This window comes from Pseudomonas graminis (genome assembly GCF_013201545.1).
In the GTDB taxonomy this organism is placed as follows: domain Bacteria; phylum Pseudomonadota; class Gammaproteobacteria; order Pseudomonadales; family Pseudomonadaceae; genus Aquipseudomonas.
The window spans coordinates 5,420,691-5,478,053 of sequence record NZ_CP053746.1 but is presented as its reverse complement, the minus strand read 5'-3'; the positions used below and the strand labels follow the sequence as shown (position 1 = coordinate 5,478,053).

The 57,363-nt window shown below is 61.8% G+C and carries 51 protein-coding genes (2 of these 51 running past the window's edge); 34 read left to right on the top strand and 17 right to left on the bottom strand.

Going from position 1 to position 57,363, the window contains the following annotated elements:
• The 11 genes from FX982_RS24300 to FX982_RS24250 all read left to right on the top strand — a co-directional run.
• Nucleotides 1–155 carry the final stretch of an NAD(P)/FAD-dependent oxidoreductase gene (locus FX982_RS24300; protein WP_172612912.1) on the top strand. The gene continues 1,120 nt to the left of window position 1, outside the view, so only the last 155 of its 1,275 coding nucleotides appear in the window; its start codon lies off the left edge, out of view; its stop codon occupies nt 153–155.
• A 108-nt stretch (nt 156–263) separates the two neighbouring features.
• Entirely contained in the window at nt 264–1,901 is a 1,638-nt protein-coding gene (locus FX982_RS24295; protein ID WP_172612911.1) for an ABC transporter substrate-binding protein, read from the top strand.
• 12 nt (nt 1,902–1,913) lie between these two features.
• Nucleotides 1,914–2,870, top strand: a complete 957-nt coding sequence (locus tag FX982_RS24290; RefSeq protein ID WP_172612910.1) for an ABC transporter permease — start codon at nt 1,914–1,916, stop codon at nt 2,868–2,870.
• Nucleotides 2,867–3,742, top strand: coding sequence for an ABC transporter permease (locus FX982_RS24285; RefSeq protein ID WP_108123039.1), 876 nt, complete (start codon nt 2,867–2,869; stop codon nt 3,740–3,742). The genes FX982_RS24290 and FX982_RS24285 overlap by 4 nt, the downstream gene beginning before the upstream one ends.
• 1 nt (nt 3,743) lies before the next feature.
• Nucleotides 3,744–5,585, top strand: a complete 1,842-nt coding sequence (locus FX982_RS24280) for an ABC transporter ATP-binding protein (RefSeq protein WP_172612909.1) — start codon at nt 3,744–3,746, stop codon at nt 5,583–5,585.
• On the top strand, nt 5,582–5,890 hold the full coding sequence (locus FX982_RS24275) for a (2Fe-2S)-binding protein (protein WP_172612908.1): 309 nt from the start codon (nt 5,582–5,584) through the stop codon (nt 5,888–5,890). Before FX982_RS24280 ends, FX982_RS24275 begins: the two co-directional genes overlap by 4 nt.
• A complete protein-coding gene (locus FX982_RS24270) occupies nt 5,872–7,263 on the top strand; it encodes an NAD(P)/FAD-dependent oxidoreductase (protein WP_172612907.1) in 1,392 nt (463 codons plus the stop codon). The genes FX982_RS24275 and FX982_RS24270 overlap by 19 nt, the downstream gene beginning before the upstream one ends.
• Nucleotides 7,260–8,414, top strand: coding sequence for an NAD(P)/FAD-dependent oxidoreductase (locus FX982_RS24265; protein WP_172612906.1), 1,155 nt, complete (start codon nt 7,260–7,262; stop codon nt 8,412–8,414). The genes FX982_RS24270 and FX982_RS24265 overlap by 4 nt, the downstream gene beginning before the upstream one ends.
• Entirely contained in the window at nt 8,411–9,580 is a 1,170-nt protein-coding gene (gene argE / locus FX982_RS24260; RefSeq protein ID WP_172612905.1) for an acetylornithine deacetylase, read from the top strand. Before FX982_RS24265 ends, argE begins: the two co-directional genes overlap by 4 nt.
• Nucleotides 9,581–9,697: 117 nt before the next feature.
• Nucleotides 9,698–11,158, top strand: coding sequence for an NAD-dependent succinate-semialdehyde dehydrogenase (locus FX982_RS24255; protein WP_172612904.1), 1,461 nt, complete (start codon nt 9,698–9,700; stop codon nt 11,156–11,158).
• A gap of 20 nt (nt 11,159–11,178) precedes the next feature.
• Nucleotides 11,179–12,261, top strand: a complete 1,083-nt coding sequence (locus FX982_RS24250; protein WP_172612903.1) for a tartrate dehydrogenase — start codon at nt 11,179–11,181, stop codon at nt 12,259–12,261.
• A 339-nt stretch (nt 12,262–12,600) separates the two neighbouring features.
• Here the strand turns inward: FX982_RS24250 and FX982_RS24245 are convergent, their stop codons facing one another.
• The 3 genes from FX982_RS24245 to FX982_RS24235 form a co-directional block, all read right to left on the bottom strand.
• Nucleotides 12,601–12,840, bottom strand: coding sequence for a pyocin S6 family toxin immunity protein (locus FX982_RS24245; RefSeq protein ID WP_065987231.1), 240 nt, complete (start codon nt 12,838–12,840; stop codon nt 12,601–12,603).
• A 7-nt stretch (nt 12,841–12,847) separates the two neighbouring features.
• Nucleotides 12,848–13,981, bottom strand: coding sequence for a colicin E3/pyocin S6 family cytotoxin (locus tag FX982_RS24240; protein ID WP_172612902.1), 1,134 nt, complete (start codon nt 13,979–13,981; stop codon nt 12,848–12,850).
• A 615-nt stretch (nt 13,982–14,596) separates the two neighbouring features.
• Entirely contained in the window at nt 14,597–15,523 is a 927-nt protein-coding gene (locus FX982_RS24235; protein WP_172612901.1) for a 2-hydroxyacid dehydrogenase, read from the bottom strand.
• Nucleotides 15,524–15,737: 214 nt separating this feature from the next.
• Here FX982_RS24235 and gabT point away from each other — a divergent pair, with 214 nt between their 5' ends.
• The 6 genes from gabT to FX982_RS24205 all read left to right on the top strand — a co-directional run bounded on the left by gabT (nt 15,738) and on the right by FX982_RS24205 (nt 23,259).
• The gene (gabT, locus tag FX982_RS24230; protein ID WP_172612900.1) at nt 15,738–17,036 is read left to right on the top strand and encodes a 4-aminobutyrate--2-oxoglutarate transaminase; all 1,299 of its coding nucleotides are present in this window, start codon (nt 15,738–15,740) and stop codon (nt 17,034–17,036) included.
• A gap of 51 nt (nt 17,037–17,087) precedes the next feature.
• The gene (locus FX982_RS24225; protein ID WP_172612899.1) at nt 17,088–17,762 is read left to right on the top strand and encodes a 2-haloalkanoic acid dehalogenase; all 675 of its coding nucleotides are present in this window, start codon (nt 17,088–17,090) and stop codon (nt 17,760–17,762) included.
• A 44-nt stretch (nt 17,763–17,806) separates the two neighbouring features.
• Nucleotides 17,807–18,295, top strand: a complete 489-nt coding sequence (locus FX982_RS24220; RefSeq protein ID WP_003174918.1) for an Lrp/AsnC family transcriptional regulator — start codon at nt 17,807–17,809, stop codon at nt 18,293–18,295.
• 174 nt (nt 18,296–18,469) lie between these two features.
• A complete protein-coding gene (locus FX982_RS24215; RefSeq protein WP_172612898.1) occupies nt 18,470–19,429 on the top strand; it encodes an omptin family outer membrane protease in 960 nt (319 codons plus the stop codon).
• A 309-nt stretch (nt 19,430–19,738) separates the two neighbouring features.
• Entirely contained in the window at nt 19,739–20,851 is a 1,113-nt protein-coding gene (locus tag FX982_RS24210) for a WD40/YVTN/BNR-like repeat-containing protein (protein ID WP_172612897.1), read from the top strand.
• Nucleotides 20,852–20,877: 26 nt separating this feature from the next.
• Nucleotides 20,878–23,259 (top strand): efflux RND transporter permease subunit, encoded by a 2,382-nt coding sequence (locus FX982_RS24205; RefSeq protein WP_172612896.1) that lies wholly within the window; start codon nt 20,878–20,880, stop codon nt 23,257–23,259.
• A gap of 549 nt (nt 23,260–23,808) precedes the next feature.
• Here the strand turns inward: FX982_RS24205 and FX982_RS24200 are convergent.
• Together FX982_RS24200 and FX982_RS24195 are read right to left on the bottom strand one after the other, a co-directional pair.
• A complete protein-coding gene (locus tag FX982_RS24200) occupies nt 23,809–24,660 on the bottom strand; it encodes a 3-hydroxybutyryl-CoA dehydrogenase (protein ID WP_172612895.1) in 852 nt (283 codons plus the stop codon).
• Nucleotides 24,661–24,672: 12 nt separating this feature from the next.
• The gene (locus tag FX982_RS24195) at nt 24,673–25,857 is read right to left on the bottom strand and encodes an acetyl-CoA C-acyltransferase family protein (RefSeq protein WP_172612894.1); all 1,185 of its coding nucleotides are present in this window, start codon (nt 25,855–25,857) and stop codon (nt 24,673–24,675) included.
• 189 nt (nt 25,858–26,046) lie between these two features.
• On the opposite strand from FX982_RS24195, the gene FX982_RS24190 reads away from it, so the two are divergent.
• The gene (locus tag FX982_RS24190; RefSeq protein WP_172612893.1) at nt 26,047–27,060 is read left to right on the top strand and encodes an AraC family transcriptional regulator; all 1,014 of its coding nucleotides are present in this window, start codon (nt 26,047–26,049) and stop codon (nt 27,058–27,060) included.
• Between the two features lie 51 nt (nt 27,061–27,111).
• On the opposite strand, the gene FX982_RS24185 is transcribed toward FX982_RS24190, so the two are convergent.
• Genes FX982_RS24185 through vioA form a run of 7 tightly spaced genes read right to left on the bottom strand, consistent with a single transcriptional unit; the run spans nt 27,112 to nt 35,614 of the window.
• The gene (locus FX982_RS24185) at nt 27,112–30,651 is read right to left on the bottom strand and encodes a glycosyltransferase (protein ID WP_172612892.1); all 3,540 of its coding nucleotides are present in this window, start codon (nt 30,649–30,651) and stop codon (nt 27,112–27,114) included.
• Between the two features lie 5 nt (nt 30,652–30,656).
• Complete coding sequence (locus tag FX982_RS24180) at nt 30,657–31,400, bottom strand: class I SAM-dependent methyltransferase (RefSeq protein ID WP_122534833.1); 744 nt, start codon at nt 31,398–31,400, stop codon at nt 30,657–30,659.
• Nucleotides 31,401–31,403: 3 nt separating this feature from the next.
• On the bottom strand, nt 31,404–32,186 hold the full coding sequence (locus tag FX982_RS24175) for a phytanoyl-CoA dioxygenase family protein (protein WP_122534834.1): 783 nt from the start codon (nt 32,184–32,186) through the stop codon (nt 31,404–31,406).
• Nucleotides 32,183–32,740: a GNAT family N-acetyltransferase gene (locus tag FX982_RS24170; RefSeq protein WP_172612891.1), complete on the bottom strand. Its 558-nt coding sequence runs from the start codon at nt 32,738–32,740 to the stop codon at nt 32,183–32,185. Before FX982_RS24170 ends, FX982_RS24175 begins: the two co-directional genes overlap by 4 nt.
• Nucleotides 32,737–33,717, bottom strand: coding sequence for a hypothetical protein (locus FX982_RS24165; protein ID WP_172612890.1), 981 nt, complete (start codon nt 33,715–33,717; stop codon nt 32,737–32,739). The genes FX982_RS24170 and FX982_RS24165 overlap by 4 nt, the downstream gene beginning before the upstream one ends.
• The gene (locus FX982_RS24160; RefSeq protein WP_172612889.1) at nt 33,710–34,483 is read right to left on the bottom strand and encodes a WbqC family protein; all 774 of its coding nucleotides are present in this window, start codon (nt 34,481–34,483) and stop codon (nt 33,710–33,712) included. The genes FX982_RS24165 and FX982_RS24160 overlap by 8 nt, the downstream gene beginning before the upstream one ends.
• A gap of 12 nt (nt 34,484–34,495) precedes the next feature.
• Nucleotides 34,496–35,614, bottom strand: coding sequence for a dTDP-4-amino-4,6-dideoxy-D-glucose aminotransferase VioA (gene vioA / locus FX982_RS24155; RefSeq protein ID WP_172612888.1), 1,119 nt, complete (start codon nt 35,612–35,614; stop codon nt 34,496–34,498).
• A 444-nt stretch (nt 35,615–36,058) separates the two neighbouring features.
• Between vioA and FX982_RS24150 the strand changes: the two genes are divergently transcribed.
• Nucleotides 36,059–37,300 (top strand): glutamine synthetase family protein, encoded by a 1,242-nt coding sequence (locus FX982_RS24150; protein ID WP_172613173.1) that lies wholly within the window; start codon nt 36,059–36,061, stop codon nt 37,298–37,300.
• 54 nt (nt 37,301–37,354) lie between these two features.
• The gene (locus FX982_RS24145) at nt 37,355–38,833 is read left to right on the top strand and encodes an MFS transporter (protein ID WP_172612887.1); all 1,479 of its coding nucleotides are present in this window, start codon (nt 37,355–37,357) and stop codon (nt 38,831–38,833) included.
• Between the two features lie 283 nt (nt 38,834–39,116).
• Here FX982_RS24145 and FX982_RS24140 read toward each other — a convergent pair whose 3' ends face one another.
• The 4 genes from FX982_RS24140 to flgA all read right to left on the bottom strand — a co-directional run bounded on the left by FX982_RS24140 (nt 39,117) and on the right by flgA (nt 41,699).
• Nucleotides 39,117–39,857, bottom strand: coding sequence for a flagellar brake protein (locus tag FX982_RS24140; RefSeq protein WP_122534840.1), 741 nt, complete (start codon nt 39,855–39,857; stop codon nt 39,117–39,119).
• 75 nt (nt 39,858–39,932) lie between these two features.
• Nucleotides 39,933–40,400: a flagella synthesis protein FlgN gene (locus FX982_RS24135; RefSeq protein ID WP_074893095.1), complete on the bottom strand. Its 468-nt coding sequence runs from the start codon at nt 40,398–40,400 to the stop codon at nt 39,933–39,935.
• A 49-nt stretch (nt 40,401–40,449) separates the two neighbouring features.
• On the bottom strand, nt 40,450–40,767 hold the full coding sequence (gene flgM, locus FX982_RS24130) for a flagellar biosynthesis anti-sigma factor FlgM (RefSeq protein ID WP_122534841.1): 318 nt from the start codon (nt 40,765–40,767) through the stop codon (nt 40,450–40,452).
• Nucleotides 40,768–40,937: 170 nt separating this feature from the next.
• Nucleotides 40,938–41,699 (bottom strand): flagellar basal body P-ring formation chaperone FlgA, encoded by a 762-nt coding sequence (flgA, locus tag FX982_RS24125; protein WP_122624334.1) that lies wholly within the window; start codon nt 41,697–41,699, stop codon nt 40,938–40,940.
• Nucleotides 41,700–41,772: 73 nt separating this feature from the next.
• Between flgA and FX982_RS24120 the strand changes: the two genes are divergently transcribed.
• The 7 genes from FX982_RS24120 to FX982_RS24090 all read left to right on the top strand — a co-directional run bounded on the left by FX982_RS24120 (nt 41,773) and on the right by FX982_RS24090 (nt 49,621).
• The gene (locus FX982_RS24120) at nt 41,773–42,705 is read left to right on the top strand and encodes a chemotaxis protein CheV (RefSeq protein WP_172612886.1); all 933 of its coding nucleotides are present in this window, start codon (nt 41,773–41,775) and stop codon (nt 42,703–42,705) included.
• Nucleotides 42,706–42,749: 44 nt separating this feature from the next.
• Nucleotides 42,750–43,577 (top strand): protein-glutamate O-methyltransferase CheR, encoded by an 828-nt coding sequence (gene cheR / locus FX982_RS24115; protein WP_172612885.1) that lies wholly within the window; start codon nt 42,750–42,752, stop codon nt 43,575–43,577.
• 1,098 nt (nt 43,578–44,675) lie between these two features.
• On the top strand, nt 44,676–45,083 hold the full coding sequence (gene flgB / locus FX982_RS24110; RefSeq protein WP_074893064.1) for a flagellar basal body rod protein FlgB: 408 nt from the start codon (nt 44,676–44,678) through the stop codon (nt 45,081–45,083).
• A 3-nt stretch (nt 45,084–45,086) separates the two neighbouring features.
• On the top strand, nt 45,087–45,530 hold the full coding sequence (flgC, locus tag FX982_RS24105; protein ID WP_122624313.1) for a flagellar basal body rod protein FlgC: 444 nt from the start codon (nt 45,087–45,089) through the stop codon (nt 45,528–45,530).
• Nucleotides 45,531–45,545: 15 nt separating this feature from the next.
• A complete protein-coding gene (locus FX982_RS24100; RefSeq protein WP_172612884.1) occupies nt 45,546–46,265 on the top strand; it encodes a flagellar hook assembly protein FlgD in 720 nt (239 codons plus the stop codon).
• Nucleotides 46,266–46,293: 28 nt separating this feature from the next.
• On the top strand, nt 46,294–47,628 hold the full coding sequence (gene flgE / locus FX982_RS24095) for a flagellar hook protein FlgE (RefSeq protein ID WP_172612883.1): 1,335 nt from the start codon (nt 46,294–46,296) through the stop codon (nt 47,626–47,628).
• A gap of 256 nt (nt 47,629–47,884) precedes the next feature.
• Nucleotides 47,885–49,621, top strand: coding sequence for a flagellar hook protein FlgE (locus FX982_RS24090; protein ID WP_172612882.1), 1,737 nt, complete (start codon nt 47,885–47,887; stop codon nt 49,619–49,621).
• Between the two features lie 335 nt (nt 49,622–49,956).
• On the opposite strand, the gene FX982_RS24085 is transcribed toward FX982_RS24090, so the two are convergent.
• A complete protein-coding gene (locus FX982_RS24085; RefSeq protein ID WP_172612881.1) occupies nt 49,957–50,136 on the bottom strand; it encodes a hypothetical protein in 180 nt (59 codons plus the stop codon).
• A gap of 271 nt (nt 50,137–50,407) precedes the next feature.
• On the opposite strand from FX982_RS24085, the gene FX982_RS24080 reads away from it, so the two are divergent.
• The 7 genes from FX982_RS24080 to FX982_RS24050 all read left to right on the top strand — a co-directional run.
• Nucleotides 50,408–51,148: a flagellar basal body rod protein FlgF gene (locus FX982_RS24080; protein WP_122534852.1), complete on the top strand. Its 741-nt coding sequence runs from the start codon at nt 50,408–50,410 to the stop codon at nt 51,146–51,148.
• 47 nt (nt 51,149–51,195) lie between these two features.
• Entirely contained in the window at nt 51,196–51,984 is a 789-nt protein-coding gene (gene flgG, locus FX982_RS24075) for a flagellar basal-body rod protein FlgG (RefSeq protein ID WP_122534853.1), read from the top strand.
• A 97-nt stretch (nt 51,985–52,081) separates the two neighbouring features.
• Complete coding sequence (gene flgH, locus FX982_RS24070) at nt 52,082–52,795, top strand: flagellar basal body L-ring protein FlgH (protein ID WP_122534854.1); 714 nt, start codon at nt 52,082–52,084, stop codon at nt 52,793–52,795.
• Between the two features lie 13 nt (nt 52,796–52,808).
• The gene (locus FX982_RS24065) at nt 52,809–53,918 is read left to right on the top strand and encodes a flagellar basal body P-ring protein FlgI (RefSeq protein WP_172612880.1); all 1,110 of its coding nucleotides are present in this window, start codon (nt 52,809–52,811) and stop codon (nt 53,916–53,918) included.
• A gap of 12 nt (nt 53,919–53,930) precedes the next feature.
• Nucleotides 53,931–55,217 carry a flagellar assembly peptidoglycan hydrolase FlgJ gene (gene flgJ, locus FX982_RS24060; RefSeq protein ID WP_172612879.1) on the top strand — a complete coding sequence of 429 codons (1,287 nt, stop codon included), beginning with the start codon at nt 53,931–53,933 and terminating at the stop codon, nt 55,215–55,217.
• 10 nt (nt 55,218–55,227) lie between these two features.
• The gene (gene flgK / locus FX982_RS24055) at nt 55,228–57,270 is read left to right on the top strand and encodes a flagellar hook-associated protein FlgK (RefSeq protein ID WP_172612878.1); all 2,043 of its coding nucleotides are present in this window, start codon (nt 55,228–55,230) and stop codon (nt 57,268–57,270) included.
• A 13-nt stretch (nt 57,271–57,283) separates the two neighbouring features.
• Nucleotides 57,284–57,363, top strand: the start of a protein-coding gene (locus tag FX982_RS24050; protein ID WP_172612877.1) for a flagellar hook-associated protein 3. 1,525 nt of this gene lie beyond the right edge of the window; the window shows 80 of its 1,605 coding nt (coding positions 1–80); it begins with the start codon at nt 57,284–57,286; its stop codon lies beyond the right edge, outside the window.

Sequence of the window (57,363 nt, the reverse complement as noted above, 5' to 3'; positions counted from 1 at the left end):
ACATGGGCCAGGTCATGGCCGAGGTCATGGCCGGCAACGCGGCGGCCAACCCCTGGCGTGAACTGGACTGGCCGGCGATCCCCGGGCACTTCGGCAAGCCGTGGTTTCTGCCGTTCGTGGGCGCGTATTACCGCTTGCAGGACTATCTGCACTGACGCCTGCACTGAGTCGCCCGCTGTAGCGTCACCGTCGTCTGCGTTTCCAGGACGCTCCGGACATCCGTGAGCACTCGAATATCCCGATCATCGACAGGTAGCCTTGATATGACTGACCACAAAGACACCCCCGAGCTTATCTCCGGCCCAGACAGCCTGCGGGTATTCGAAGGCCTCAATCGCGGCATGTCGCGGCGCAACGCCTTGCAGATGCTCGGCCTTGCCGGCGTCGCCGCAGCGGGGGCGGGCAGCCTGTTCGGCAGCGCCGGCAAACTGTTTGCCGAAGAAGCCACCGCCGGCGGCAAAGGCAAACCCGGCGGCAAGATTCGCGTCGCCGGCATGTCCAGCTCCACCGCCGACACCCTCGACCCGGCCAAGGGCGCGCTGTCCACCGACTATGCCCGCCACTACATGTTCTACAACGGCCTGACCCGTTTCGATAAGCACCTGGTGCCGCAGCTGGAACTGGCCGAGCGCATCGACAACGTCGACGCCACGCTGTGGACCATCACCCTGCGCAAGGACGTGACCTTCCACAACGGCAAGAGCCTCGGTGCCGCCGACGTGGTGTTCTCCCTCAGCCGGCACAAGGACCCGATCACCGGCTCCAAAGTCATGCCGCTGATGGAGCAGTTCGCCGAGATCAAGGCCACCGGCCCGAACGAAGTGCAGATCCGCCTCAGCGCGCCGAACGCCGAACTGCCGTCGATCCTCGCCGTGTCGCACCTGCTGATCGTTCCCGAGGGCACCGCCGATTTCAACAAAGGCATCGGCACCGGGCCGTTCACCGTCGGCGAGTTCAAGCCGGGTGTGCGTTCGGTGGCTGTGCGCAACAAGAACTACTGGAAACCGGGCCTGCCGTACCTCGACGAGATCGAATTCATCGCCATCGCCGACGAGCCGTCGCGGGTCAACGCGCTGCTGTCCGGCGACGTGCACATGATCAACGAGGTCAACCCGCGCTCCACCACGCGCATCGCCGCCAGCCCCAAACACCGCGTCGTCGATGCACCCTCGGGCAACTACACTGACTTGATCATTCGCCAGGACCAGCTCCCCGGCAAAAGCCCGGAATTCACCCAGGCCATGAAACTGCTGCTGGACCGCGAACAGGTCAAATCCGCCGTGTTCCGTGGCTTCGCCGTGGTCGGCAACGATCACCCGATTGCGCCGGGGTCGCGCTACTTCAACACCGACTTGCCGCAGACGGTCTACGATCCGGAAAAAGCCAAGTTCCTGCTGAAGAAAGCCGGCATGGAAAGCATCACCATGCCGGTCATGGCGTCGCCTGCCGCGACCGGTTCGGTGGACATCGCCGTGCTGCTGCAGCAATCGGCGAAACAGGCCGGGCTCAAGCTGGACGTCAACCGTCTGCCGAGCGACGGCTATTGGTCCAATCACTGGATGAAGCACCCGTTGAGCTTCGGCAACATCAACCCGCGACCGAACGCCGACGTGATGTTCTCGCAGTTCTTCCAGTCCAAGGCGCCGTGGAACGAATCCGGCTGGCAGAACGATCAGTTTGACCAGTTGCTGATGCTGGCCCGGGGCGAAACCGACGACGCCAAGCGCGCCAAGATGTACGGCGACATGCAGACCCTGGTGCACGATCACTGCGGCATCGGCGTGCCGGTGTTCATCAGCAACATCGACGGCGTCGACCAGCGCATCAAGGGCTACGACTCCAACCCGTTGGGCGGCTTCATGGGTTACATGTTCGCCGAGCAGGTGTGGCTGGACGCTTGAGGAGGCAGTGCGATGAATAGCCATACGCTGTGGTTGATCTGCCGGCGCTTAGGTGCCGGGGTCGTGACCCTGTTGATCGTGTCCATGGTCGTGTTCGCGATCACGGCCGTGCTGCCGGGCGACGCGGCGCAGCAATCCCTCGGCCAGTTCGCCACCCCTGAACAGGTGGCGGCACTGCGCCTGAAACTGGGACTCGATCAACCCGGCGTGTTGCGCTATCTGCACTGGTTGATGAGCCTGCTCACCGGCGACATGGGCCAGTCGGTGTCCAACGCCATGCCGGTGGGTGAATTGATGGCGGGCCGGGTGCCGAACACGCTCATGCTGGCGGCCGCCACGGCGCTGGTGTCGGTGCCGCTGGCGCTGATCCTCGGCATCGGTTCGGCCATGGGCCGGGGCGGACGCATCGACAGCTGCCTGAGTTTCATCACCCTGGCCATGGTTGCAGTGCCGGAGTTTCTGGTGGCGACCCTGGCGGTGCTGATTTTCGCGGTCAACCTCGGTTGGCTGTCGGCGCTGTCGTACGCCACCGACATCACCTCGCCGCTGCAGTTTCTGCGCACCTACGCGCTGCCGGTGATGACCCTGTGCTGCGTGATCGTGGCGCAGATGGCGCGGATGACCCGCGCCGCCGTCATCGACCAGCTCGACAGCCCGTACGTGGAAATGGCCCGCCTCAAAGGCGTCAGCCCGATCCGCATCGTCCTGCGCCACGCCTTGCCCAACGCCATCGGGCCGATTGCCAACGCCATCGCCCTGAGCCTGTCGTACCTGCTCGGCGGGGTGGTGATCGTCGAGACCATCTTCAACTACCCCGGCATCGCCAGCCTGATGGTGGATGCCGTGACCAACCGCGACATGGCCCTGGTGCAAGCCTGCACCATGCTGTTCTGCGCGGCCTATCTGGCGTTGGTGTTGCTTGCCGACCTCTGCGCCATCCTCTCCAACCCGAGGCTGAGAAACCAATGAACCCGCTCATTGCGAAATCCAGGCCTGCGTCTTCAGCCCTGGCACTGGCCAAGGTCTCCGGCAACCCGTCCTGGCTGGGATTGGTCGGTGCTGCCGTCTGCGTGATCTGGCTGCTGGTGGCGCTGTTCGGCCCGTGGCTGGCGCCGCACCCGGTCGGGGAAGTGATCTCCGACAACATCTTCGAAGGCTTCAGCCTGGCGCATCCCTTCGGCACCGATTACCTGGGCCGCGACATGCTCAGCCGGGTGTTGGTGGGCGCGCGCTTCACGGTCGGTCTGTCGCTGGTGGCGGCGCTGTTGGCCAGCTTCTTCGGGACCGGCTGCGCGCTGCTGTCAGTGGTTTCGCCGAAATGGCTGGACGAAATCATCAGCCGGATCATGGACGCCTTCATTTCGATCCCGAGCAAAATGCTCGCGCTGATCATGGTCTCGGCCTTCGGCTCGTCGGTCACGCTGCTGATCTGTACGGCGGTCATCAGCTACATCCCCGGTTCGTTCCGGGTGGCCCGCAGCATGGCGGTCAATATCGAAGCGCTGGAGTACGTGCAAGTGGCGCGCACCCGGGGCGAGGGCAAGTTGTACGTGGCGTGCCGGGAAATCCTGCCGAACATGCTCAACCCTGTGCTCACCGACCTGGGCCTGCGTTTCGGCTACATCGTGCTGTTGCTCAGCGGCATGAGTTTTCTGGGCCTCGGCGTGCAGCCGCCGGACGCCGACCTCGGCTCGCTGGTGCGGGAAAACATCGGCGGCCTCAATCAGGGCGCGATGGCGATCATTATTCCGGCGCTGGCCATCGGCACGCTGACTATCGGCGTCAATCTGCTGATCGACTACCTGTCATCGCGACGCGGTCGCCGCTCGGGAGGCCATTGATATGACCCAGTTGATTCGCGTCGAAGACTTGCGCGTGGTGGCCGGTGATCCGGGCAGCGAAGTGGAGATCGTCAAGGGCGTGAGTTTTGCCCTGGAGAAAGGTGAAGTGCTGGCGCTGATCGGCGAGTCCGGCTCCGGCAAAACCACGATTGCCCTGGCCTTGCTCGGTTATGCACGGCGCGGCTGCCGGTTGTCCGGTGGCGTGGTGCAGGTCGGCGAACACGACATGCTCGCCCTCAGCGAAAAAGAGTTGCAGGGCCTGCGCGGCAATCGTGTCTCGTACATCGCCCAGAGCGCGGCGGCGGCGTTCAACCCGGCGAAAAAACTCCTTGATCAAGTGGTGGAAGGGCCGTTGATCCACGGCCTCGGCACCCGCGCAGAGCTGGAAGCCAAGGCCATCGGCCTGTTCCGCGACCTGGCCCTGCCAAACCCGGAACGCATTGGCCGTCGCTACCCGCACCAGGTTTCCGGCGGGCAACTGCAACGGGTGATGGCCGCCATGGCCCTGATCAGCGACCCGCTGCTGGTGGTGCTCGACGAGCCGACCACCGCGCTGGACGTCACCACCCAGATCGATGTGCTGCGGGCGTTCAAGCGCGTGGTGCGAGAACGCGGCGCCACGGCGGTCTACGTGTCCCACGACCTGGCCGTGGTGGCGCAAATGGCCGACCAGATTGTCGTGCTCAACGGCGGGCAGATTCTCGAACAAAGCGCCACTGCGCCGCTGCTCAAGGCACCGGCCCACGACTACACCCGCAGCCTGCTGGCGGCCGCGCGCCCTGATACGCGCATTCGTCCGCCCTGTGGCATCGCGGAAGAAGGGCCACTGCTGACCATCACCGGCCTGACCGCCGGCTACGGCAACAAAAACCTGCACGGCATGCCGGCGATTCGCGTGCTGGAAGACATCGACCTCACCGTACGACGTGGCCAGGCCATCGGCGTGATCGGAGAATCCGGCTCGGGTAAATCCACCCTGGCGCGGGTCGTGGCGGGGCTCTTGACCCCGGCACTCGGCGGCCTGACCTTCGACGGTCAGCCGTTGGGCGGCAGCCTGTCCGAGCGCACGCCGGAGCAGTTTCGGCGCATCCAGATGGTCTTCCAGAACGCCGACACCGCGCTCAACCCGATGCACAGCGTGGCGACCATCCTCAGCCGTCCGTTGAAAATGTATTTCGGCCTCAAGGGCGCGGCGTTACAGGCGCGCATCGGCGAGCTGCTCGACCTGGTGCGCCTGCCGCGGGACATGGCCGACCGCCGTCCCAATGAACTGTCGGGCGGCCAGAAGCAGCGGGTCAATCTGGCCCGGGCATTGGCGGCCAAGCCCGACCTGATTCTCTGCGATGAAGTCACCTCGGCCCTCGACACCGTGGTGGGCGCGGCGATCCTCGAACTGCTGCGCGACCTGCGCCAGCAACTGGGCGTGTCCTACCTGTTCATTAGCCACGACATCTCCACCGTGCGCGCGCTGTGCGACGACATCGTGGTGATGTACAGCGGCCACAAAGTCCACGCCGGCCGCCGCGAATCCTTTGCCGAAGCGCCGTACCACCCGTACACCGACCTGTTGATTCACTCGGTGCCGGAACTTCGCCAGGGCTGGCTGGAAACCTGCGGCGCCACCAGTGGCGAGCTGCCGCCGATCGGCGAGCGGGCCAACCTGCCGGAGCTGTGCACCTTCCTCAATCGCTGCCCGATGCGCATCGACGGCCTGTGCAACCGCACCGCGCCGAACCGTCGCACGCTGGACAATGGCAGCGAAATTCTGTGCCACCGCGACGCCGCCGATCTGCTGGTGACCCAGCGCGGCGTCACCCCCACAAGCTTTGGAGCGTATGCATGAAAGGGCGTTTTGTGAGGCTGGCCGAACAGGGCCGGCCGACGGTCAAGCTGACCGTGGATGGCGCGCCAATCGAAGCGTTGCAGGGCGACACGCTGATGGTGGCGTTGCTGACCCAGGGCACCGCGCTGCGCCAGTCGGAATTCGACAGCGGCCGCCGCGCCGGTTTCTGCCTGATGGGCGCGTGCCAGGATTGCTGGGTCTGGACCCGTGGCGGCGAACGCCTGCGCGCCTGCTCCAACGAAGTCCGCGACGGGCTGGACATCGTCACCACACAACCGGAGGCGACATGGCCACTGCACAGCTGAGCACCCATCGCGTCGTCATCGTCGGCGCGGGCCCGGCCGGCGTGCGCTGCGCCGAAACCCTGCTGGCGGCCGGCATCAAACCGATTGTGGTGGACGAGAACCGCCGCGACGGCGGGCAGATCTACCGCCGCCAGCCGGACGGATTCACCCGCGATTACTCCACCTTGTATGGCAGCGAAGCCGACAAGGCCAAAGACCTGCACCAGACCTTCGACCGCATCCGTAGCGCCATCGATTACCGCCCGGATACCCTCGTGTGGAACCTCACGCCGGGGCAGTTGTGCTGCGCCAATCAGGGCCGCCACACCACGCTGGACTATGACGCGCTGATCCTCTGCACCGGCGCCACCGACCGCTTGATGCCCATCGAAGGCTGGCAGCTGGCCGGCACCTACAGCCTGGGCGGGGCGCAGATCGCGTTGAAGAATCAGGCCGTTTCCATCGGTCATCGTGTGGTGTTCATGGGCAGCGGGCCGCTGCTGTACCTGGTCGCCAGCCAGTACGTCAAAGCCGGCGCGACTGTGGCCGCGGTCCTCGATACCTCGCCCTTCAGCCTGCGGATCAAAGCCCTGCCCAAGCTGCTGGCGCGGCCGGGTTTGCTGTGGACCGGCATGAAACTGCTGGCGCAGTTGTACCAGGCCAAAGTACCGGTGCATCTCGGCGTCAAGCCGTTAGAGGTGCTGGGCGATGCCGCCAATGGCGTGGCAGGCGTGCGTTTTACGACGGGCAGCGGCAAGGCCGTGACCGTGCAGGCCGATGCCGTGGCGCTGGGGTATCACTTGCGTCCGGAAACCCAGCTGGGTGATCTGGCCGGTTGCGCCATGGCCTTCGATGAAGCCTCCAGCCAATGGTGGCTGGCGACGGACGAAGCCGGTCGGACCTCGGTGAACGGCGTCTATGCCGCGGGCGACGGGGCGAAAATTCGCGGCGCCGATGCTGCCGAGCACGCCGGGCGGCGAGTGGCGTTGGCGCTGCTGGAAGACCTCAAGCAGCCGTTCAATGCCGGGCTGCGCGATGAACAGCAACAGGCGCTGGCGGTGATGGACCAGTTTCGTCTGGGCCTGGCCGAAGCGTTTCCCTGGCCTGCTGAACAGGCCAAGGCCTTGCCCGACAGCGCCATCGTCTGCCGCTGCGAGATGATCACGGCCGGCGAATTGCGCCGCACGGTTAATGAGAAGGGCGCCTGTGAAGTCAACCGCGCCAAGGCATTCAGCCGGGTCGGCATGGGTCGCTGCCAGGGCCGTTATTGCTCCCAGGCGGGGGCTGAAGTGATCGCCGCAGAGGCCGGCGTGCAGGTGCAGGAAGTCGGTCGCCAGCGCGGGCAGGCGCCGGTCAAACCCTTGTCGATGCTCATTGAGGAGGTGTCGCCATGAGCGTGCAAAAAGCAGATGTGGTGATCGTCGGTGGCGGCGTGATGGGCTCAGCGACGGCGTTCTTTCTGCGTCAGCGCGGGCAGTCGGTGATCCTGCTGGAGCGCGACCAGATCGGTCAGTACGCCAGCGGCGTCAACTTCGGCAACGTGCGCCGGCAAGGGCGTTTTCTCGGGCAACTGGCGCTGGCCAACCGCTCGTACGCGCTGTGGAAACGCCTGCCGGAACTGATCGACGACGACCTCGAATTCATCCCCAGCGGGCACATGCGCGTGTGTTACCGCGAAGACGAAATCGCCGAGCTGGAAGCGTATGCCGCCGCCCCGGAGGCCGAGCAGCTGGACTTGAAAATCTACCGGGGCGCCGAGCTGCATCAGCGCTTTGGGTTTCTCGGCGCGGACGTCAAAGGCGGCTCGTACGCCCCCCACGACGGCCACGCCAACCCGCGCCTCGCCGCGCCAGCCTTTGCCCGTGCCGCTAGGCGTCTGGGGGCGCAGATTGAAGAGCGCACGGAAGTGGCCGAGGTCCAGAAGGTCGGCGGTGATTTTCACGTCACCACCACCGACGGTCGCCAGTTCCACGCCGCGCAGCTGTTGATCACCGCCGGCGCCTGGGGCCAGAAACTCTCGGCGCAGTTCGGCGAACCGGTGCCGCTCGACACCCACGGCCCGCAGATGGCGGTCACGGAACCGGTGCCCTACGCCTTGCCGACGGTGATCGGCGTGTACACCAAGATCGCCGAAGAGGTGATTTATTTCCGCCAGATTCCCCGGGGCAACATCGTCATCGGCGGCGGCTTTCGTAGCAAACCGGACATGCTCAACCGTCGCGCCGCTGTCGAACCGCGCAGCATCCTCAATCAGGCCGAGCAGATGCGCCGGCTGCTGCCGGGCGTCGGCAATCTGAACATCATCCGAGTGTGGAGCGGCATTGAAGGCTACCTGCCGGACTCGCTGCCGATCATGGGCCCCAGCGGCACCGTCGACGGCCTGTTCTACGCCTTCGGCTTTTGCGGCCACGGCTTCCAGCTCGGCCCCGGCGTCGGTGACGTGATGGCCGAACTGCTCGATACCGGTCGCACCACGACCCCGATCGAGGCATTCTCCATCACGCGTTTTGCCCATCCCGCCGTGCAACGGAGCCACGCCTCATGAAACCCCGCGTTCTCGAGATTCTGAAACGGCTGATGGCCTTCGAAACCGTGTCGTCGGAGTCCAACATGGCCCTGATCGATTACGTCCGCGACCTGCTGCTGACCAAGGGCATCGAGTCGCTGATCGTCAAGGACGAGAGTGGCAAGAAGGCCAACCTGTTTGCCAGTACCGGGCCGAAAAACCAGCCCGGCGTATTGCTCTCCGGGCATACCGACGTGGTGCCGGCGGCGGGGCAGGCGTGGACCTTTCCGGCCTTCGCCGCCACCGTGCAGGACGGGCGCATCTATGGCCGTGGCAGCTGCGACATGAAGGGCTTCATCGCCCTGGCCATCGACGCCATGCTCGACGCGGCAGAGCACTCACTCACACGCCCCCTCAACCGCCCGCTGCAACTGGCCTTGTCCCATGACGAGGAGATCGGTTGCGTCGGCGTGCGGCGCTTGCTCGACGTGCTGGACCTGGCGCCGGTGCGGCCGTTTCTCTGCGTGATCGGCGAGCCGACCAACATGCAGTTCGTGCTGGGCCATAAGGGCAAGGGCTCCTACCGGACCTATTGCCGGGGTCAGGAAGCGCATTCGTCCCTGGCGCCGCGCTCGGTCAACGCCATTCACGTGGCCTGCGACTTCATCGCCTCCCTGCGGGAGAGCCAGCAGCATCTGCAACAACACGGCGCTCAGGACACCGACTACGACGTGCCTTACAGCACCGTGCACGTCGGCCAGATCAGCGGCGGCAAGGCGCTGAACATCGTGCCGAACTTGTGCACCCTGGATTTCGAGGTGCGCAACCTGCCGGCGGACAATCTGGAGCAGTTCATCGAGCAGATGCGCGAGCGTGCCGAAGTGATCGTGCGCGAGGCGCAAAAGCTCTCCAGCGTCGCGGCCATCGAGATCGAAACCATCAACGTCTACCCCGGTCTCGACACCCATCCGACGGTCGAAGCGGTGAGCTTCCTCAAGCAGTTCGCCGCGCCGGACACCGGCATGACCAAAGTTTCGTTCGGCACCGAAGGCGGTCTGTTCAAGCAGCGCCTCGACGTGCCGGTGGTGGTGTGCGGCCCGGGTTCCATCGAGCAGGCGCACAAGCCGGACGAGTTTATCGAGGTCAGCCAGATGGACGCCGGCGAGCGCTTTTTGCAAGGGCTGCTGGGCTCGCTGAAGGCGTAGCAGAGCCTGCCGTCCTGACGTGAATTTCAGCACGGCGCACTGGTTTCAAGACGCTTTCGGCATCCTCGGTCGAGCCAGATCCCTAGACTGGAATCTGTCTCGGATCAGGACTCGACCATGCTCAAGAATCGCTTGCAAGACCCCGGCCTGCTGGCTGAATGCGCCTACGTCAACGGCCAGTGGATCGCTGCTGACAGTGGCGCCACCCTGGACGTCCGCGACCCCGCCAGCGGCGAACTGCTGGCGCAGGTCCCGGCCATGGACGCGGTCGACACCCGCCGCGCCATCGAAGCCGCCGAACGTGCCTGGCCGGCCTGGCGCGCGCGCCCGGCGGCAGAACGCGCGGGGCTGCTGGAGCGCTGGTTTCAGGCGATGATCGACCACCTCGATGACCTCGCGCTGATCATGACCTGCGAGCAGGGCAAGCCGCTGAACGAGGCCAAGGGCGAAATCCGCTACGGCGCCGGCTTCGTCAAATGGTTCGCCGAAGAAGCGCGCCGGGTCTACGGCGAAACCATGCCGGCGCCCACTGGCGACCGCCGCCTGCTGACCCTCAAGCAACCCGTGGGCGTCTGCGCGGCGATCACCCCGTGGAATTTCCCCAACGCGATGATCACCCGCAAATGCGCGCCGGCCCTGGCCGCCGGCTGCCCGATCATCGTCAAACCGTCGGACCTCACGCCGCTGTCGGCCCTCGCCCTGGCGGTGCTGGCCGAACGCGTCGGTATTCCGGCCGGCGTGTTCAACGTCATCACCGGGATGCCCGCGGGCATCGGCGAAGAACTCACCGGCAACCCGGCGGTGCGCAAGATTTCCTTCACCGGCTCCACCGCCGTCGGCCGCCTGCTGATGCGCCAGAGCGCCGAACACATCAAACGCCTGAGTCTGGAACTGGGCGGCAACGCGCCGTTTGTGGTGTTCGACGACGCCGACCTCGAGCAAGCCGTGGCCGGGGTGATGATCAGCAAGTTTCGCAACGCCGGGCAAACCTGCGTGTGCGCCAACCGCATTCTGGTGCAGGCGGGCATCTACGACCGTTTCGCCGCGCGGCTGGTGGAGGAGGTCGGCAAACTCAAGGTCGGTAACGGCCTGGAAGAGGGCATGACCATCGGCCCGCTGATCAACCCGGCGGCGGTCGCCAAGGTGGCGCGGCACATCGACGATGCCCTGAGCCAGGGCGCGAAACTGCTCTGCGGCGGGATTCCATCCGGCGACAGCCCGTTCGTGCAACCCACCGTGCTGGCTGACGCCCACGCCGGCATGCTGCTGGCCAACGAAGAAACCTTCGGCCCGGTGGCGCCGTTGATGCGCTTTACTGATGAAGCCGAGGCATTGGCGTTGGCCAACGCCACGCCGTTCGGTTTGGGCGCCTACTATTTCACCCAGGACCTGAAGCGCTCGTGGCGCTTCGGCGAGGCGCTGGAGTTCGGCATGGTCGGCCTCAACACCGGGATCATCTCGATGGAAGTTGCGCCCTTCGGCGGCATCAAACAATCGGGCCTCGGTCGCGAGGGCAGCAAGTACGGCCTGGACGAGTACCTTGAAGTCAAAGCCTTCCACATCGGCGGCTTGAACTGATTCATTGCAAGGGGCGCACCATGAGCAAGGCATTCAGAATCGCCGCGATTGCGGGCGACGGCATCGGCAAGGAAGTCCTGCCGGAAGGGCTGCGGGTACTGGAACAGGCGGCGAAAAAATGGCAACTGAACCTGAGCATTGATGTGCTCGACTGGGCCCACTGCGACTACTACCTCCAGCACGGGCAGATGATGCCCGACGACTGGTTCGAACAGCTCAAGGGCTATGACGCGATCTACTTCGGCGCCGTGGGCTGGCCCGACAAGGTGCCGGACCACATTTCCCTGTGGGGTTCCTTGCTCAAGTTTCGCCGGGACTTCGACCAATACGTGAACATCCGCCCGGTGCGGCTGTTCCCCGGCGTGCCCTGTCCGCTGGCCGGACGCAAGCCGGGTGACATCGATTTCGTGGTGATACGGGAAAACACCGAGGGCGAATATTCGTCGGTGGGCGGCAAGATGTTCGAAGGCACCGAACACGAATTCGTGCTGCAGGAATCGGTGTTCACCCGTCGCGGCGTCGACCGCATCCTCAAGTTCGCCTTCGAACTCGCCCAGACCCGCCCGCGCAAACGCCTGACGGCCGCGACCAAATCCAACGGCATCTCCATCAGCATGCCGTACTGGGACGAACGCACGGCGTTGATGGCGGCGAATTACCCTGAGGTCAGCTGGGACAAACAGCACATCGACATTCTGTGCGCCCGCTTCGTGCTGCAGCCGGACCGCTTTGACGTGGTCGTGGCGTCGAACCTGTTCGGCGACATCCTGTCGGACCTCGGCCCGGCGTGCGCCGGCACCATCGGCATCGCCCCCTCGGCCAACCTCGACCCGGAACGGCGGTTTCCGTCGTTGTTCGAACCGGTGCATGGCTCCGCGCCGGACATCTACGGACAGAACATCGCCAACCCCATCGCGATGATCTGGTCCGGCGCGCTGATGCTCGACTTCCTCGGCAACGGCGACGAACGCTACCGCGCGGCCCACGACGGGATCTTGCAGGCGATTGAACAGGTGATTGCCGAAGGCCCGATCACCCCGGACCTGGGCGGCAAGGGCTCGACGCAAGACGTGGGGGCGGCGATTGCCGGGAGGTTGGTTTAGGGGGTGGCGGTGTTTCAGCGGGACTGGCTTTTGACGTATGTGGGACCGGCTTTAGCCGGGAAGGCGTAAGGGTGCGCGTTCCAATAGTAGGACCGGCTTCAGCCGAGAAGAGGCCGGTGTGTGCAATATCATTTTTCCGGTATGGCCGCTGACGCCTTCCCGGCTAAAGCCAGTCCCACAGGGACGCAGAGCGTCCTGGGCGGCATTACCACGCAGAGCGTGGGAACGATCAAAATTTCATGCCCGGACACCGTACCTGTGGGAGCGAGCTTGCTCGCGAATGCTTTGGTTGGAACGCCTCATTAAGTTATCCAGAGGGTGGTTGGCCCCGTGCTGTGCTCACGCTACGACGCCTATCAGGAGCTTCAGATCGGTCGGAAGTTGGCGTCCCGTGATTGAAGACAGCATTGTGACCTGCTCGTTTGTCAGCGGCCAGTCACCTTCCGCCATCGCGTTTAGGCTTGCATGGCCGAGCCGCGCTACGATTTCGTCATTCAACGACGGATCTATCTTCATTTCAAATTTCAGCGAGTCGTCTTCGGTGCTGTCGAGCAAAAATCCAAATATATAGAGGAACATAGAACTCTCACTTTTCAATTTTACGGCCGGGCTTGGCCGGCTTGGTTCGCTCGCCGCTCTGAGGATCAAACTCCCCCAAGTGCTTGCCTTGTTTGTCATACATTTCGACAGTCCCGTGCTGACTATCCCACTCAAATATTCGGCCTTTGGGATCTTTCCAGCGTCGTCGCTTCGCTCCACCACCCTGGACCATTGTTTTACTGTCTGCTTTCTTGGCGTCTGGAAAGCCTGGGAGGTCCAGCGGAGGCGGATGATACCCATGATCCCCATTAAACGGCCTTGCATACACCACGTACATCGACCTCAGCCCCGACTCGGCCGGGAAGACCAGGATGCAGTCTTCAGCGGTGATGTCGTCGCCGGGGAGGCCGTCGAGCTGGCTGTCGGTGTCGTCCGGGATCGGGTGGACGAGGATGGTGCCTAAGCGTGCGTCGCTGTTTTCAGGGTAGACCAGCGGTTCCAGTCTCCCGTGTCGGCCCAAGCGGGGCGTCATGAGGATGGTGATGCCGTTGAGATGGGCTTCCATCGCACTTTTGTCGGCGTTCCAGCGGGCTTGCACGGTGCGGACCGAGTCGTCGCCGGATGCTTTGGAGTGAATGCCGTAGATCTGCAACTCGCCCTCTGCATCACGGCGCAGCTGAAAGCGCACCCGCGTGGTTGCCTGAGTCAGGTTGCGCAATTCGTTGTCGGTGTAGAGCGTGCCGTCGCCCATCTTCGCCGGGAGCATGCCGACGATGAACAGACTCGCCGGGCCGCCGGCTCCGCGAAGCAGCCAGGTATGGCTGCGTTGCATGATGCCGCCACCGGCCATGCGGCCCAGTCCCATGTCTGCGCCGAGTGCGGCGGCAATGGCGTTGGAGGCGGAGGGCAGCATCATGGCGCCCGCCATCATGATCGCGCCGAAGTTGGAGGCGGGCTCTACCTCAGTGCCGGCGTCAGTGCTGCACCATTCCCCGGTGCAGGATTTGGCGAAGACCTTGTCCGTGCGCTCCTTCGGGGCCGGCCAGCGCTCTGGCATCGGAGTGGGCACCCGCACGGGTTCGGGAGGCGGATTCCACGCTGCCCACGACGCGCCTCCGTTGGGAAGACCTTTGAAAATCGAGTCGTCCCCAAAGGGATCTTTTTTGTCGTCCTTGAACATGACATTGTTGATGCCTGCCAATTTGAGGCGGCGGAGGATGCGGGCGGGTCGACGGGTGGTCAACGGCGTGGGGGTTACGGGATGTTGCCGGACGGAAAGGCTTTAGATTTCAGTGGGACTGGCTTCAGCAGACAAGACGTAAGGTTTCACGTCACATAACTGTGGGCGACTGGACTGGCCTCTTCCCGGCTAAAGCCGGTCCCACTAAAAAAGCATGCGCTGTGTCAGTGGGACCGGCGCCGATCCCCGTAAGACCGGCTTCAGCCGGGAAGCCCTTGATCTGCTTTTGATCTGCTTTTGATCTTCATACGCAAATAGCCCAGACGACACCAATCGCGACTTTGGTGCAGGCTGAACGTAGACGACGCGGAGTGGGTCGAGCCGCATGGATGCGGCGAGAGCGCCGTCAGGACATGGATGTCCGTTCGGCGCGGGCCCACGGAGCGTCGTCGAAGTGAGGGTACTCCGACGAAGGAGGAGCCCAACCAGGAGCAAGCACCCTTGGTTACTTGGGGTGCTTTTCCAAGTAACTCGCCGAAGGCGAAACAGTCTGCCCCCAGGCAGACGCCCTTGATCTGGCTTTACCACGCGGAGCGTGGGAACGATCTGCGAAGCTCAATACCCCCGGTTTCGATCTATCTGACCGACCATCCGCTCCCCCCGCTCAAACCGCCGAATATTCTCCAGCAACACCCCAAACGCACTCGCCGGCTGCGTCATCGCCGCCACATGCGGCGTCAACACCACCTGCGGGTGCCCCCAAAACGGATGATCAGCCGCCGCCGGCTCCACCTGCAACACATCCAGAATAGCGCCGCCCAACTGACCACTTTCCAGCGCCTCCAGCAAATCCCCCTCCACCAGATGCCCGCCGCGGCCCATATTGATCAGCCCCGCACCCCGCGGCAGCAACGCAAACAGATTCCGGTCCAGAATCCCCTCCGTCTGCTCCGTCAACGGCAACACACACAGCAAAATATCGCACTGCCCCAAAAACGCCGACAACTGCGCCTGACCCGCAAAACAGTCCACCCCCTCAATCTCATGAACACTGCGCGCCCAGCCCGACAAGGCAAAGCCGAACGGCGCCAGCGTCGCCAGAATCTGCTGCGCCTGGGTGCCCAACCCCATCACCCCCACGCGCCGATGCTCTGCCGGCTGCAACAGATGCGCCTGCCAACAGCGCGCCGCCTGCTGCTCGCGGTACCGCAGCATGTCCCGGTGCAGACTCAACACCGCCCACGTCGCGTACTCGCACATGCCCCGCGTAATGCCCGGATCCAGCAGCCGCACTACGGGCAGGTCCGCCGGCAACCGCGACAGATCCAGCTGATCGACCCCGGCCGACAGCGCAAACAGCACCTTCAGATTGGGCAGCAACTGCGTCAGATCATCCGGCGCCTGCCAGGCGGCCAGGTACTCGACCTCTTCGGGATTGCCGATGTCCGGCCAGGCGCGCCATTCGATGTCCGGTGCGTGTTCGGCGAACAGCGTCTGCCAGTGTGGCGCGCGCGCGAGGTCGGCTTTGTAGAGCAAGGCCATGGGCGTTTCCTGCTGAAAGGACATTGAAGGGAAGTGTAGGGAGCCAGCCCACATCATCCCCCAAGCCCGGCGCAGGATCTGTTGAAAGGCGGGGCCAAAACAGTTGATCCGAATTTCTCACGGGCCAAGTTCGGCTAAGTGCGTTGCCCGCACGCCGTAACCTGAACAGCATCGCAACCGCCTCCAGGTTGCCGGACTCACGATGGGAAATGCCATGAACAGCAAAGTCGACGAAACCCCTCTTTTGCTCCGTCAGCGCGAGCAATTTGTGCCCCGTGGGCTGGTGACCGCGCACCCGCTGGTGATCGACCGCGCCCAGGGCACCGAAATGTGGGACGTGGATGGCAAGCGCTACCTGGATTTCGTCGGCGGCATCGGCGTGCTCAACATCGGCCACAACCACCCGAAAGTGGTCGCCGCCGTGCAGGCTCAACTGCAAAAAGTCTCCCACGCCTGCTTCCAGGTGGCGGCCTATACGCCTTACCTCGACCTGGCCCAGCGCCTGTGCGAAATGATCGGCGGGCAGGAAGCCTACAAGGCCGCGTTCTTCACCTCCGGCGCCGAAGCGGTGGAAAACGCGGTGAAGATCGCCCGTGCCCATACCAACCGTTCAGCGGTCATCGCCTTTCGTGGCGGCTTCCATGGACGCACCTTGCTCGGCACCACGCTCACCGGCATGAGCCAACCCTACAAGCAGAACTTCGGGCCGTTTGCGCCGGAAGTGTTCCATACGCCGTACCCGAACGCGTATCGCGGCGTTAGCAGCGTTGACGCAATCACCGCGCTGAACGAATTGCTCGCCACCCAAGTGGCACCGGACCGCGTGGCTGCAATTCTGATCGAACCCGTGCAGGGCGATGGCGGTTTCCTCGCCGCGCCGCCAGAGTTTCTCCAGGCACTGCGCGCCTTGGCCGACAAGCACGGCATCGTGCTGATCCTCGACGAAATCCAGACCGGTTTCGGTCGCACCGGCACCTGGTTTGGTTACCAGCACGCCGGCATCCAGCCTGATCTGGTCACCGTCGCCAAAAGCCTCGCCGGTGGCCTGCCGTTGTCGGGTGTGGTCGGCAAGGCGCACATCATGGATGCGCCGCTGCCCGGCGGACTCGGCGGCACCTACGGCGGCAACGCTCTGGCGTGCGCAGCGGCACTGGCGGTGATCGATGCATTTGAGGAAGAACAACTGCTCGCGCGCAGCCAGCTTTTGGGCGAGCGCCTGCGTCGGGGCCTGATCGGTTTGCAGGCGCGTTACCCGCGGATCGGCGACGTGCGCGGCACCGGTTTCATGCTGGCGATCGAGCTGATCAAGGATGACGCCGCGCGCACCCCGGACGCCGATCTCAATTCACGGGTGATCGACGAAGCCCGTGCCGGTGGTTTGCTGGTCATCAAATGCGGCGTTTACCGCAACGTGCTGCGCTTCCTCGCGCCGCTGGTGACGACAGAAGCCCAGGTCGACGAAGCCGTGCAGATCCTCGACGCGGCCTTGGCACGGGTCTTGAACTCGAATTGAAGCAGCGCCTTGCCCGTAACGGGCCAGATGCATCCGGGAGGTTCGATCCACATGGGGCTGACAGATTTGGGGCTGACAGGATTTGGACTGACAGAGTACCGAGCGTTACTGATTGATTGCGATGAAGTGCTGGTGGATCGCGATTCGGGTGTCTGGGCCGCGCTGCAACCGCTGCTCGACAGCCGCGGCGGGCAGCCGGCCAGGGATGACGTGCTGGCCGAATTCAGCGCGGTGGTTGCGAGCCTGTATCCGCGCTTCGCCGAGCTGGGTTTCAGTGGCCTGTTGTGCTTCGCCCATCGCCAACTGGCGGAAAAATGGGGCCTGCACGCCAGTTGGGAGGAGGGCATGAGCTTTGCCCGTTCAGCGGGCAACTGGTCGCTGTTCGAAGACGCGCCGGGGGCGATGCTTTACCTGCGCAAGTTCTATCGACTGCTGGTGCGCGGTGATCGCGATGCCGAGGATCGCGGCGTGCTGTGCGAGCGACTGGGAATTGCACCGGAAGATTTCATTTCCCTGGCCGAAGGTCCGCAATGGCTCACGGATCAGGGCGATCAGGTGCAACCGGTCCTGCACGTCACGCGACCGTCGGTCGAGCCCTTCGCCGTGCTGGACCGCTGCCTGATCGGCCGCCACCGGGCGCGTCAGCCTTCGCCCTGCGCGGCGGAGTACTGCATCAACAGCATGGCCGACCTGGTGGCGCAGCATCAGCTGTCTTTACGGCGCTGATTTTGCTAGAAGATTGTCTTACAACGGCAGTCAAGAGGTACGTGATGGAAGGGCTCGTAAAACTGGATCGGATCGACATCAGCATCCTGGTCGAACTGCAAAAGGACGGCCGCATGACCAACGTCAGCCTCGCCGATGCCGTCGGCCTCTCTGCCAGCCCCTGCCTGCAGCGGGTCAAACGGCTGGAGTCGGCCGGTTATATCTCCAGCTACAAAGCGCATCTGAACCTGGCCAAGATCACCGATTCGGTCACCGTCTTCACCGAAATCACCCTCAGCGACCACAAGCGCGAAGACTTCGCCAAGTTCGAATCCAACATCCGTCTAGTGGACGAAGTGCTGGAATGCCACCTGATCAGCGGCGGCTACGACTACCTGGTGCGCTTCATGACCCGCAGCATCCAGCACTATCAGGAAGTGGTGGAAAGCCTGCTCGACAAAAACATCGGGATCTCCAAGTACTTCAGCTACATCGTCATCAAGTCGCCGGTGCTCAAGGATGGGGTGCCATTGCGCAAATTGTTGCGTCACTGAAAAGACCTTCGACGGCTTTGTAGGCAATTTCCCAACGCCAACGTTTAGCTTTCACGCAGTTCCTTCAGAACCGCCCGGCAGAGATTTCGTTCGCGGCGCTTCATCCTTTCGCTCCTTGTTCAGCTGCGTGCGGCGCTGGACAAACATCTCAATAAGAAGAGTGCGGAGTGGGTGATGAAGGGTAGCAAGACGCTGTTGTGGCTGGGGCTGGCTGCGTTTAGCGCCGAGGCGCTGGCCGAGGCGCAGACAACCCGCGAGGAGCAGTTCCAGCTGGGGGCGGTTGGGGTGAGTCTGGGTGTCGGTTTGCTGAATGGTCAGGCGCGGGAAAAGGTCTACGACGCTGACACCGGGCAGAAGCTCAGTCAGTTGAACTGGAGCATGAAGCAGGTGCCGACGTTGCATCTGGGTTTGAAATACCAACCGGTGCATTGGCTGTCCCTTGACCTGAACGGCTGGACGCGGATGGCGAAAGGTGACGGGCACATGAAGGACTACGATTGGATCGACGAGGATCGCGCTGACTGGACTCATTATTCCGATCACTCGGACACCCAGGTCAGCAACGCCTGGCAGGCCGATGTCGCCGCCACTGCCTGGGCGCTCAAACGTGATGATCTGGCCCTGGGCATGATGCTCGGTTATCAGCGCAGCCAGTTCGGCTGGCAGGCGAGGGGCGGGCGTTATACCTATTCGTCGGACGAGGGATTCCGCGATGATTCCGGAGAATTCCCAGCGGGGCAGAAAGGCATTTCCTATCAGCAGACCTACGACACGCCTTATGTGGGGCTGGTGGGTCTCTATCATTTCCGCAACTGGACGCTGGAAGGCAAATTCAAATACAGCCAGTGGGTCCGTGCGCGGGATCACGATCGGCATCATGTCACCGAGGTTACTTATGACGGGGATTATGGAAACAGCGGCCGGATGCAAAGTCTGGCGGTGGCGCTGAGTTACCGCGTGAGTCCGCAGCTTTCGTTGAGGGTAGGTGTGGATCATCAGGTGTACGCTGAGGCCAAGGGCAGCACGCTGATCAAGGACGCCCACACCGGCGAACGCTTCCGTATCGCGGGTGAGGCGGGCAGCCAGTCCGCCAGGACGACGATGTCCACTCTGGCGCTCACTTACGCTTTCTGAGCCATGCCGCAAACCGTGCCGCGTCCCGAGCTGTTGGCGAGCCGCCTGGCACGGTTTGCGCCTGGATTGGCGTTTCACGATCCCGCTAGGGTACAGATAGATAGCCCGCCCAATCACTTCTAGTGATAACGCGCCAATCATCGCCTCGTTGCTTAACAAAAGATAACGTCATGCCGATTGTCATACGTTTCCAAAGCTGACTAGGATGGGCTCGCTTCGGTAAGCCAGCGTCGCGTGCAGGCTAGAGCGCCCGCGCGGTTCAAACGGCCTCCAGAAGAACCTAATAAAAATAAAGGAAGGGGTAGCTCCATGCGTGAGCCCGTCATTCGGCGCACTCGGTTTGCGGTCATTCGGGACGATTTCAGCGCCCGGACGCTTTTCAAGAGCCTGCCTCTCCACGCTGCTCTGTCGTTGCTTATCTCCCCGATCTTCTGCGGCGCTGCGCTGGCTGTGGATAGCGCGTCCGCCGCCGCACCCGTGGACACAACCGCCAACGCTGGCGATTCAGCCGTCTACGCCCTCGAATCCGCAAAAGCCTCCCGCAGTCTGCTGCTGGACGTGACCCATGCCGGCAAGCGCATGGTGGCCGTGGGGGATCGCGGCCACATTCTCTATTCCGACGATCAGGGCAAAACCTGGACTCAGGCCAAGGTGCCGACACGCCAAATGCTCACGGCGGTGTATTTCGTCGATGAGCAGCACGGCTGGGCGGTGGGGCATGACGCACAGATCCTCGTCAGCAGCGACGCCGGCGCCACCTGGACCAAGCAGTTCGAAGACCTCAAGCGCGAAGCGCCGCTGCTGGATGTCTGGTTCAAGGACCTCACCACCGGGATTGCCGTCGGTGCTTATGGTGCGGTGCTGGAAACCACCGACGGCGGCCAGCACTGGGAAGACATCGGCGACCGGCTGGACAACGAAGACCAGTTCCACCTCAACGGCATTGCCTACGTGAAGGACGCCGGCCTGTTCGTGGTCGGGGAACAGGGCAGCATGTTTCGCTCCCCGGACGACGGCCAGACGTGGGAAAAGCTCGAAGGCCCTTACCAGGGCTCGTTGTTCGGTGCCCTCGGCACTGCTGAATCCAATTCGCTGCTGGTTTACGGCCTGCGCGGCAATCTGTTCCGTTCGACTGATTTTGGCACCACGTGGGAGCCTGTCCCGCTGCAGGGTGAGCGTGGCCCGCTGGAGTTCAGCATCGCCAATGCCTCGCTGATGCCAGACAACGCCATCGTGCTGGTCGGTAACGGCGGCAGCGTGATGCGCAGCACGGACGATGGCGAAAGCTTCACGGTCGCCAATCGCCCCGACCGGCTTTCCTTGTCCGGCGTAGCCGAGGACGATAAAGGCAATCTGGTTCTGGTAGGACAGGGCGGCGTTCGCGTCACCTCGCCGACGGGCGCTGACAGCGCTCAACAATAAGAACAAACAGGCGAGGACACGTTTCCATGAGCAACCTTCAACAACACCACGACAAGCCGACCCGCCTGGAGCAGTTGATTTTCAACAACCGTAAGACGGTGATCGGCATCTGCCTGCTGGTCAGCGTCTTCCTGTTCTGGCAAGCGACGTTGGTGCGCCCGTCCACCAGCTTCGAAAAGATGATTCCCCTCGGGCATCCCTTCATCCAGAAGATGATGGAGCACCGCAACGACCTGGCGAACCTGGGCAACACTGTGCGCATCTCGGTGGAGGCCAAGCAGGGCGACATCTTCTCCAGGGACTACATGGAGACTCTGCGGCAGATCAACGACGAGGTGTTCTACATTTCCGGCGTCGACCGCTCCGGGCTCAAGTCGTTGTGGAGCCCCAGCGTGCGCTGGACCGAGGTGACGGAGGAGGGCTTTGCCGGCGGCGAGGTCATTCCGCAGAGCTACGACGGCTCGCAACAGAGCCTCGACAAGCTGCGCAATAACGTTCTCAAGTCCGGGCAGGTCGGGCGTCTGGTGGCCAACAACTTCAAGTCGAGCATCGTCGATGTGCCGTTGCAGGAGTTCTACCCGGACCCCAACGACCAGAGCAAACTGCTGCCGCTGGATTACCGCCAGTTCTCCCACCAGCTCGAAGAAAAGATCCGCGACAAGTACGAAGCTCAGAACCCCAATGTCGAGATTCACATCGTCGGTTTCGCCAAGAAGGTCGGCGACCTGATCGATGGCCTGATCATGGTGGTGATGTTTTTCGGCATCGCGTTCCTCATCACCCTGGTCCTGCTGATGTGGTTCACCCGCTGCGCCCGCAGCACCATCGCGGTGTTGAGCACCACGTTGATCGCGGTGATCTGGCAGCTGGGCCTGATGCATGTGGTGGGTTTCGGGCTCGATCCCTATTCAATGCTCGTGCCGTTTCTGATCTTCGCCATCGGTATTTCCCACGGCGTGCAGAAGATCAATGGCATCGCTCTGCAATCCAGCGACGCCGACAGCGCCCTCACCGCAGCACGTCGCACGTTCCGCCAGTTGTTCCTGCCGGGGATGATCGCGATTCTTGCGGACGCCGTCGGCTTTATCACCTTGCTGATCATCGACATCGGCGTGATCCGCGAGCTGGCCATCGGCGCGTCCATTGGCGTGGCGGTGATCGTGTTCACTAACCTTATCCTCCTGCCGGTAGCGATTTCCTACGTCGGCATCAGCAAAAAAGCGGTGGTGCGCAGTAAAGAGGATGCCGTGCGCGAGCATCCGTTCTGGCGTCTGCTGTCGAACTTCGCCGCGCCGAAAGTCGCCCGCGTGTCTGTGGCCCTGGCACTGGTCGCGCTGGTGGGTGGCCTTTGGTACGGCCATAACCTGAAGATCGGCGACCTCGACCAAGGCGCGCCGGAGTTGCGGCCGGACTCGCGCTACAACCAGGACAACAGCTTCATCATCAACAATTATTCGACCAGCTCCGACGTGCTGGTGGTGATGGTCAAAACGCCGCCCGAAGGGTGTTCGGCGTACCAGACGCTGTCGGCGATGAACGAGCTGTCGTGGAAAATGGAGAACACGCCGGGGGTGCAATCGGCGATTTCGCTGGTGACCGTGTCCAAGCAGGTCATCAAGGGGATGAACGAGGGCAACCTGAAATGGGAGTCGCTGTCGCGTAACAAGGACGTGCTCAACAGCTCGATTTCCCGCGCTGACGGTTTGTACAACAACACCTGTTCCCTGGCGCCGTTGCTGATTTTCCTCAACGACCACAAGGCGGAAACCCTCGATCGGGCCGTACATGCGGTGCAGGAGTTCGCTCAGCAGAACGACAAGGACGGCCTGGAGTTTCTGCTCGCGGCGGGTAACGCCGGGATCGAGGCGGCGACCAACGAAGTCATCAAGCAGGCCGAGCTGACCATTCTGATTCTGGTGTACGTGTGCGTGGCGGTGATGTGCATGATCACCTTCCGTTCATGGGCGGCGACGTTGTGCATCGTGCTGCCGCTGGTGCTGACGTCGGTGCTGGGTAACGCGCTGATGGCGTTCATGGGGATCGGCGTGAAAGTCGCGACCCTGCCGGTGGTGGCGCTCGGGGTGGGAATCGGGGTCGATTACGGGATTTACATCTACAGCCGACTGGAGAGTTTCCTGCGGGCGGGACTGCCGTTGCAGGAAGCGTATTACCAGACGCTGAAGTCCACGGGCAAAGCGGTGTTGTTCACTGGCCTGTGTCTGGCGATCGGGGTGTGCACCTGGATATTCTCGGCCATCAAGTTCCAGGCCGACATGGGCCTGATGCTGACCTTCATGCTGCTGTGGAACATGTTCGGCGCCCTGTGGCTGTTGCCGGCGCTGGCGCGGTTCCTGATCAAACCGGAGAAGATGGCAGGCAAGGTCGGGAATTCGCTGTTTTCCCATTGACGCACGCAGAGCTCTTGTAGGACCGGCTTCAGCCGGGAAGAGGCCGGTAGGGTCACCCCAAAATTTGCGGCGTGACCACCGACGCTTTCCCGGCTAAAGCCGGTCCTACATTCGAGTACGCCGGAAGCTCACTGGATGCAAGCGGTGCCTTAGTAGGACCGGCTACAGCCGGGAAGAGGCCGGTAGGGTCACCCCAAAATTTGCGGCGTGACCACCGACGCTTTCCCGGCTAAAGCCGGTCCTACATTCGAGCACGCCGGAAGCTCACTGGATGCATGCCGTGCCCTGGTGGGACCGGCTTTAGCCGGGAAGAGGCCGGTAGGGTCATCCCAATATTTGCGGCGTGACCACCGACGCTTTCCCGGCTAAAGCCGGTCCTACATTCGAGCACGCCGGAAGCTCACTGGATGCATGCCGTGCCCTGGTGGGACCGGCTTTAGCCGGGAAGAGGCCGGTAGGGTCATCCCAATATTTGCGGCGTGACCACCGACGCTATCCCGGCTAAAGCCAGTCCTTCCAGAAGCATGCTGTCCTACATCCGGTGTTCATTCAGTTATAGGTAAAAAACCCACGCCCGGTCTTGCGGCCCAGATACCCCGCCGCGACCATTTCCTTGAGCAGCGGCGCGGGGCGGTATTTGCTGTCGTTGAAGCCTTCGTTGAACGCTTCGACGATCGCCAGCAGGGTGTCCAAACCGATCAGGTCAGCCAGCGCCAGCGGGCCGATGGGCTGGTTGCAGCCCAGACGCATGCCGTCGTCGATGTCCTGAGCAGTGGCCAGGCCTTCCTGCAACACCAGAATCGCTTCGTTGATCATCGGCACCAGAATCCGGTTGACCACAAACCCCGGGCGGTTGCCGGCAGTGATCGCGGTCTTGTTCAACCGCTCGGCCAGCTTGATCGCCGCGATGTGGGTGGTGTCCGCCGTCTGCAGACCGCGAATGACCTCGATCAGGCTCATCATCGGCACGGGGTTGAAGAAGTGCAGGCCGATGAACCGGTCCGGGTGTTCGACGCTGGCGGCCAGTTGCGTGATCGACAGCGACGAGGTGTTCGAGGCAATCACGCAGTCGCGGTCGACATGGCTGGCGATCTGCTTGAGCAGGCGCAGCTTCAGCTCAAGGTTCTCGGTCGCCGCCTCGATCACCAGTTGCGCGCCATTCAACTGGCCGTAATCAGTGGTGACGCGGATGCGCCCCAGGGCGGCTTCGGCAAGCTCGGCGGTCACCGTCTGTTTAGTCACCTGCCGCTCGAGGTTCTTGCGCACCGTCGCCATGCTGCGTTCCAGTGCCGTGTCGGAAATGTCCAGCAGGGTCACGTCGAAACCGGCCACCGCGCAGACCTGCGCGATGCCGTTGCCCATGGTGCCAGCGCCGATTACAGCGATGTGTTGCATGCTCATCGACAAGCCCCCTTACACACGTTCGAAGATGACGGCGATGCCCTGGCCGCCGCCGATGCACATGGTCACCAGCGCGTAGCGGCCTTGAATCCGGTGCAGTTCGTGAATCGCCTTGGTGGCGATGATAGCCCCCGTCGCGCCCACCGGATGGCCGAGGGAGATGCCCGAGCCGTTCGGGTTGACCCTGGCCGGATCAAAGCCTAGCTCACGGGCGACGGCGCAGGCCTGGGCGGCGAACGCTTCGTTGGATTCGATAACGTCCAGGTCCGCCACGGTCAGGCCGGCACGTTCCAGCACTTTGCGGCTGGCCGGAATCGGCCCCAGGCCCATCATCGACGGATCAACCCCGGCATGGGCATACGCCACCAGACGCGCCATCGGCGTGAGGCCGTGCTCGCGGACCATGTCGCCATTGGCCATAACCAGCGCCGCCGCGCCGTCGTTCAGGCCGGACGCATTGCCTGCAGTGACGGTGCCGGCCTTCTTGAACGCGGTTTTCATCTTGTCCAGCTGCTCGGCAGTCACGTCGCCACGGACGTGCTCGTCCTGGGCGAAGGTCACGGTGCCTTTGCGCGTGGCGATCTCGATCGGCACGATCTGGCCCTCGAAACGCCCTTCGGCGATGGCTTGGGCCGCGCGCTGCTGGCTGGTCAGCGCCAGGGCGTCCTGATCGGCACGGGTGATGCCGTAGTGCTCGGCGATATTCTCGGCGGTGATGCCCATGTGGATGTTGGCGAACGGGTCATGCAACGCGCCGAGCATGTAGTCGTACGCCTGGACGTTACCCATGCGCGCGCCCCAACGGGCCTGGGGCATTATGTACGCGCCACGGCTCATGGATTCGGCCCCACCGGCCAGCACCGCCCGGGCGTCGCCGAGCATCAGCGATTGCGCCGCCGAGACGATGGCCTGCAGGCCCGAGCCGCACAGGCGGTTGACGTTCATGGCAGGCGTTTCTTTGGTGAGGCCGGCGTCGAGGGCGATGACCCGGGAAAGATAGGCGTCGCGCACTTCGGTGGGGATCACGTGGCCCATGACCACATGGCCGATGTGCTCCGGTGCGATCCCGGATTTCGCCAGTGCGGCGCGGCTGACCTGGGTGCCCAGTTCGATGGGGGAGACGTCCTTGAGGGAACCGCCGAATCCACCGATGGCGGTACGCAGTGCGCTGACGACGAAAACTTCGGGTGTGCTCATGGCGACTCCTGACACGTATTGGAATTGTGGGGGCTGCACCGCGAAATGGGATTTCGGCCGGTGCTGACTGCGGGCAAGTCTAGATCGGCGTTCGGGACGGGCCTATGCCGAAACTGTCCAGATGGGCTGGCGTTCTTTACCATCAGCGCCTGATCCGTGTTGCACCATTGAAAAAAGGGAAAAGCGGTCATGCGGGAAAAGGATTCAGTGTCGATCTACTTCGTCCAGTTGATCGTCCATGCGCTGCGCGACCAGCCGCTGCGTTTGCAGTCGGTTTTGCAGGCGGCGGAAATCGACATGGCGCTGCTCGACGACCCCACGGCGCGGGTCTCGGCCAGTGCGTTTGCGGCGTTGTGGCTGATTCAGATCAAGGAACTGGGCGACGAGTTTTTCGGCCTCGATTCCCACGGCATGCCTCTGGGCAGCTTCGCCCTGATATGCCGGGGGCTGATTCAGGAACCTAACCTGGAAAAGGCCCTGCGCCAGTGCCTGAGCAATTTCGGCCTGTTCCTGCGCGACTTCCGCGGCAGCCTCATCATTCGTGGCCCACGCGCGGTGCTCGCGGTGGACACCACGACGGACGATCCGGTCCGGCAGCGCTTCGGTGAAGAGACGTTTCTGCTGCTGATGATCAGCCTGCTGTGCTGGCTTGGCGGGCGCCGCATCAGTATCGACCGCGCGCAGTTCCGCCAGCGCCGTCAGCGCCTCAGCGACGATTCGCTGCTGTGGGGTTTCAACCTGAGTTTTGGTGAGCAGCGCACCGAGATCGAGTTTTCCAGCCACTGCCTGCGTCTGCCGGTGGTGCAGTCGTTGCCGTCGCTCAAATCATTTTTGCGCACCGCGCCGCAGTGGCTGGTTATCCGCTACCGCAACCAGCGCGGGCTGGCGGCGCAAGTCTATCAACGCCTGCGCAACAGCCATTACGGACACTGGCCGACGCTGCTGGAAATGGCCGACGAGCTGAAGCTCAGCGCCACCACGTTCCGCCGTCGGCTGGAGCGTGAGGGCTGCGCGTTTCAAGGGATCAAGGACGACGTGCGGCGCGGCATCGCCCAGCAGAAGCTGCGCGACACCGAACTGAGCGTGGTCGAGATCGCGTCACTGGTGGGATTTCAAGAGCCCAGCGCGTTCCACCGGGCGTTCAAGAAATGGACAGGGGAAAGTCCGGGGGCGTATCGATCGCGCACGCCGTCCTCTCTTTGACGTGCATGCCCTAGCACTTGGCGTGACCGCCCTCAGGTGCCTCAATGTCCATCACGGCAGCCAGGCCGTGCGCCATGCCTCAACGCCTCCGTCGTCCAGCATCCAGTCGCTCAGCACTTTGCTCCGCAGCTGATCGCCAATCCTCGCCGCCGTAGACAGATCATGCAGGTGCGCGCGGATCGCGTCGATCCAGGCCTGATCGGTATTGGCAACCCGCGTCACCGGCAAGTCGCCCTGATAGGCACGGACATCGCTGCAAATGACCGGATAACCACACGCCCCGTATTCAACCAGCGGCAGGTTGCCACGGGCTTCATTGAAGGGATTCTGCTCCAGCGGAACCAGCGCGAGATCCAGGTCCAGGCTGGCCAGGGCGCTTGCCTTGCGCTGCAGCGAGGGACTGCCATGGATCTCGAAGCCGCTGGGGCGTATTGACTCCGGACAGGTGCCGACGAAAATCCACTCAATCTCATCGGTGAGCACCTGAACCACATTGTTCAGCAGATGCACATCGGTGTCGCAGAGGATGCCGACGCGCGGCTTGAACCCACGATTGCGACGTGGGTGCAGGTTGCCCCACAGGTCCACTGGAAGTCGCGCGGGAATGACCCTCAGATCTCCATGGAATCCGGAAAAAAGGTCGGCTAGATGAGGAGTGGCCACGATGAACCTGTCCGCGAAACGCCCCACTCGCTCCATCGCGTTGCTCAGGTCCGTCGGTAGACGGTCGTGATCAGGATGATGGGCGGGCAGGCTGAACACATCAATGTCCAGGTCGAATATTTTGAATGCCGAGGAAAACGCAGAGGCGTGTCGCATATCGTCCAGCCGTAGTTCATCCAGATGCCGTTGATAGACGATAACGTCCGGGTTGTAGCGCTGCAGGTCCACCACCCCCAGCGGTGTCGGCAGGGCGAAACCGTCGACCGCCGCCGCCTCCATCAACGCCTTGAGCGGATCAAGAACTCTTTGATGGCCGGATTCACCGGCGTCAGCCGGGTGCACCAGCACCCTTGGCAGCGGGCGCCAGGCCATCGGTTGCCATGTCAGCGCGGTAATCGGCTCAAGATCGAAGCCATTACCACTCAGCGAAAGATTGGGGTTGTATGCAGGGTCGCGCGCCAACAACGGTAGCCACTTGGCGTACATCGCGTCGCGTTCCCCGGCAAAACGCACTTCTTTTTTCTTCCTCTCAAAGCTCAAGTCCGCCGTCTGGCTGACCGATCCTTCATGCAGCAACAGTGCATGGGGTGTCCACACCACGAGGTAGCCCTGGCGACCCACTTTCAGACACAGATCAACGTCGTTGTAGGAGACTTTGAAAGCCTCCTCGTCCATGCCCGAAACCTCGTCATAAATAGACTTGCGCACCATCAGGCAGGCAGCGGTCACCGCGCTTAAATCCTGATCCAGCCACCGCCGTTGCATATACCCGGGGGACGTAGCGGATTCGCCGGAAAACGGATGTTCGGCCGGGCCTCGCAGTCCGAGAATGACACCCGCGTGCTGGATCGTCGCGTTGGGATAGAGCAGTTTGCTGCCGACGATACCCACTTCCGGACGCTGGGCATGGTTCAGCAGCTTGTCCAGCCAGTCCTCGCGCAGAACGGCGATATCGTTGTTCATCAACACCAGATAGTCGCCGCGTGCTTCAGCCGCCGCCATGTTGTTCATCGCCGAGAAGTTAAACGCCAGCGGGTAACGCAACACGCGTACTTTCTGACCGCCGATGGCCTCCATGTTGGCAAGCCACTCCAGCGCTTCCGGGGTCTGGCTGTCGTTGTCAACGATGATGATTTCGTAATGCTGATACGCCGTTTTTTCCAGCACGGTTTCGATGCAGCGCTGCAGCATCGGCAACTGATCCCGAGTGGGCACGATGATCGACACCAGCGGCCGGCTCTGATGCCCGTATTGCACGTGGTAGTGCCGGGCAGGTGCTTCAATGACGTCGGCATGCAGATAGTTTCGTGCTAGCAGATGGCGCTTGAGCGTTCTGACTTCGTCGCTGTTCTGCGCCAGCGTCGGTGCGCTGCACGCCAGCAGAGGTTCATCGATGTGGCCGATTGCGCCAATGCCGTTCTGCTCGATCAGGCGCAGGATCAGGTCGAACTCCAGGGCCTGGCTGAACGCCGGATCGAAGCCTCCGACGTCCAGCGCCAGCTCACGCTTGAACAGCCAGTGGGTGGCCATGCTGACGGGAAAGCTCAGCAGCAGATCGAGATTCAAGTCCGGCCGCATGGCGATACCGCGGACATCATCGGCGTGATGGATCTCATCGAAATAGACCATCTGGCACTGGCTGTGTTGCGCCAGCTCCAGCTCCAGGCGCAGGGTGCCGCTGGCTTGCCACTCGTCGCCAGCGTGCAAAATGATGAACCATTCGCTGCCGTCATTGCGTAACAGCGCATTGATTTGCAGCGCGATGTCACTCGCCGCCAACTGCCATTCGATGTCCGGCGGGACATCCTGTGGACGTTGTGAAGCGCTCAAGACCACAGTCCGCCGCGTAACGGCCTGGGCCTGCCACACCCCCAGGCTTTCAAGGGTCAGCCGCACCTGGTCTGGCCTATCCAATCGGTCCAGTACGATCACTGTAAGACTGCTGCTGTTGCTCAATTCGGCTCGGCGCGCGGCGATCAAGCGTTCTTGCACAGGGGACAAAGCCCGCGCCTGCAACCATTCGGTCAGCGGTCGTGTGTGCAGATTGGCCTTGTGATCGACCACGGCGCGTTGGGTCAACTCGATGAAGTAATCGAGCTGTTGCCAGAACGTGTCCTCGATTTCGAGCCAGCGCAGCCGTGCCTGAGGCAGCGATGCACGGGCGCGCTCAAGGCCTCCCGGCTCGTAGTGCATGGCCGCACCGGCGTCGCCGAAGTGCTCGGTGAAGGGCAGGGTGTCGATGTGCCCGCCCTGCAAATAGATCACCGGACATCCACACAGCATCGCCTCGGTGCAGGTCGCAGAAATCTCGTACGAGTAGAGCACTGCTGCCGTCTTGAAAATCTCCGCCAACTGGGCAAGGGTCTTGGGTTTGCTCAGGGAGAGGATTTCGATGTCGGCAGGAAGGCTCAAGAAGTCGACATCGCGAATGAGATGGCGGTGCAGGTAAAGATAGGACTTTGTTCGCTCTACCGGCTCCTTGGGCGGCGAGAACAGTTCCGAGTCGATCACCGGCAGCGTCAGCATGTTGGTGTTGAGACTTTCGTCGCGGAAATCATGGGCGTAGTGGAAGAACAGGTCGTTTCTGCCCGCCTGCAGACCATTACCCGTCAGAAAACCCTCGCGGTTGAGGATATAGCGCACCACGACGGGCCCCGACAAGGGGTTGCCCGAGACCACTTCGGGATAGACGACGATGGGCGTGCGGCCCAGGTCCTGATGGCATTTGATGAGTTCTTCGCTGAGCGACGGCGTACGCAGTGCCGGGTTTTTCACATCGCACAGCGCCACATACGCCTCGTGACCGGCAATGTTCAGCGCATGGCAGAGGTAGTGCATCACGCAGATGCCCGATGAGGTTTCCCGGTAGTCGGGCGCGTAAATGTAATAAGGCGCCGGGAGCTTGCCGTGCAGGTTGCGGTTGATCATGCGCGTCACTCCGCTGCGGTGCTGCGTTCGCAGACGACAAACACGCTGGCGCACAACTCGGGGTAATGCATCCCAAGGGCGTAGCAGCCATCCATGAACGCCTCATCCACCAAACCGCTCTCCAATGCCTTGTCCAGCTGGAAGTTGGCCAACGGTTTAAAGAACACGCCACCTCTGTGCCGGACCGACCATCCTGCCTGGCGCACTTCATGGTCAAGGGTGTCCAGGGAGTAGGTGATGCGGTGTCCATGCAGGCGCTCGCCCTCGGTCACCGCACTGTTGTGCTCGATCAGGCCCATCTTCACGGCAATCTGGCGCGAGGGCGCGTTGGCGTTTGGCACGGCGATAAACAGCCGACCGCCTGGCTTTAACCACTGGGCGATGCGCTGTAGCACGGCGGTCCGATCGTCGAGATGCTCCAGCGTGTGGATCAGAAATATGTTCTCGAATCGCGGCTCCACCGTGGCCGTCTCGAAGGTGCTGCAGACGAAGGCGACCTGTTCGCCGACGCGCTGGCGGGTAACGCCGATCAGATCACTGGCCGCTTCGATGACGGTCAGGTCATGGAAGCGCTCGCTGAAGATTTGCGTGAATTCACCCTCGAAACAACCCAGTTCCAGTGCAGGACCTTCGGTCAACCAGGGCGAAAAGCTCTCCATCATGTAGCGGCGCAGGCGGGCATCGAAGTCATAGAAATAACTGCGATGGGCGTTGTTCTGAAATTCCTGGTTGTAATCGCGGTTGGCCATGGTCTATCCCTGGTTTTTTCGGTAAAAGCGCTGGTCTTCAGGCTGATACCACTCGTGAAGGGTGGAGGGGGTTCGGGCGAACCAGCCGAGCAGTTGCTGAAGGTCCGGCGATTGCTGCTCGCAAAAGGCGGAGCCCAGCGCTCGGCAATAGTCGAACTGCGGCTTGAGGTTGCTGCGGGTAAACGTCAGGGTCAGGCAGCGACGTGGCCCCGACGTACGGTTGACCCCGGCGGCGTGCCATATCCGCGAGTCGAACAGATAGATCGAGCCTGCTGTACCCAGCGCCTTGCTGGCGTGCGCCTCGAACTGATTGTCGTCCGGCTTTTGCGGCGATTGGTGTGAGCCAGCCAGAAACAGGGTGGCGCCGTTCTGCGCCGTGAAGTCGTCGAGCAGTACCAGAATCTGCGCCATCTGCATCGATTCTGCCGACCATGAGCGCACATCGCGGTGCACGTTGCGCACGTAGGCATTGGTGCTGTTCAGGTTGTTCAGCCCACCAAATGAATTGAGGATCACCTCGCCGCCGAGCATGTTGCGCAGCAGCTCGGTGACCCCCCATTCGCCAAACCGGGCCAGCAGGGCGATGAAACCGGTGTCGGCCTGCAGGATGTGGTGAGCGGTCTGCTCGGTGCGCTGAACGATGGCGTTCTGCACCTGCACACTGCGGCAGCGTTCGATGGCCTGCGCCAGGTCTTCGCGCAAACGCACGACCTCGCTGGCGGCCATCAGATCCGGCAGACAGACGTACCCGTCTGCGCAGAGGTTTTGCCAGGCCTCGTCATTCATGAATCACCGTCCCGGGCCGCCATCCACGCCCGGTAGTCGGCTGCTGTCACACCCAGCAGGTGACGATCCCAGCGCTGGCCTTTGCGAAAGTACCACTGGCGCTGCGTACCCTCGATCACCCAGGGCGCTTTGCCAGTGTAGGTGGCCAGCGACGCCTGGTTGTACTCGATGATCGTCGTGGACAACCGCTCAAGGCCGAGTTCGTCGAACGCGTAGCGCATCACGGTGGCGATCACCTCACGGCCATAACCCTGACCGCGCAGGTGCTCGAAACCGATCATCATGCCGTGTTCCGCGGTGCGGTTTTTCCAGTCGATGTCGACCAGGTTTGCCGTGCCAATCAGACCGTGCTCGGACGTTTCTATACCAAAGCGCTGATTCAGCGTGTCGCTTTTAAGACGTCCCAGCCACTCGCGCTGAGCCTCCCGGGAGGTCGGAAAATGCCAGCCGCCCAGCATCGCCCATAGGGCCTCATCGTTGGACCAGACGTGCAGTCGCTCCAAGTCATCTGCTTCCAGGGCCCGCAAGGTGATTCGTGTACCACGGATACTCATGATGTTCTCGATGCCTGAAGAATAAGGTTCGCCAGCCGCGCGATGTCAGAAGCGCCGTAACGCTGATCGACAGGGAGGGGCAGAAGCCGGCGGGTCATGTCTTGCTCCAGCGTCGGGACATTGCTGTCCGACAGCACGTCGCGCCAGTAGCAGGGCACGTATATCCGCTGTTTGAGCAGCGCTGCGCTGACCTTTTCTGCTTCCTGAACATCCTTGAGCAGCAGGGGATAGCACAGCGCAGCAGTTGGCGTGAGATCAAGGGCCTTGAACGTGTTGAGGGCGCCCAGAGCGTCGTGCAGTTGAGAGAAGTTGGCCCGGCGTCGACTGCCGATCTCATCGTAGTCAATGCTGTTGAGCAGTCGCGTGGTGATTGCGGACATGCCGCGCATGCCCTCTGTTCCAAGCGCCTCCTCGGTGTTCTGGAAGTCGGCGTAATGGGCTTCCGGCCCATTGGCCAGACGCCCGAGCAGGGCATCGAAGCGGTTGGCAGAATTGCCAGGCGGCAGTTGTTCGAGATCGCAGGGCCCGTTCACCCGCCAGCCTCCATCCGGCACGCCCACAAATTTGCGCGGAGAATACAGCGTGGGGATGCCGTCAACCGGCGCGCAAAACAGCGCCTGCGAATTGTCGACGATCAACGCACCGCCATACTGCCCCGCCAGGGTGTCGCGGATGTAAGCATCCTTGAGGCCGAAATAATTGACATACAGGAAGACCTCGCGAGGTCCGAGAACCGGCAGGGCTGCAGGTTCGAGCAGATCATTCATGCCGTAGCGCACGACTTCAACGTCAACCGCCCGGGCAGCATCGGGCATCACTGAACAGATGAAATGCGGTATCCAGACCCTGCGTGCCTGCTGCGCCAGCAGCAGCGCCTGGAAAGCCGAACGCGCCAGGTTGTAGGCGCGCGCGTGCGGATAGGGATGCTGGCCTCGGCGAAGCTCCAGCTCGAAAAAGCCCCCCATCGCCTCAACCACGCACAATCTCCCCGCGCTTGACCCAGGCGCTGAGGGTTTCCAGGTCGTTGAACATGAAGGCATCCAACACCGACAGTGCCGGCACGAAGGGCTGGTTCAGCTGGAGGTAAGGCTCAAGGTCCGGCTTGAGAAGGTCCAGCCCATAGCCTGCGGCCGCAAACGCTGCGCTGTCGTACAAGGCACCGCCGGCGAAAGGGTTCAGATAGCGGGTTCCGCCGATCGCGCTGATGACTTCGATCACGCGGTCCTGCCCACGCGACTGTGAAGCGGGTGACCACTCGCTCGCCCGAACGATCGGGGTGTGAATGCGCAACAGGCTGCAGCAGGAGCGCAGCGCCAGCTCGTTGAACTCGGCGATGTTGTGCGCCGGCAACTTCAGCAGCGCTTCGAGCCAGGTCAGCGTGCGCTCAGCGTGGGGTGCCTTGCGGTACGCAAACGCGAGGCGGCTCATGATGGCGTCGATGTCAAAGTGTGGCGAAATCTGGCGTTGATTGATCAACTGCGAGTGACTGCCCTTTGCCAGCGGCAAGCCAAACCACTTCGGCTCGCCCTCCAGCAGGTAACGGTTGCGCTCGATCCAGCCGTTCTTGATGAACTGCACGTTGTCGTACAGCACGAAACAGTCGCTCGCGGCGATCAGCTGAAAGTAACCCAGGTAAGGAAGAAAGTACGGTTGCATCAGGGCCACACGGCCCTGATCCAGAAGTGCATGGTCGTTGGACCGCTGATCAAGCCCGGCAGGGCTGCGGGTAGGGGCGATGAGCACGGGTTGCATCGGTCAGGCCCCGCGCGCGCTGAGCAGGATGTCGATAATGGAGTCCTGCTGCTCATCCGTCAGGTCCGGGTAGATCGGCAGGCACAACACGCGGCTGGAAATCAGGTGGGCATGGGTGAGCTTCGCAGCGTCCGAACTGGGCAAGCTGCGGTACATCGGGAATTCTGTGATCAACGGGTAGAAATAACGCCGCACCAGCACATCACGCGCACGATAGCGGTTGTACATTTCGTCGCGGTTCACGCCGAACCGAGAACCGTCTATGAAAATCGGGCAATAGGCATAGTTCCAGTCCACGCCTGCAGGCTGTTCCAGCAAGGTGATGCCGGGCACGTCTGCCAGCGCCCTGGCGTAGCGATCAAACAGACGTTTGCGCGACTGCAGCGCAGAATCGATGTGGCGCAATTGGAGCATGCCGAACGCTGCCTGAATCTCGTTCATCTTGCCGTTGATGCCCGGCGCCATGATCGTAACTTCGTCGGCAAAACCGAAGTTCTTCAGGTAATCGATGCGCTGCTTGGTCTTCCTGTCGTGGCAGATGATCGCGCCGCCTTCGAAGGTGTTGAACACCTTGGTGGCATGGAAACTGAGGACCGAAAGGTCACCATGATTCAAGACGCTGGTGCCATTGTGCTGAACACCAAACGCGTGGGCGGCGTCATAGATGACCTTCAACCCGTAGGTGTCGGCGATTTTTTGAATGGCATCGACGTCACAGGGAATCCCATAGCAATGAACCGGAAGGATGGCCGTGGTCGCCGGCGTGATCGCTTCCTCGATGCGCTTGGGGTCCAGGTTGTTGGTCAGCGGGTCGATGTCGACAAACACCGGCTTAAGGCTGTTCCACAATAACGAGTGGGCCGTGGCGACGAATGAATACGGCGTGGTGATCACCTCGCCCGTGACGCGCAGCGCCTGGAGTGCGGTGACCAGCGCCAGGGTGCCGTTGGAAAACAGGCAGACATGCTCAACGCCCAAGTGCTCGGCCAGTGCGGCTTCCAGCTGTTCATGGAAAGGGCCACCGTTGGTGAGACGCTTGCTGGCCCAGATCTCCTCCAGAAACGGCATGAACTCTTCCAGCGGAGGAAGCAGCGGACTCGTGACAGGAATTGAATTCGACATGGACACCAAGGCTCATGGGCGGTTGAAAGCCCCACGACCCGAGGAGGCATCGAAGTGGGGGGGGCATAGGGCCCTTTTAGACGGTGCCGAAAAAATGACGTCTAAAGGCGGCTTGCAGCTTGAATAGCAAAAATTCGGCCAATACCTGTCGAATCGGCAGCCGAGACGTGGCGGGGGCCTGCCCCAAGGGTGCAAGACGCGGGATTGGCAGTCGTCGGGACCGCGGCCCCGGCAGCACCTTGATAGAGGGTTCAAGCTCGCCGCTTGATATTCCGAACGCCTGACGCTTACTTTGTACGCCTTGCCGCCCTGCGGCCTGCCCAACGAAAAAGGATTTGAGTCATGAGTAGCGATGACCACCATTCACTCGCGCAGCGACTGATGGGCATTGATGAAATTGAATGCGTCACGCCGGATCTGAATGGCCTGCCGCGAGGGAAGGTGATGACCGGCGAGGGTTTTCTCGAAGGCCGTCGGTTGCAGCTGGCGCGGGGCGTGCTGCTGCAATGCATCATGGGCGGCTACCCGCCGTCGAAATTCTATGGCAGTGACGATGGCGACCTGGCCCTGATCGCCGACCCGCAGCAGACCCATCGTCTGCCGTGGAGCGACGAGCCCCGCGCCCTCGCGATCTGTGACGCCGATGAGCTCGACGGCCAGCCATCGCCGCTGTCCACCCGCGGCCAGCTCAAATCGGTCATCGCCCGCTATGCCCGGCATGGCTGGTCGCCGGTGGTGGCCACCGAACTGGAATTCTTTGTCTTCGCGCCCAACCCCGATCCGAGCCAGCCCTTCCAGCCGCCGGTCGGTCTGGACGGTCGGCGCGAGGACGGCCAGTCGGCGTTCAGCATCAGCTCCAACAACGGCCTGCGACCGTTCTTCAAGGAAATCTATGCCTGCATGGCCGCGCTGGGCCTGCCCCGCGACACCGTCATGCACGAGATGGGCGTCAGCCAGTTCGAGATCAACCTGCTGCACGGCGATCCTCTGCTGCTGGCCGACCAGACATTTCTGTTCAAGCACATGCTCAAGGAAGTCGCGCTCAAGCACGGCCTGATTGTGGTGTGCATGGCCAAACCGCTGGCGCACACGCCCGGCAGTTCCATGCACATTCACCAGAGCGTGGTCGAGACCAGCACCGGCCAGAACATCTTCAGCGACAATCAGGGCGAGGCCACTGATCGCTTTCATCACTTCATCGGCGGGCAGCAGGCCGCGATGGCTGACTTCACCGCGTTGTTCGCGCCGAACGTCAATTCCTATCAGCGCCTGTGCCATCCGTTTGCTTCGCCGAATAATGCTTGCTGGTCCCACGACAACCGCGCGGCGGGTCTGCGCATTCCGGCCAGCGCACCGGTCGCCCGTCGGGTCGAGAACCGTCTGCCCGGCGCCGACGCCAACCCGTATCTGGCCATCGCCGCCAGCCTGGCTGCGGGGCTTCATGGCATTGAGCACACGCTGGCACCGTCGCCGCCTATTCAAGGTGAGTTCGTTGTGCCCGATAATCTGTCGTTGCCATGTACCTTGCACGCTGCTCTGGAACGTCTGACTCGCAGCTCGCTGGCCAAGGAACTGTTTGGTGCCGAATTCATCGAAGGCTACGTCGCGTCGAAGACCCTGGAACTGACCAGCTTCTTCAACGAAATTACCCCCTGGGAGCGCCGCGTTCTGGCCGCTCAGGCTTAAGAATCGCTGTTCGGAAATCCTCTGAAATCGAGGGTTTCCGTCTTTTGGAAAGCTATGCGCCAAATCTGGAAGTCCTTTCGAGCGCTGTATTTTGCCTCGCTGATGATGTTGATCGGCTCGGGCCTGCTCAGCACCTACCTGGCCTTGCGTCTGGCCGCCGATCAGGTCGATGGCCTGTGGGTCGGTGCGTTGATGGCGGCGAACTATGTCGGTCTGGCCCTGGGCGGCAAGATCGGCCACCGGCTGATCGGCCGGATCGGGCACATCCGGGCGTATGCCACCTGCGCCGGCATTGTCGGCGCGGCGGTGCTGGGCCACGGGCTGTTCGATTACCTGCCGGCGTGGATCTTCCTGCGGATGATTGTCGGCCTGGGCATGATGTGCCAGTACATGGTCATCGAAAGCTGGCTCAACGAGCAGGCCTCGCCCAAGCAGCGCGGCACGGTGTTCAGCCTCTACATGATCGCGTCGTACCTGGGGCTGGTGCTCGGTCAGCTGATTCTGGTCATCCACCCGCAACTGGGCCCTGAACTGCTGATGCTCGTGGCGATGTGCTTCGCCCTCTGCCTCGTGCCGGTGGCCATGACCCGCAGCATTCACCCGGCGCCGATGCACCCGGCACCGCTGGAGCCGCTGTTCTTCATGCGCCGGGTGCCGCAATCCCTGACCACGGTGTTGAGCGCCGGCATGATCATCGGCTCGTTCTACGGCCTGGCGCCGCTGTATGCCGCGCAACAGGGGCTGTCGACCGAGCATGTCGGCCTGTTCATGGCCAGCTGCATCGGCGCGGGCCTTATCGTGCAAGGCCCGCTGGGCAAGCTGTCAGACCGCTATGACCGTGCCTGGTTGATCCGCGGCGTGGCCGGCTTGCTGGTGCTGGCCTCGCTGCCGCTGGCGATCCTCCCGGATGTGCCGATGGAGCTGCTGCTGGCAGTGGGCTTCCTGGCGTCCCTGCTGCAGTTTTCGCTGTATCCGCTGGCGGTGGCGTTCTCCAACGACCACGTTGAAGGCGAACGCCGCGTGTCCCTGACCGCCATGTTGCTGATGACCTACGGCGTCGGGGCGAGTATCGGCCCGCTGGTGTCCGGCGTGCTGATGAAGATGTTTGGCAGCAACATGCTCTACGCCTTCGTCTGCTTGGTGGCGCTGGTGCTGGTGCTGCGTATCCGTCCGAAAGCCGTCACCAACCTGCACCAGGTCGAAGACGCCCCGCTGCATCACGTCGCCATGCCTGACAGCATGTCCAGCTCGCCGCTGGTGGTCGCCCTTGACCCTCGGGTTGATGAACAGGTGGTGCAGGATCAGATGCAGGACGTTGAGCCGGAGCCGGAGGTTTCACCTGAGGTAGCGCCGGATGTGGCAGCGGATGCCGAAGTACAGCCTGAGATGGTGGAGCGGGTCGTGGCGTCGGGTGAAGGCGTTGTGCGGCCGGTGGCGATTATGGACGAGGAAGTGGCTGCTGAACCTGGTGCGGCTGGACCGGAGGAGGCGGCTGAAGTGCGGCGGGATGTCGGGGTGGATCGGCCGTTGTGATTGAGGCTGGGCTGATTGGGTATACCCCCGCAGCATCGCAAACCTCTAGGAGCGACCAGGGTGGCGCTCCACCTGGCTCGCGAAAACGGAGTATCAGTGACATGGATTTCGCCTGACACGACGCATTCGCGAGCAAGCTCACTCCTACAATTCCGGTGTTTCACCTGAGTCTCGTGCACTCAGAGCTAGAGTGGGACGATGGCGGCTGTGTGAGGGGAGGCAGGGTAATTGCGGCAACCCGCCAGCACGCCATAGAGCGCACCGGCCGGGTTACCGCCAACGATCAGAAATCGTCGTCTTTGTCGAAGCGTCGCGCTTCGCGCTGCAGTTGATAGACCAGGCGCTCGACCTGACGCTGCACCAGGCCACTCATGTTGTGGAAGCGCACGCCGGCAAACGTGGTGTTGATCCTTTCTTCGAAGTGCAGATAGCGCAGTTCAACGGGTGTGGTCATGTTGCCGAAGGGCAGGGAGGCGATAAAGCGCTCATAGACCTGACCCAGCTGCATGCGCTCGGAAACATCGCCTTCGAAGCGCAGCTTGCACCCGGTCGCGGAGATGTCCAGCAGCTTGCCGCGTAACGGGGATTTAAGCCGTTCGCCACCGATCTCGACATCAATCAGGGAAGCCAGCTTAAGGGCCGCGCGAAAGGCATTGCGGCGCTGGTGATAGACGACTTCTTCAGGCAGCGGGCCGCGATAACTGCGCGGCTCTTCGATCACCGTCAGCCGGGCTTTGCTTTCCCAGGCGATGCGCACACCGTCGTGAAAACCTTCGACCCGGAAGGGTTCACCGCTGGCCAGGAAACGCTCGCCGTCACGGGGGATCATCTCGTCGAAAATGACTTGATTGGTGTCGCGGTTGACATCGATCACGTAGCTCTGAAAACGCTGGGTGCGTTCGTGGAACGTGATGATCAACGGGTCATGGCTTTCCATCAGCAGCCGCAGATTGGCAGCGATTTCCAGCGGGGTGGTCAGTACCTTCGGGGGCTGCGGAACATCTTCCGCGCTTGAGGCATTCACGGTCTATCCATCTCCAGGCAAATAACGGCAGCGGGCGGCATATTGCCACCACGGTGCGCACCTTGATACAAGAACTTACGCCTGGCTAAGCGGACGCGGCCTGGCCTTGCCCGACGTCGAGCCGCGGCTGTCATAAAGCGTGGGCGTGTCGCCGCCGTTGAGAATCCTCAACTGCTGTGCCGTGGTGAGTTGCTGGAGCTGGATAAGGCTGCCGTTTTGCTCATTGGCCGCCTGGCATTCACTCATCAGTGCGCTGAGTTCATCGCCCGCGGTCAACAAGGCTTCACCCACTGACGAATGTTTCGCCACTTCTTCGAGTCCCGCACGATTGGCGGGCAGACCCAGGCTGGTCATCAGCTGGGTACGTCGGCGTCCATGCTGCTCGAGCACAATCACCAGCGCCTGTTTCTGCGCCAGGATGTGTTCCATCTCGACCATATTGCGCCCATGAAGGGCCACTGATTCGGCCTTCAGGATATCCAGCAAATGCCGGGTTGGCGCAATGTCGTCCGTGATCAGTTGAAGCAATGTAGTGTCTTGCATCGCATGCCCTGGTGTTTAAGCGTCCAGAAGCCCCTGCGCAGACCGGGGGCTAGCGCTGGGCTTCGAAGTTAAGCAGTTTGCTAGCAACACGATTGCTGTCGACCTTGTAGCTGCCGTCGGCGATCGCCTGCTTCAACTCGGCCACACGGGCACTGTTGACGACGGGCTGATCACGCAACGAATCACTGATCTTCTGCAACTGTTGAGCTTCGCTGCTCAAATGTACTGCCTCACCACTGCCCGGCACGCTGGAAGTGCCGCTGACCGCCGCCGTAGCTTCGGTTTTGCCGGCTTCCTTGGTGCTGGCGGTACGTGTTGTACCGCTGACGGGAGTGGAGCTATTCAAACGATTGAAGTCGATGACCATGATTGAAAAACCTCTGGGTTCTAGGACGCTTGCCTTGGTTTCGGCCCGACCCGGAATAACTTTAGGGCTCGTGCGAAAACAGTCTCGAATGGACTTCGCACGGAGCACTGGGGTTCCGAGTGTAGGAAAAGCGCAAGCGCAGCGCCAGAGGTCTTACCTTCACATGTCAGTTACATAGCGACCTCAACTTGTCCGGGCGCAACGATATTGGCCTTGATCACCCGCTGGGAATTAAGGTTCTTCACCCGTATTTGCTCGTTGAAACCGCCGTCGGACAGTGCTTCGCCCGGCATGCGCACGCTCATGGAACCACTGCGCGCGCTGATCACCACCTGGTCGCCCTTGTGAACCATTTGCGGCTGGTCGAGGTGGACCGGGGTCAGGATCTGGTCGATGACCGTTGGTCGGACAACTTTCTGCCCGACCGCCTGATCGAGCGAATCCAGAAAGCCTTGCCCCAGCAGGCTTACGTCACGTTCGCGCAGCGCCACATCGTTTTCAGTCACGATCGCGTCGCGTTTCATTGGCCGCACGCCGGTGACCACATTGCGGTAAAGATGTACTTGGGCCGGCACGAACACCGTCCACGGAGACGTGCCTTCGCAGCGCACTTTCACCGTCACGCGGCCGATGGGCTGGGCGGGGCTTTCCAGTGAGGCTGTCAAATCCTTGTCGCACAGTGGCATGCGCAGACGCGGGTCCAGCTGCTTGACTTCGATTTCATAGCGGCCGGCGGTTTGATTGGTCGCCATGTAGTCTTCAACTGTGAATTCAAGAAAGCCCTGGGTCACGCCGATAAGTGTTTCAGGCAAGGTCATGTTGTCCGCGCGGCTCAGGCTGGCGGCACACAACAGACACAGCGCGACCAGCACGCAGAGAAAGCTGCGGGTTGCGGGTGCCGGGCGTCGGGATACTGTCGTTTGTGTGTTCATGATGAGTAAATAGCAAGGCCCGTGCCGCTTACCGATTCGGTAGCGCAATTGGTCGTTTTGGGAGGAGTGGTGCATGGCTGGTGTGATGGATTCAGTAAACCAGCGCACTCAACTGGTAGGGCAGAACCGCCTTGAACTGTTGCTGTTCCGGTTGGACGGCAAGCAGTTGTATGGGATCAACGTGTTCAAGGTAAAAGAGGTGCTTCAATGCCCGAAACTTACCCACATGCCCAAATCCAGTCCGATTGTGCGCGGTGTGGCAAATATTCGTGGCGGAACCATCCCGATCCTTGATCTGGCTTTGGCGACCGGCGGCAAGCCGTTGAGCGACATCGCCAATTCCTTCGTGATCATCACGGAGTACAACACCAAGATTCAGGGTTTCCTGGTGCATGCGGTGGAACGCATCGTCAATATGAACTGGGAAGACATTCACCCGCCTCCCAAGGGAACCGGTCGCGACCACTACCTCACGGCGGTGACGCGTCTGGACAATCAGTTGGTGGAAATCGTCGACGTCGAGAAGATCCTTGCCGAGGTAGCGCCAGTCTCCGAAAACATCTCGGTCGGCGTGGTCACTGCGGAGGTGCAGCACAAGGCGCTCTCGTTGCGCGTGTTGACGGTTGATGATTCCTCCGTGGCGCGCAAACAGGTGACGCGCTGCCTGCAGACTGTCGGCGTGGAAGTCACGGCGTTGAATGACGGTCGTCAGGCGCTCGAGTTCCTGCGCAAACTGGTAGACGAAGGCAAGAAACCGGAAGAAGAATTCTTGATGATGATCTCCGACATTGAAATGCCGGAGATGGATGGCTATACCCTCACTGCGGAGATTCGCAGCGACCCGCGCATGCAGAAGTTGCACATCGTGTTGCACACGTCGCTGTCGGGCGTGTTCAACCAGGCGATGGTCAAGAAGGTCGGCGCTGATGACTTCCTGGCCAAGTTCCGGCCGGACGATCTGGCGGCGAGGGTGGTAGATCGTATCAAGGCGGCAGATATCAGCTGAGGAGGGGTGTTCCTCCTTGCTGTTCACATGATTTGAGAGGCGGCATGTCGACAGGTAATTTGGATTTTGATCAGTTCCGGGTGTTCCTGGAAAAAGCCTGTGGCATTTTGCTGGGTGAAAATAAACAGTATCTGGTCTCCAGCCGCCTTAACAAGTTGATGGAGCAGCAGTCCATCAAGTCGTTGGGTGAGCTGATCCAGCGTATCCAGACCCAGCCGCGCAGCGGGTTGCGCGAGCAGGTGGTGGATGCGATGACCACCAACGAGACGTTGTGGTTTCGCGATACGTATCCCTTCGAGGTGCTGAAGAACAAGGTGTTGCCGGAGGCGATCAAGGCCAGCCCCAACCAGCGTTTGCGGATCTGGTCGGCGGCGTGCTCGTCGGGGCAGGAACCGTATTCGCTGTCGATGTCTATCGATGAGTTCGAGCGCAGTAACCCGGGGCAGCTGAAGTCGGGCGCGCAGATTGTGGCGACGGATTTGTCGGGTTTGATGTTGAACAATTGCAAGACGGGCGAGTACGACAGTCTGGCCATTGGCCGGGGGTTGTCGCCGGATCGTCTGCAGCGTTACTTCGATCAGAAGACGCCAGGGCGCTGGACGGTGAAGGCGCCGATCAAGAGCCGTGTGGAGTTTCGTTCGTTCAATCTTCTAGACAGTTATGCGGCGTTGGGCAAGTTCGATATGGTGTTTTGCCGCAACGTGCTGATTTATTTTTCGGCGGAGGTGAAGAAGGATATTTTGTTGCGTATCCATTCGACGTTGAAGCCTGGGGGGTATCTGTTCCTTGGGGCGTCGGAGGCGTTGAACGGGTTGCCCGATCATTATCAAATGGTGCAGTGCAGTCCCGGGATTATTTATCAGGCCAAGTGATTGGCTCCGGTTTTGATTTGATGAGAACCCCGCTTAGGCGGGGTTTTTTGTTTTGTGTTGGCGCTGGTAGGGCATCTGCCTCACGGCAGATATTTCGCCTTCGGCGAGTTACTTGATAAAGCCCCAAGTAACCAAGGGCTTTGTGCTCCTGGTTGGGCCCTTCCTTCGTCAGGGTTCCTTCACTCCGGTCCCGCTCCGTGGGCCCGCGCCGAACGGGCATCCATGCCCTGACGGCGCTCTCGCCGCATCCCTGCGGCTCGGCCCACTCCGCGAGACCTGCGTTCAGCCTGCACCCAAGTCGCGATTGGCGGTGACTGGACCATCTGTGTATGAAGATCAAAGGCAGATCAAAGGCTTCCCGGCTGAAGCCGGTCCCACTGGGTGAACACGATCTCACTGTAGGAGCCGGCTTGCTGGCGAATGCATTCTGTCAGTCGATCTATTCATACCTGACTCATCGGGTTCGCCAGCAAGCCGGCTCCTACAGAAAAAATGCGTTCCGTCAGGTAAAACGATGAACGACCAAAGATCGTTGAGACAACGGGCACCCAGTGGGACCGGCTTTAGCCAGGAAGCCGTTGATCTTGATCTGCTGTTGATCTTGATCTTGATCTTCATACCCAGCTAGCCCAGACGACACCCATCGCGACTTGGGTGCAGGCCGAACGCAGACGACGCGCAGTGGGCCGAGCCGCATGGATGCGGCGAGAGCGCCGTCAGGACATGGATGTCCGTTCGGCGCGGGCCCACGGAGCGTCGTCGGAGTGAGGGAACCCCGAGGTACGAGGGGCCTAACCAGGAGCAAGCACCCTTGGTTACTTGGGGTGCTTTTCCAAGTAACTCGCCGAAGGCGAAATATCTGCCGTGAGGCAGATGCTTTTGATTGTCTGCAAGGTCGAGCACGGACCCCCGTGACGGCAAAAAAACGGCACCGCGCTTGCCGCTTTCCTCCCCCGGAGCGGAAATCCCTTGCCGCTTTTCTGTCATCACCCCGCACCAACACCCCTGCAGCCCCCGGAAACACGCACTTTCAGCATGTGGCACGCACCTTGCTATAACTCCTGCACGTACATCTGGTCAGCCCTCAAAGGTCCCGACATGAGCATCAGTTTTGAAAACGCCCTCGGCATCCACGAAAAAGCGCTCAACTTCCGCGCCCAGCGTGCTGAAGTGCTGGCCAACAACATCACCAACGCCGACACCCCCAACTACAAGGCGCGTGACCTCGACTTCTCCAAAGTCCTGGCCGCCGAAAGCGACAAAAGCAAAAACGGCCACTTCGCCCTCGACATGACCAACAACCGTCACATCGAAGCCGAAGGCATGAGCGATGGCGAAGCCAGCCTGCTCTACCGGACCCCGTCGCAGCCGTCGCTCGACCAGAACACCGTCGACTCCCAGGTCGAAAATGCCAACTACGCCGAAAACGCCATCGGTTTTCAGGCCAGCTTCACCTTGCTCAACAGCAAATTCAAAGGGCTGGTTGCAGCCCTGCGCGGAGAGTAATCCATGTCCCTGTCCAGTGTTTTCAATATTGCCGGTAGCGGCATGAGTGCCCAGAACACCCGCCTCAACACCGTGGCCAGCAACATTGCCAACGCCGAAACCGTGTCCTCCAGCATGGACCAGACCTACCGCGCCCGACATCCGGTGTTCGCCACGGTCTTTCAGGGTCAGGAATCCGGTGGCAGCTCATCGCTGTTTGAAGAGCAGGGTCAGGCCGGCGTCGGCGTGCAGGTGTCCGGCATCGTCGAAGACGCCTCAAACCTCGAAGCACGTTACGAGCCAAACCACCCGTCAGCCGACAAGAACGGCTACGTGTATTACCCGAACGTCAACGTCGTCAACGAGATGGCCGACATGATCTCAGCCAGCCGTTCGTTCCAGACCAACGCGGAAATCATGAACACCGCGAAAACCATGATGCAGAAGGTCCTGACCCTGGGTCAGTGATAAAGGGCGAAATCCATGACGGTCTCAAACACAGACGCTACCTCGTCGTTCCTCAAAGGGTTGCAAAGCACGACCCCTGGAACCACAGGCACCAGCACCAAATCCAGCACGAGCAGCCTCACCGGGTCCAGCTCGCTGGGCAAGGATTCATTCCTGCAGTTGCTGGTCACGCAGATGCAGAACCAGAACCCGCTCGATCCGCAGGACAACAGCGAGTTCGTGGCGCAGCTGGCCCAGTTCAGCAGCCTGGAAACCATGCAGAACCTGAGCACCTCCGTCGACTCGATCAGCACCATGTACCAGTCGTCCCAGGCGTTGCAGGCCTCGTCGCTGGTCGGCCGTTCGGTGACCGTGGACGCAGGGTCGACCTACGTCGACACCAGTAAGGCCATGACCGGTTCCGTGGTGCTGCCATCGTCCAGCTCCGACACGACGGTGAAGATTTACGACAGCACCGGCACGAACGTCGTGCGCACCATCGACCTGGGCACGCAGAAAGCGGGCACCACGGCCTTCAGTTGGGATGGCAAGGATGACAGCGGCGTAGCGGTGGAAGCAGGCAACTACAGCTTCGTCGCCAACGGCAAGCTGGACGGTAAAGGCACTCAGCTGAGCACCTACCTGCCGGCGACAGTGAACAGCGTGACCATGGGGACAACGGGCTCTGACATGACGTTGAACCTCGCCGGCGGCACCCAGGTGGCACTGGCAAATATCAAGCAAATCGGAATTTAGAGCCGACTAGACGGCGCAGGAGTTAATCATGTCTTTCAATGTTGGTCTTAGTGGGCTCTACGCGGCAAACAAAAGTCTGGACGTTACCGGCAACAACATTGCCAACGTCGCGACCACCGGCTTCAAATCTTCCCGTGCGGAGTTTGCTGACCAGTACGCCCAATCGATTCGCGGCACCTCCGGTGGCACCAACACCGGCAGCGGCGTCTCCACCGCCGCCGTGTCGCAGCAGTTCACCCAAGGCACGCTGAACACCGGTACTGGCCGCAGCCTGGACCTGGCGATCAACGGCAACGGCTTTTTCATGCTGAGCAACAACGGCGAGAAGCTGTACACCCGTGCGGGCGCTTTTCACACCGACACCGATGGCTACGTCATCAACGAAGCGGGCAACAACCTGCAGGGCTACAGCGTCGACGGCCAGGGCAATGTCGCCACCGGCGTGCTGAGCAACCTGCGTGTCGACTCCTCGAACCTGGCGCCGAAAAGCACGGGTGTCATCACAGTCGCTTCCAACCTGAACTCCTCGTCGACCTTGCCGACGGTTCCGACATTCTCGCCTTCGGACACCAACAGTTACACCACCACCTACAGCACGCCGCTGTATGACAGTCAGGGCAACCAGCACACCCTCGACCAGTATTTTTCGAAGACGGGCACCAATACCTGGACCATGTACAGCCTGGTCGATGGCCGCAGCATCAACGATCCAACGTCTACCAAAGCTGACGCCACAGCCGTGACCTTCGATTCGTCGGGTGGCTTGATCACCAGCGGCGCCGGCGGCCCGGATACCACCAACTCGCCCAACGTGAGCGTGGGCACGGACGGGATCTTCTCTATCAACAACTGGGTGCCGGCTGCCAAGACCACTGTCGGCAGCACTACCACCTGGTCGAGCAATGGCGCGGCCGCGAATGCGGGCGGGATCAAGCTCAACATGCTGGCCACCACCCAGACCAACGCAGTGTCCGGTGCAATCAGCAAGACTCAGGACGGTTACGCCACCGGCCAGATCACGGCCATGAACATCGACGCCACCGGCAACATGTTCGCGACCTACACCAATGGTCAGTCGAAGGTGATCGGCCAAGTGTCGTTGACCAACTTCGCCAACGTGCAGGGTCTGGCACCGGCAGGCGGCACCAACTGGCGCGAGTCGTCCGCATCGGGCATTCCGGTCACGGGCGCGCCGCAGTCGGGTACGCTGGGTTACTTGACCGGGCAGGCGCTGGAAGAATCCAACGTCGACCTGACCGGTGAGCTGGTCAACCTGATCAAGGCGCAAAGCAACTATCAGGCGAACGCCAAGACCATTTCGACGCAAAGCACCATCATGCAGACCATCATTCAGATGACCTGATAACGGTCGCTGGACACGCTCGATGAAGCCCCTCTTTGAGGGGCTTTTTTTATGCCTTTTTTTGGCAGGAAATATCGAGAGCCGTCCCACTCTACAACTGGAAACTTCCTACTTTCGTCTTTGCGAGAATCAAGTTCGCTGACAAATAAATGCCATTGAGCGGTGCCATCTAAGGGGCCCTTTCGATTGCATTCCTTTGCCCGCGATCTCGATGCATCGACGAACGTGTCGTTGAACAACGACTCAGGGAGTGTTCATGTCATTCAACACAGCGGTTTCTGGTTTGCACGCGGCGCACAAGCGCATGGAAGTGGCCGGCAACAACATCGCCAACGTCCACACCTCCGGTTTCAAATCTTCGCGCGCCGAGTTCTCGGCGGTCTATTCCTCATCGATGCTCGGCGGCAGTCGTACGGCCGCAGGTGACGGCGTTCAACTGGCCAACGTTTCGCAGAACTTTGCGCCCGGCGGAGTCATCACCAGCGAGGGCAGGGCGCTCGACATGCGCATTCAGGGCAGCGGTTTTTTTGTCATGAGTGACGCTGGTTCCATCAGCTACGGCCGGTCAGGGGCCTTTATCAAGGATGCGCAGAATTTTGTCGTCGACTCCCACGGCAGCCGCTTGCAAGGCTATGGGGTGACGGACGACGGAAAGGTGATCAGCGGCGTTCGCACGGATTTGAAGATTGACGCCGCCGGCATGTCGCCCAAGGCCACCGGCAAGATGGAGCAGACCCTCAACCTGAACGCGGCGTCGGCGTCACTCGGCGCCATCCCGCGCTTCGACCCCGGCGACCCGACCACGTACACACGGGTCACGGGGCGGCTGATCCAGGACGCCGGCGTTCCGCCAACGGATCACGAGCTCAAGCACTATTTCGTCAAGACCGAAAACAAGAACTGGACGTCCTACCTTCTCATCGACGGCGTCAATCCGCTGGACCCTACCAGTACCGCGCCGCTGGAGATGGGTTTGCAGGTGTCTGCGGCCGGCAGACTCTCGGTCACCGGCGCGACGGCGGCGGTGAAGATGATTTCCGACACCGAGTTGTCCCTGCAGACATGGCGCCCGGCGGTCAATGTCAACGGCACCTGGACCGCCAGCCCCGCGCCTTCTCCGGGACCGATCTCACTGCCGCTGCTGGACGGCGGCCTGCCCGTGCTCGACCCGGCCGATCCGCTCATGCCACGGCCTGTACCGGCGTTCGATCCTGCGGACATCACCACCTACACCAAGGCGTTCACCTACGGCGTGTTCGACAGCCTGGGCATGCGCCACGAGATGACCCAGTACTTTGTCAAAGACGGCAGCAACAGCTGGAAGATGCATACGCTGATCGACGGGCGCAACCCGCAGGACCCGGCCAGCACGGCGCCGTCGACGGCGAGCATGCTGTTCGACTCCGGCGGCTCGCTGCAGTCGCTGACGGGCAGCCAGTGGCTGACCGCCGCCAACAACACCCTGACCCTCAGTGGTTGGGTGCCGGCCAAGCCCCTGGACGGTAACAAGCCAGGCGGGCGTTGGGTGGCGAACGGCGCGGTGGGAAATGCCGACGGGATTGTCATGGACTTCAACAACATCAGTCAGCACAACGCCGCCACGGGCAGCAGCAACATCGTCATTGACGGACACACGGCAGGGCAGGCCACTCAGTTGACGGTCGACAAAAGCGGCATGCTGATGATCGGGTTCAGCAATGGCGAGCATCGCAACGTCGGCCAGGTCATGCTCGCCAGCTTCGCCAACAACCAGGGGCTGCAGCCGGTGAGCGACACGCGCTGGGTCGAAACCCTGGCCTCCGGCGTCGCCAATTACGACACCCCGGGTGCCGGCACGCTGGGCAGCGTCATCGGCCACTCGCTGGAGGGCTCCAATGTCACGTTGACCAATGAGCTGGTGGAGCTGATCCAGGCGCAGACGGCCTATCAGGCGAACTCGAAAACCCTGTCCACGGAGGCGGAACTGATGCAGACGTTGATACGCGCGACCTGATGCCGGATTTCACGTGAACACGAATGAGGGGCCGGCTTTAGCCGGGAAGGCGGGGTGTCAGACGATTGATGCGTCTTAGGCACACCGCCTTCGCGAGCAAGCTCGCTCCTACAGGGGATCGGCGTCATGCACAGAACCTGTGGGAGTCAGCTTGCTGGCGAATGCAGTGGGTCAGGCGAGATGGATGGCACAGGCAAACCGCTTTCGCGAGCAAGCTCACTCCTACAGGTCTTGCGCCGAGCAGGGATATCCGGTTGTGCCGGGACCATTGTGAGACCGGCTTTAGCCGGGAAGGCGGCGTGTCAGGCGATCAAGCTGTAGCAGATCGATACCAATCAAATCGAACAATCCGACTTCACATATGCGGCGCTGATCCGGGTCCAGCCTTCGCCGGGGCTGGTCTGGGCGCAGACCGTGCGGTGGGCGCCTTGCCAGAGGAAATAGGGCGCCGGTGCCGCCCATACGGCAAGCGAGCAAGCGATTGTTGTGAGGAGCAGGGCAATGCGCAGACCCATGACAGTTTTCCGTAGCGACTCAAGCGAATTCACAAAACGCTGCAAGTTTCGCACCCCATGGAAAGTTTTCTGGCGCTCGCTGCCGTCAATTTGCAGGAAACCGGCAGTCTGCTGTCGCGAGGCGGCTCAAACCGGATCCCAGTCCGCCAAATGCGGCCGGAATCATTGAAGAATCAACGCTTTGTCTCTCCGCTCAAAAACTGGTTCGATTATTGCTAAGACCTGTTCAGTACAGCTACAGGCGGCAAGCGTCTGTCGGAGGAGGAAGACTGTGGACAAGTTGCTATACGTGGCCATGAGCGGAGCGTCGGAAAACGCCATCGCCCAAAAGGCCCATGCCAACAACCTGGCGAACGTTTCGACCAACGGGTTTCAGCGCGACCTCGAGCAGGCGCGTTCCATGCCCGTGTTCGGCGAGGTCAACCCGTCCCGGGCGTACGCCATGAGCGAACGTCCGGGCACTGACTTCAGCCAAGGCGCGATGGTCGACACCGGCCGCGAACTGGACGTCGCCGTCAAAGGCGACGGCTGGATGGCGGTGCAGACCGCTGACGGCGGCGAAGCCTACACCCGCACCTCGAGCATGAACATCGACGCCCTCGGCGTGTTGCGTGATGGCAACGGTTTGCCGGTCATGGGCAACAGCGGGCCGATTGCCGTGCCTCCGCAGCAGCAGATCGAGATCGGCGCCGACGGCACCATCAGCGTTCGCTCGCTGGGCGAGAGTCCCCAGGTCATGGCCCAGATCGACCGCATCAAACTGGTCAAAGGCGACCAGACCACCATGGAAAAAGGCCCCGACGGCCTGATGCACACCAAAAGCGGCAGACCGGCGCAAGCCGACGCTACGGTTCAGGTTGAATCCGGGTTTCTGCAGGCCAGCAACGTCAACGCCGTCGACGAGATGACCTCGGTACTGGCCTTGTCCCGCCAATTCGAACTGCACATCAAGATGATGAAGACCGCCGAGCAGGATGACGAGTCGATGGCTCGCGTCTTGCAAATGGGCTAATGACTGACAGCTTGCGCCGATAAACAGGCGCTCGAGGAGATTCAAACATGCTTCCGGCACTCTATGTTGCTAAAACCGGTCTGGCCGCCCAGGACACCAACCTGACGACCATTTCCAACAACCTGGCCAACGTTTCGACCACCGGTTTCAAAAGCGACCGTGCGGAATTCCAGGACCTGCTCTACCAGATCAAGCGTCAGCCAGGCGCCCAGTCCACTCAGGACAGCGAGCTGCCATCGGGCCTGCAACTGGGTACCGGTGTGCGCATCGTCGGCACCCAGAAAAACTTCACCGCCGGCAGCCTGCAGACCACCAATCAGCCGCTGGACATGGCGGTCAACGGTCGTGGGTTCTTCCAGATCCGTCAGCCTGACGGCACCCTGGCGTACACCCGTGACGGTACGTTTCACCTGGACAGCAACGGCCAGATCGTGACCTCCAACGGCTATGCCCTGGAGCCGGCTATCGTCGTTCCGCAGGACTCGCAGACCTTCACCGTCGGCGAAGACGGTACGGTTTCGGTCACTACATCGGCCAACGCCGCCACGCCGCAGATCATCGGCAACGTACAGACCGCCGACTTCATCAACCCGGCCGGCCTGCAATCCCAGGGCGGCAACCTGTACCTGGAAACCGCTTCCAGCGGCGCACCCCAGGTCGGTACGCCGGGCCTCAACGGTTTGGGCGTGGTCAAGCAGAACACCCTGGAAAACTCCAACGTCAGCACCGTTGAAGAACTGGTGAACATGATCACCACCCAGCGTGCCTACGAGATGAACTCCAAAGTGATCTCGACCGCTGACTCGATGCTGCAGTACGTGACCCAGAACCTGTAAGCCCTTCTTGAAACGCCTGATGTCCTGCTGCGAAACACCTGATCAATTCCAAGGGGCGCCTGAAAACCGCCTGCTACACCGCGAGGTTTTAAGTGTCATGAAACGGCTCTCTGTATTGCGGCTTTCCCTGTTGGCAGCTCCTGTGTGCGGTATCGCGCTGCTGACCGGCTGCGTTGCGCCTGCGGCCAAACCCAATGACCCTTATTACGCGCCGGTGTTGCCGCGCACGCCGCTGCCATCAGCGGCCAGCAACGGTTCGATTTATCAGGCCGGTTTCGAACAGAACCTTTATGGCGACCGCAAAGCGTATCGGGTGGGTGACATCATCACCATCACCCTGTCCGAGCGCATGGCCGCCAGCAAGGCCGCCAGTTCCGGCATCAGCAAGACCAGTAAAACCAGCCTCGGCCTGACCTCGCTGTTTGGCGCGGGCGTGAGCACCAATAACCCCGTGGGCGGCGGCAACCTCAGCCTGGACGCCGGCTACAGCGGCGACCGCGCCACCAAGGGCGATGGCAAGGCCGCGCAAAGCAACAGCCTGACCGGCTCGATCACCGTGACCGTCGCTGACGTGATGCCCAACGGCATTTTGCTGGTGCGCGGCGAGAAGTGGATGACCCTGAACACCGGTGACGAACTGGTGCGCATCGCCGGCCTGATTCGCGCCGACGACATCGCCACCGACAACACCGTGTCGTCGACCCGTATTGCCGATGCACGCATCACTTATTCCGGTACAGGCGCGTTTGCCGATTCCAGTCAGCCAGGCTGGTTCGACCGATTCTTCCTCAGCCCGTTGTTCCCTTTCTGATAGCGGGATAGCCATGATCACGTTCAAGCAACTGATAGCGGCAGTGCTGCTGTTCACCACCGCACTGGGCGCCCACGCCGAGCGCCTGAAGGACATCGCCAGCATTTCCGGCGTACGGACCAACCAGTTGATCGGTTACGGTCTGGTGGTGGGGCTCAACGGCACGGGTGACCAGACCACCCAGACGCCGTTCACCCTGCAGACCTTCAACAACATGCTCTCGCAGTTCGGCATCAAGGTGCCGGCGGGCTCGGGCACCGTGCAGCTGAAAAACGTCGCGGCCGTGGCCGTGTACGCCGACCTGCCGCCGTTCGCCAAACCGGGTCAGCAGATCGACATCACCGTATCGTCCATCGGTAACTCGAAAAGCCTGCGCGGCGGTGCCCTGCTGATGACCCCGATGAAAGGTATCGACGGCAACGTCTATGCCGTGGCCCAGGGCAACCTGGTGGTCGGCGGCTTTGATGCCGAAGGCCGCGACGGTTCGAAGATCACCGTCAACGTGCCGTCTTCCGGGCGCATTCCAGGTGGTGCATCGGTTGAACGTGCCGTGCCGAGTGGCTTCAACCAGGGCAACTCCCTGACCCTGAACCTCAATCGCAACGACTTCACCACCGCCAAGCGCATCGTCGACAAGATCAACGACATGCTTGGCCCTGGCGTGGCTCAGGCGCTGGACGGCGGCTCTGTGCGGGTCACCGCGCCGCTGGACCCCAACCAGCGTGTTGATTACCTCTCGGTGCTGGAAAACCTGGAAATCGATCCGGGCCAGACCTCCGCCAAAGTCATCATCAACTCGCGCACGGGTACCATCGTCATCGGCCAGAACGTCAAGGTTTCGCCGGCAGCCGTCACCCACGGCAGCCTGACCGTGACCATCACCGAAGACCCGATCGTCAGTCAGCCGGGCGCGTTCTCCAACGGCCAGACTGCTGTAGTCCCGCGCTCGAAGATCAACGCCCAGCAGGAAATGCACCCGATGTTCAAGTTCGGTCCGGGCACCACGCTGGATGAAATTGTCCGCGCGGTTAACCAGGTGGGCGCAGCGCCAGGCGACTTGATGGCGATTCTCGAAGCACTGAAACAGGCTGGCGCGTTGCAAGCCGACCTGATTGTGATTTAAGAGGCAATCTGAATGAGCATTCCAAGCGGCGGCGTTTCTTCCGGTGATTCAGGTGCGTATACCGACCTCAATCGTCTGACGGCCATGAAAACCGGTGATCGCGACAGCGAGGGCAACCTCAAGAAAGTCGCGCAGGAATTCGAGTCGCTGTTCGTCAGCCAGATGCTCAAGGCCATGCGTTCGGCCAACGAGGTGCTTGCCAAGGACAACCCGATGAACACTGCGGCGACGCGGCAGTATCAGGACATGTACGACCAGCAACTGTCGGTGAGCATGTCCCGGGAGGGTGGCGGCATCGGTCTGCAGGACGTGCTGATGCGTCAACTGTCGAAAAACAAGGGCGCTGAAATTGCACCGGCCAGCACCGGGCTGGTGTCCGGTGGCAAAACGGAGGCGAAGGTCGACGGCAAAGCCGACGCGCCTGCGCAAGCCGGCCTGGCCACGCGTATCGCTCAACGCCCGCTGTGGGCCAGCCGTGCGGTGACAGCTCCGGACGCCGGCGACGGCGCGGTGCATAACGACGTGGCGGCGCTCAACTCCCGTCGCCTGTCGCTGCCAAGCAAGCTGAGCGACCGCATCATGGCCGGTATCGTGCCGAATGCATCGGGTGCCCAGGACCCTGCCGCCAGCGCCACCACACTGAAAAACCGGATTGCCGTTTCCAATGCCGTGGCCGCCGCGAAGAGCGCGGGCTCCCAGGGCAATGGCGACTGGACGGTCGGGCCGCAATACGCCGCGGATGCCGACGCTTATGTGCGCAGCCGCGTGCAGACGCCGCTGGCGCCGGGCAAGAGCGCGTTCGCCAACAAAGACGACTTCGTCGCCACGATGATGCCGTTGGCCAAAGACGCCGCGGCCCGCATTGGCGTCGACCCAAGCGTGCTGGTGGCCCAGGCCGCGCTGGAAACCGGCTGGGGCAAATCGATCATGCGTCAGTCCGATGGCGGCAGCAGCTACAACCTGTTCGGCATCAAGGCCCAGGGCGGCTGGAAAGGACCGGAAGCACGTGCAATTACCAGTGAGTTCCGCGACGGCCAGATGGTCAAGGAAACGGCGGATTTCCGTGCCTACGACTCGTACGCCAGCAGCTTCCACGACCTGGTGAGCTTCCTGCAGAACAACAGTCGCTATAAAGAAACCCTGAAATCAGCCGATAGCCCGGAACAGTTTGTGAAAGAGCTGCAGAAAGCCGGATACGCAACCGACCCGTCCTATGCCAGCAAGATTTCTCAGATAGCGAAACAGATGAAGAGCTACCAGACCTACGCATCCGCCTCGGGCTCTTCCACGACTTTATAAGGTTTGAACCATGTCACTGATCTCAATCGGGCTTTCGGGACTCACCGCCAGCAGCGCAGCGATGACGACGATCGGCAACAACACTGCCAACGTCGACACGCAGGGCTACTCGCGTCAGCAAGTGATGACCACCGCCGGGGCTCAGCAGAATATCGGCGTCGGTTTCATCGGCACCGGTACGACGTTGTCCGACGTGCGCCGCATCTACAACGGCTACCTCGATAACCAATTGCAGACCAGTACCTCGCTCAACGCCGATGCCACCGCGTACCTGAGCCAGGCCAGCAAGCTCGACTCGATCCTGTCGGACAGCTCGACCGGCGTCAGCACCGTGCTGGCAAAGTTTTTCACTGACCTGGGCGCCCTCGCGTCCAAGCCGACCGACAACGCGGCCCGCACGACGTTTCTGACCAGTGCATCGGCCCTGGCCGGTCAGTTCAACACCATCTCGTCGCAGATGAAGGACCAGAACGCGAGCATCAACACCCAGCTGACCACGGCAACAGGGCAGGTGAACGCACTGGCGTCGTCCATTGCCACCCTCAACAAGCAGATCACCGAGGCCCAGTCTTCCGGCGGTCAGCCCAATACGTTGCTCGATTCGCGTACCGAAGCGGTACGCCAGTTGAATGAACTGGTGGGCGCCAAGGTCGTTGAAACCAACGGCAGCTATGACGTTTATATCGGCACCGGCCAGCCGCTGGTGACGGGCACCACCGCCAACACATTGAGCGCAGTGCCGAGCGACAGCGACCCGAGCGTGTACGCGCTGAAACTGAAATATCAGAACAACGTCGTCGATGTCTCAAGCGTGGTGACCGGCGGCTCCCTGGGCGGCCTGCTGCGGTATCGCAGTGAAGTGCTGCAGCCAGCCGCCAGCGAGCTGGGCCGTCTGGCGGTGGTCGCCTCCGATCAGATCAACAGCCAGCTCAACCAGGGTGTGGACGCCAACGGCAATTTCGGCAGCAATCTGTTCGTCAGCGTTAATGACCCAAGCCTGACCAGCCAGCGCAGCCTTGCCAACAAGACCAACGATCAGTCGTCGGGCAACTTCGCGGTGTCCATTGCCAACAGCGGCGCGCTGCAGACCAACGATTATCAGGTGACCTTCACCGATGCCAGCGGCCAGTACAGCGTCAAGCGTCTGCCGGACGGCAAGGACATGGGTTCTTACAATACCGCCGCCACCTCGGCGCCGGTCATCGACGGCTTCTCGCTGAAATTCAACGGCACCTCCACCGAGGGTGACAGCTTCAAGATCAGCCCGACCAAAACCGGCGCTGACGGCATCAAGGTGGTGATGACCGACCCGAAAGCCATCGCCTCGGCCAGTCCGCTGACCGGTAGCTCCATCGTGAGCAAAGGCTCGGGCACGTTCACCCAGCCCGTGTTGTCGACCCAGGCCGACATCTACAATCCGACGGCCACTGCCGATCTGCGCAATGCGCTCACAGCGTCGACGCCGATGCGTTTGCTCATGGGCGATGTCACCAATGGTGCTCAGAGCTACTCGCTGGTCGATGCTCAAGGTGCGGCGGTCAAAGACAAGTCAGGCAACGCGATCACCGGCTCTGTGGTTCCAGGCTCGTCCAACGACATCAGTCTGGAAGTGGGCTACACCGACTCGTCGGGGGCGGCGCAGTCGTTCAAATTGGGGATGACCATCGCCGGGAAGCCCAACAGCGGCGACACCTACAGCATCGCGATGACCGGCGCCGGGTCCTCGGACAACCGCAACGCGGTATCGGTGGGGACCCTGCAAACCAAACAGACCCTCGACGCCGCAGCGGGCAACGGCACCGGCATGAGCCTGAGCGGTGCCAACGCCAACATGATCACCACGGTGGGCAGCAAGGCCGCCCAGGCCAAGAATGACACCACGGCGACCACCGCAGTGTTGACCCAGGCCAAGACCGCGCGCGACAGCGTTTCCGGTGTGTCGCTGGATGAAGAAGCCGCCAACCTGGTCAAGTATCAGCAGTACTACACCGCCTCGTCGCAGATCATCAAAGCGGCTCAAGCCATTTTCAGCACGCTGATCAACAGTCTTTAAGGAATCGTAATCCATGCGTATCTCAACGACCCAGTTTTACGAAACCAGTGCGGCGAACTACTCGCGCACCTACGCCAACGTCACCAAGACCGG

What these genes read in the sequence shown, in the direction of transcription:
- FX982_RS24295 (WP_172612911.1), top strand. Translation starts at nt 264, where the DNA reads ATGACTGACCACAAAGACACCCCCGAGCTTATCTCCGGCCCAGACAGC.
- FX982_RS24290 (WP_172612910.1), top strand. Translation starts at nt 1,914, where the DNA reads ATGAATAGCCATACGCTGTGGTTGATCTGCCGGCGCTTAGGTGCCGGG.
- FX982_RS24285 (WP_108123039.1), top strand. Translation starts at nt 2,867, where the DNA reads ATGAACCCGCTCATTGCGAAATCCAGGCCTGCGTCTTCAGCCCTGGCA.
- FX982_RS24280 (WP_172612909.1), top strand. Translation starts at nt 3,744, where the DNA reads ATGACCCAGTTGATTCGCGTCGAAGACTTGCGCGTGGTGGCCGGTGAT.
- FX982_RS24275 (WP_172612908.1), top strand. Translation starts at nt 5,582, where the DNA reads ATGAAAGGGCGTTTTGTGAGGCTGGCCGAACAGGGCCGGCCGACGGTC.
- FX982_RS24270 (WP_172612907.1), top strand. Translation starts at nt 5,872, where the DNA reads ATGGCCACTGCACAGCTGAGCACCCATCGCGTCGTCATCGTCGGCGCG.
- FX982_RS24265 (WP_172612906.1), top strand. Translation starts at nt 7,260, where the DNA reads ATGAGCGTGCAAAAAGCAGATGTGGTGATCGTCGGTGGCGGCGTGATG.
- argE (WP_172612905.1), top strand. Translation starts at nt 8,411, where the DNA reads ATGAAACCCCGCGTTCTCGAGATTCTGAAACGGCTGATGGCCTTCGAA.
- FX982_RS24255 (WP_172612904.1), top strand. Translation starts at nt 9,698, where the DNA reads ATGCTCAAGAATCGCTTGCAAGACCCCGGCCTGCTGGCTGAATGCGCC.
- FX982_RS24250 (WP_172612903.1), top strand. Translation starts at nt 11,179, where the DNA reads ATGAGCAAGGCATTCAGAATCGCCGCGATTGCGGGCGACGGCATCGGC.
- FX982_RS24245 (WP_065987231.1), bottom strand. Translation starts at nt 12,840, where the DNA reads ATGTTCCTCTATATATTTGGATTTTTGCTCGACAGCACCGAAGACGAC.
- FX982_RS24240 (WP_172612902.1), bottom strand. Translation starts at nt 13,981, where the DNA reads ATGTTCAAGGACGACAAAAAAGATCCCTTTGGGGACGACTCGATTTTC.
- FX982_RS24235 (WP_172612901.1), bottom strand. Translation starts at nt 15,523, where the DNA reads ATGGCCTTGCTCTACAAAGCCGACCTCGCGCGCGCGCCACACTGGCAG.
- gabT (WP_172612900.1), top strand. Translation starts at nt 15,738, where the DNA reads ATGAACAGCAAAGTCGACGAAACCCCTCTTTTGCTCCGTCAGCGCGAG.
- FX982_RS24225 (WP_172612899.1), top strand. Translation starts at nt 17,088, where the DNA reads ATGGGGCTGACAGATTTGGGGCTGACAGGATTTGGACTGACAGAGTAC.
- FX982_RS24220 (WP_003174918.1), top strand. Translation starts at nt 17,807, where the DNA reads ATGGAAGGGCTCGTAAAACTGGATCGGATCGACATCAGCATCCTGGTC.
- FX982_RS24215 (WP_172612898.1), top strand. Translation starts at nt 18,470, where the DNA reads ATGAAGGGTAGCAAGACGCTGTTGTGGCTGGGGCTGGCTGCGTTTAGC.
- FX982_RS24210 (WP_172612897.1), top strand. Translation starts at nt 19,739, where the DNA reads ATGCGTGAGCCCGTCATTCGGCGCACTCGGTTTGCGGTCATTCGGGAC.
- FX982_RS24205 (WP_172612896.1), top strand. Translation starts at nt 20,878, where the DNA reads ATGAGCAACCTTCAACAACACCACGACAAGCCGACCCGCCTGGAGCAG.
- FX982_RS24200 (WP_172612895.1), bottom strand. Translation starts at nt 24,660, where the DNA reads ATGAGCATGCAACACATCGCTGTAATCGGCGCTGGCACCATGGGCAAC.
- FX982_RS24195 (WP_172612894.1), bottom strand. Translation starts at nt 25,857, where the DNA reads ATGAGCACACCCGAAGTTTTCGTCGTCAGCGCACTGCGTACCGCCATC.
- FX982_RS24190 (WP_172612893.1), top strand. Translation starts at nt 26,047, where the DNA reads ATGCGGGAAAAGGATTCAGTGTCGATCTACTTCGTCCAGTTGATCGTC.
- FX982_RS24185 (WP_172612892.1), bottom strand. Translation starts at nt 30,651, where the DNA reads ATGATCAACCGCAACCTGCACGGCAAGCTCCCGGCGCCTTATTACATT.
- FX982_RS24180 (WP_122534833.1), bottom strand. Translation starts at nt 31,400, where the DNA reads ATGGCCAACCGCGATTACAACCAGGAATTTCAGAACAACGCCCATCGC.
- FX982_RS24175 (WP_122534834.1), bottom strand. Translation starts at nt 32,186, where the DNA reads ATGAATGACGAGGCCTGGCAAAACCTCTGCGCAGACGGGTACGTCTGT.
- FX982_RS24170 (WP_172612891.1), bottom strand. Translation starts at nt 32,740, where the DNA reads ATGAGTATCCGTGGTACACGAATCACCTTGCGGGCCCTGGAAGCAGAT.
- vioA (WP_172612888.1), bottom strand. Translation starts at nt 35,614, where the DNA reads ATGTCGAATTCAATTCCTGTCACGAGTCCGCTGCTTCCTCCGCTGGAA.
- FX982_RS24150 (WP_172613173.1), top strand. Translation starts at nt 36,059, where the DNA reads ATGACCGGCGAGGGTTTTCTCGAAGGCCGTCGGTTGCAGCTGGCGCGG.
- FX982_RS24145 (WP_172612887.1), top strand. Translation starts at nt 37,355, where the DNA reads ATGCGCCAAATCTGGAAGTCCTTTCGAGCGCTGTATTTTGCCTCGCTG.
- FX982_RS24135 (WP_074893095.1), bottom strand. Translation starts at nt 40,400, where the DNA reads ATGCAAGACACTACATTGCTTCAACTGATCACGGACGACATTGCGCCA.
- flgM (WP_122534841.1), bottom strand. Translation starts at nt 40,767, where the DNA reads ATGGTCATCGACTTCAATCGTTTGAATAGCTCCACTCCCGTCAGCGGT.
- flgA (WP_122624334.1), bottom strand. Translation starts at nt 41,699, where the DNA reads ATGAACACACAAACGACAGTATCCCGACGCCCGGCACCCGCAACCCGC.
- FX982_RS24120 (WP_172612886.1), top strand. Translation starts at nt 41,773, where the DNA reads ATGGCTGGTGTGATGGATTCAGTAAACCAGCGCACTCAACTGGTAGGG.
- cheR (WP_172612885.1), top strand. Translation starts at nt 42,750, where the DNA reads ATGTCGACAGGTAATTTGGATTTTGATCAGTTCCGGGTGTTCCTGGAA.
- flgB (WP_074893064.1), top strand. Translation starts at nt 44,676, where the DNA reads ATGAGCATCAGTTTTGAAAACGCCCTCGGCATCCACGAAAAAGCGCTC.
- flgC (WP_122624313.1), top strand. Translation starts at nt 45,087, where the DNA reads ATGTCCCTGTCCAGTGTTTTCAATATTGCCGGTAGCGGCATGAGTGCC.
- FX982_RS24100 (WP_172612884.1), top strand. Translation starts at nt 45,546, where the DNA reads ATGACGGTCTCAAACACAGACGCTACCTCGTCGTTCCTCAAAGGGTTG.
- flgE (WP_172612883.1), top strand. Translation starts at nt 46,294, where the DNA reads ATGTCTTTCAATGTTGGTCTTAGTGGGCTCTACGCGGCAAACAAAAGT.
- FX982_RS24090 (WP_172612882.1), top strand. Translation starts at nt 47,885, where the DNA reads ATGTCATTCAACACAGCGGTTTCTGGTTTGCACGCGGCGCACAAGCGC.
- FX982_RS24085 (WP_172612881.1), bottom strand. Translation starts at nt 50,136, where the DNA reads ATGGGTCTGCGCATTGCCCTGCTCCTCACAACAATCGCTTGCTCGCTT.
- flgG (WP_122534853.1), top strand. Translation starts at nt 51,196, where the DNA reads ATGCTTCCGGCACTCTATGTTGCTAAAACCGGTCTGGCCGCCCAGGAC.
- flgH (WP_122534854.1), top strand. Translation starts at nt 52,082, where the DNA reads ATGAAACGGCTCTCTGTATTGCGGCTTTCCCTGTTGGCAGCTCCTGTG.
- FX982_RS24065 (WP_172612880.1), top strand. Translation starts at nt 52,809, where the DNA reads ATGATCACGTTCAAGCAACTGATAGCGGCAGTGCTGCTGTTCACCACC.
- flgJ (WP_172612879.1), top strand. Translation starts at nt 53,931, where the DNA reads ATGAGCATTCCAAGCGGCGGCGTTTCTTCCGGTGATTCAGGTGCGTAT.
- flgK (WP_172612878.1), top strand. Translation starts at nt 55,228, where the DNA reads ATGTCACTGATCTCAATCGGGCTTTCGGGACTCACCGCCAGCAGCGCA.